The sequence below is a fragment of the Streptomyces sp. TRM49041 genome (assembly GCF_008271805.1).
Taxonomy (GTDB): Bacteria; Actinomycetota; Actinomycetes; order Streptomycetales; family Streptomycetaceae; genus Streptomyces.
In genome coordinates this window covers 1-57,671 of sequence record NZ_VSRY01000087.1, presented here as the reverse complement: position 1 = coordinate 57,671, position 57,671 = coordinate 1, and the positions used below count along the sequence as shown (strand labels likewise).

Below are 57,671 nucleotides of genomic sequence, written 5' to 3'. Positions count from 1 at the left end.
CGTCGAACGTGACGTCCACATCCAGATCCTCCGTCCTCTCCTGCCGGCCCCGCCACAGCGACTGCCCCAGCAGTTCCGCCGCGTCCCCGCCGGGCAGCTCCCGCGGCACGAACCGGGCCCCCGTCGCGAACGGCTCCTCCACCCGGTCGACGCGGAACGTCCGCCAGTCCTCCCGCCCCAGGTCGTACGCCACCAGGTACCAGCGGTGCCCGGTGGACACCAGCCGGTACGGCTCCACCTGCCGCCGCGACTCGGCCCCGTCCCTCGCCCGGTACCCGAACCGCAGCCGTTCCCGCCCGGTCACCGCCGAGGCCAGCGTGGTCAGCGTGCGCGGGTCGACCGTCGCGCCGTCGCCGCGGGTCAGCGGGATCGTCGCGCTCTGGAGCGTGGACACCCGGTGCCGCAGCCGCGACGGCAGCACCTGCTCCAGCTTCGCCAGCGCCCGTACGGCGGCCTCCTCAATGCCCTCGATGGCGTGCCCGGCCCCCGCGCGCAGGCCCACCGCGATGGCGACGGCCTCCTCGTCGTCCAGCAGCAGCGGAGGCATCGCGGTACCGGCGACCAGCCGGTATCCGCCCACCGCGCCCCTCGTCGACTCGACCGGGTAGCCGAGGTCCCGCAGCCGGTCGACGTCCCGTCGGATCGTGCGCGGACTGACCTCAAGCCGTTCGGCGAGCTCGCTGCCGGGCCACTCGCGTGGTGTCTGGAGAAGGGACAGCAGTTTCAGGAGACGTGCCGGTGTGTCCGTCATGCCGTCCAGCATCCCTCGCCATTAGGACGTGTTCTGTCCTACATGCCGCCTAGCTTCTCCGGCATGACCTCGCAGAACCCGACCACCCTCACGACCTCCGGGGCGACGGCCGCCGTGCCCCCGACGGCCGCCGTGCCCCCGACGCCCGCCGTGCCCCCGACGCCCGCCGTGCCCGTGGCGGACCGCCGTCGCTGGTTCGCCCTCGCCATCGTCATGACCGCTGCCTTCATGGACCTGGTCGACGTCACGATCGTCAACATCGCCATCCCCGCGATCCAGCGGGACCTCGGCGCGACCTTCGGGGCCATCCAGTGGATCACCGCCGGTTACGCGCTCGCCTTCGCCGCCGGTCTGATCACGGGTGGCCGCCTCGGCGACATCCACGGCCGCAAGCGGCTGTTCCTCGTCGGCGTCGGCGGCTTCACCGTCGCCTCCGCGCTCTGCGGGTTCGCCACCGGCCCGGACATGCTGGTCGCCTCCCGCGTCCTGCAGGGCGCCACGGCGGCACTGATGGTCCCGCAGGTGCTGTCGATCGTGCACGCCACCTTCCCCGCGCACGAGCGTGGCAAGGTCTTCGGGCTGTTCGGCGCGATCATCGGGCTCGGCGCCGTGTCCGGGCCGCTGCTGGGCGCGCTGCTCACCCAGTGGGACCTGTTCGGCCTCGGCTGGCGGCCGATCTTCCTGATCAACCTGCCCGTCGGCGTCGCCGCGCTGGTCCTCGGCCGCGCCTTCATCACCGAGTCGAAGGCCCCGAAGGCCCTCCGCCTCGACCTGCCGGGTGTCGTCGTCGCGATCAGCGCCATGCTGCTGCTGATGTACCCGCTGACGCGCGGCGCCGAGCTGGACTGGCCGGCCTGGTGCTTCGTCATGATGGCGGCCTCCGTCCCGGTGTTCGCGGCGTTCGTGGCGTACGAGAAGCACAAGGCGCGGCGCGACGGCTCACCGCTCGTCGAACTGTCCCTGTTCCGTGTGAAGAGCTTCGCCGCGGGTGTCGCCGTCCAGCTGACCTTCGGGATCGTGCTCGGCATCTACTTCCTGGTCTGGACGATGTACATGCAGATCGGGCTCGGCTGGAGCGCGCTGCGCGCGGGTCTCACCGGTGTGCCGTTCTCGATAGCGGTGTCGGTGGCGGCGGGGGTCTCCGTGCAGAAGCTGGTGCCGCGCTTCGGCCGGAAGGTGCTCCAGGCGGGCGCGCTGACGATGATCGCCGGTGTCGGTCTGTACATGTGGGAGGCGGACCGGTACGGCATGGGCATCGAGTCCTGGCAGATGGCGCTGCCGCTGCTGGTGATGGGCGCGGGCATGGGCCTGGTCGTGGCTCCGCTGACGGACGCGGTGCTGTCGGACGTGCCGCGCGAGCACTCGGGTTCGGCGTCCGGGATCGTCAACTCCGTGATGCAGCTGGGCAATGCGCTCGGGCTCGGCCTGGTGTCGGTGGTCTTCGTGCCGACGGGCGCGGGGCGTGCGGTGGCCGAGGCGTTCACGGGAGCGATGGGCTGGGTGATTGCGGTGCTGGGTGTGGTGTTCCTGGTGATGTTCGCGCTGCCGGCCAGGCCGAAGCAGCACGTGGAGGGCGGTGACGCGGAGGGCGCGGAGGCGAAGGGCGCGGACGTCGTGGTGCCGCGGCGGACGGAGTCCGAGTCGCTCGCGGCGGCCGAGGCGGGCCCGGCGGGTTCGGCGGCGGGCTCGACGGGTTCGGCGGGCGAGGCCGGCTCCGCGGGCGAGGCGGAGAAGTCCGCGCTGGCGGTGCGCTGACCCGCGCCGCACGTCGAACCACGGAGGCCGGAGCCCGGCCGGGAGAGCGAAGACCCCGGCCGGGCTCCGGCGCACGCCCTACCAACCCAAGATCACTCACGCCCGACTGTGTCCGTTTAATGCCCGACTCTGTTTACTTCATGCGCGTCGCGGCGTAGCCTGCTGGAAGAACCACAGGTTCGGTCACGAACGGATGTAAACGGACATGTACGCACCGGAGCGCCAGCAGCAGATCCTGCGCCTCGCCCGCGACAGCGGCCGGGTCGACGTGCTCTCCCTCGCCGAGGAGTTCCGGGTCACCGCCGAAACCATCCGGCGCGACCTGAAGGCCCTCGACCGGGCCGGACTGGTACGCCGCGTGCACGGCGGGGCCATCCCGGCGGGCCGGCTCGACTTCGAGCCCGATCTCGCGGAGCGCGAGTCCACGGCAGCCGACGAGAAGGACCGCATCGCGCGGGCCGCCCTCGCCGAGCTGCCTGCGGAGGGCAGCGTCATCCTCGACGCCGGCTCCTCGGTCGGGCGGATGGCCGCCGGCCTCCCGCTGGACTGCTCGCTCACCGTCGTCACCCACGCCCTGACGACCGCCGCCCGGCTCGCCGACCACCCGGGCATCTCACTGCACCTGGTCGGCGGCCGCGTCCGGCACCGCACCCGCGCCGCCGTCGACGCGTGGGCGCTGCGCTCGTACGCGCAGATCCGCGCCGACGTCGTCTTCGTCGGCGCCAACGGGTTCTCCCTCGCCCACGGACTCACCACCCCCGACCTGGCCGAGGCCGCCGTCAAACGGGCCATCGTCACCGCCGCGCGGCGCGTCGTCCTGCTCGCCGACTCCGCCAAGCACGGCCAGGACCACTTCGCCCGCTTCGGCGACCTGACCGACGTCGACCTGCTCATCACCGACAAGGGGCTCAGCCCCCAGGACACGGCGGCCATCGAGGCCGCAGGAACGGAAGTCGTACGCGCATGATCCTCACCGTCACCCCCAACCCCTCCCTGGACCGGACCTACGAGGTCCCGGCTCTGGAGCGCGGCGAGGTGCTGCGCGCGACGGGCGAACGGATGGACCCCGGCGGCAAGGGCGTCAACGTCTCCCGCGCCGCGGCCGCGGCCGGACACCGCACCCTCGCGGTCGTCCCCCTCGGCGGCGCGCCCGGCGCCCTGGTCGCGGATCTGCTCGCCCGGCAGAACATCGAGGTCGCCCCCGTACGTATCAGCGGCCACACCCGTTCCAACATCGCCATCGCCGAGCCCGACGGCACCCTCACCAAGGTCAACGCGCCGGGCCCGGACCTCACCCCCGGCGAGTCCGAGGCCATCCTCGCGGCGGTCGGCGTCCACGCGCCCGTCGCCGACTGGGTCACCTGCTGCGGCAGCCTCCCCGGGGGCCTCGCCGACACCTGGTACGCCGACCTGGCCACCCGCGCCCACGGCCACGGCTCCCGGGTCGCGCTCGATACGTCCGGGCCGTCGCTGCTGGTCGCCCTGCGCGGCCGGCCCGACGTGGTCAAGCCCAACGCCGAGGAGCTCGCCGAAGCGGTCGGCCGGCCCCTCTCCACCGTCGGCGACGCGGTCAAGGCCGCCGAGGAACTGCGCGAGCACGGCGCAGGCGCCGTGCTCGCCAGCCTCGGCGCGGACGGCCAGCTCCTCGTCTCCGCCGCGGGCGCCTGGTACGGCAACGCCACCGTGACCGCCGTACGCAGCAACGTCGGCGCCGGCGACGCGTCCCTGGCGGGCTTCCTCGCGGCGGGCGGGGAAGGCCCGGAGGCGCTGGCCGCCGCCGTCGCCCACGGCGCCGCCGCCGTCCAGCTGCCGGGCAGCGAGATGCCGACGCCCGCCCACCTGAAACCGGCGGCGGTCACCGTGACCGCCGACGTCCCCCTCGACCGAGCACTCACCGAGTGACGAGCGGATGGAACCCGCGATGAGCGAAATGATCACCGCGGACCTGGTCGATCTCGACCTGGCCCCGCAGTCCAAGGAAGAAGCGGTTCGTTCGCTCGCCGAGCGCATGGTGAGCCTGGGCCGCGTCACGGATCTCGAAGGCTTCCTCGCCGACGTGGCGGCGCGCGAGGCGCAGATGCCGACCGGCCTCGACGGCGGCATCGGCATCCCGCACTGCCGCAGCACCCACGTCACCGAACCGACCCTCGCCTTCGGTCGCGCGGCCCAGGGCGTCGACTTCGGCGCTCCCGACGGTCCGGCGGATCTGATCTTCCTGATCGCGGCCCCGGCGGGCGCGGATGACGCGCACCTGACGATCCTGTCGTCGCTGGCGCGGCGCCTGATGGACGCGGAGTTCACGGCGGCGCTGCGGGCGACGGCGGAGGCGGGCAGGGCGGTGGCGCTGATCCGCGGCGATGAGGAGCCCGAGGAGCCCCAGGCTCAGGAGGCTCAGGAGCCCCAGGCCCAGGAGGCCCAGGAGCCCCAGGCTCAGGAGCCGGAGGCTCAGGAGGCCCGGGTTCACGCATCCGAGGTTCAGGAGCCGGAGGCCCAGGGGCCGGTGCCGGGCCCGGAACCGGAGCCTGCCCGCCCCTTCCGGATCGTCGCGGTCGCCTCCTGCCCCACGGGCATCGCGCACACCTACATGGCGGCGGAGTCGCTGGAGCAGGCGGGGCGGGACGCCGGGGTCGAGGTGAGCGTCGAGACGCAGGGCTCAGCCGGCTTCGACCGCCTGGACCCGGCGCTGATCGCCGCCGCGGACGGCGTGATCTTCGCCCATGACATCGCCGTACGCGAGAAGGAACGATTCGCGGGGAAGCCCACCGTCGACGTCGGTGTGAAGGCCGGTGTCAACAGGGCCGCCGAGCTGATCGACGAGGTCCGGACCAAGGCGGAGCGCGGCGAGACGACCGCCCCCGCGGCCGCGGCCTCCTCCGGCACCCCGGTGGACAGGGCGGGCGAACCGGGCGAGGGCTACGGCACGAAGCTGCGCAAGTGGCTGATGTCCGGTGTCAGTTACATGGTGCCGTTCGTCGCGGCGGGCGGTCTGCTCATCGCGTTGGGCTTCGCCATCGGCGGCTGGGAGATCAACGAGGCCCCGTCCGTCGCCGAGCACTTCGCGTGGGGCCAGGTCGACAGCTGGGCCGCGCTGATGTTCCAGATCGGCGAGCTGGCGTTCGGGTTCCTGGTCCCGGTGCTTGCGGGCTACATCGCGTACGGCATGGCGGACCGGCCCGGCCTGGTGCCCGGCTTCGTCGGCGGCGCGGTGGCGCTCACCATCAACGCTGGCTTCCTGGGCGGCCTGGCGGCAGGTCTGCTTGCGGGTGGGACCGTACTCGCCATCCGGCGGCTCAAGATCCCCTCCGTACTGCGCGGCATGATGCCGGTGGTGGTCATCCCCCTTGTGGCGTCGGCGGTCGTCGGCTTCCTGATGTTCCTGGTGGTCGGCAAGCCGATCGCCGAGTTGCAGAAGGCGCTGACGGACTGGCTGTCCGGCCTGTCCGGCGCGAACGCGATCCTGCTGGGCATGATCCTGGGGCTGATGATGTGCTTCGACCTGGGCGGCCCGGTCAACAAGGTCGCGTACACCTTCGCGGTGGGCGGCCTGGCCAGCCCCAACGAGGGTTCGCTGAAGGTCATGGCCGCCGTGATGGCCGCCGGTATGGTGCCGCCGCTGGCGATGGCGCTGGCCACCGCCGTACGCGGTCGACTCTTCACGAAGGCGGAGCGCGAGAACGGCAAGGCGGCCTGGGTGCTCGGCGCGTCGTTCATCTCCGAGGGCGCGATCCCGTTCGCGGCGGCCGACCCGCTGCGGGTCCTCCCGTCGGTCATGGTGGGCGGCGCGGTCACCGGAGCGCTGTCGATGACCTTCGAGGCCACCCTGCGCGCCCCGCACGGCGGCATGTTCGTCGTCCCGCTGATCGGCCACCCGTTCCTCTACCTGCTGGCCATCCTCATCGGCACAGTGATCAGCGCCGCGCTGGTCATCCTCCTGAAGAGCGCCCGCAAGGCCCCCGTCCTGGAGCCGAACGGCGAGCCGGCCGCGGAGACCGGCCACAAGGTCGCGGTGGCGGCCTGAACCCGAGGCCACGAGGGGCCTGCCAGACGTCCTGCGGAGGTCCGGCGGAGGGACGGTCACGACGACCGTCCCTCCGCCGGACTCTGTTGTGGCACGCGCTTCGCCGTTACGGCACGAGTTCCCCCCGGCCCGGCGCCGGGACCAGCCCGTCGGCGACCAGTCCGGCGAGCACCGCCTCCCCGAGGGCGTGGACGGCTGACTGCGGGCGGACCATCACCGTGAACTCCTTGATCCTCCCGGCGTCGTCGAAGTGCAGCAGGTCGACGCCGTGGATCCGCCGTCCGTTCACGGTCGCTCGGAAGAGCAGGGTCGTCGAGGGAGCGGACGACCCGTCGGCGCTGGTCTCCGCCGTGCCGGCGTAGTGCCCGATGTAACGGAAGTCCTCGAAGGTGCGCAGCAGCACCCGGAAGAGTCCCAGGACCAGCGGCCTGCCCTGGAAGGGCGTGAACTTGACCGGGCTGTAGAAGCGGATGTCCTCGGTGAACAGATCGTCCAGGGCGGTGAGGTCACGGCTCTCGACGGCGGCACGGAAGCGGTCTGCTGTGGGCACGGCTCCTCCTTCGACCGGTACTCATGAATGTGAGTAGTCAGAATGATGAGTAGCATGGATGACGCACCCGGGAACAGGGGCGGGGACAGGGACGCGGCACGGGCGGGCAAGGGCTGAGGAGGCGATCCGATGGCGCTACGGCATGCCGTGCTGGCGGCGCTGCTCGACGAGGAGTTGAGCGGGTACCAGCTGGCGAAGGCGTTCGATCTCGGCGTGGCGAACTTCTGGCACGCCCGGCCGCAGCAGCTGTACGCCGAGCTGGCCAGGCTGGAGAACGACGGGCTGGTGGCCGGCCGGGAGGTGGTGCAGGACAACCGGCCCAACAAGCGGCTGTTCAGGGTCACGGACGCCGGTCTTGCCGAGCTGGAGGAGTTCGCGGCCGGTTCCGCCAAGCCTTCCTTCGTACGTGACGACCTCGTCGTCAAGGTCCAGGCCGCCGACCACGTCGACACCGGCCGTCTCATCGCGCAGCTCGCCGAGCGCGCCGCCTTCGCGCAGGCCAAGGCGGACCTGTTCGGCAAGCTGCTCCGTGCGATGCGGGGGGCCGACCGCAGTGAGGAGGAGTTCCTGCGGCACGGCGAGCGCATCGGCCCGTATCTGACGTGTCTGCGCGGCCTCGCCTTCGAGGAGGGCAACCGTGACTGGTGCGAACGCGTGATCGCGGTGCTGCGGGAGCGGGGGGAAGGCGCATGACCGGCGCCGACCGCCCGTATCTGCGTTACGTCGCCCTGGGCGACAGCCAGACCGAGGGCCTCGGCGACGGCGACGACACGACCGGGCTGCGGGGGTGGGCCGACCGGCTCGCCGAACACCTCGCACGGCACAGCCCCGGCCTGCGGTACGCGAACCTGGCCGTACGCGGCCGCCTCGCCGCGCAGGTCCACGCCGAGCAGCTGGCACCCGCCCTGGAACTCCGCCCCGACCTGGCCACGGTCGTCGTCGGCGTCAACGACCTCCTACGGCCCCGGTTCGACGCCGACGCGGTCGCCGGCCACCTGGAGGCGATGTTCGCCGCGCTCACCGCCCGGGGTGCCCGCGTCGCCACGCTCACCTTCCCCGACCTGGCGCGGATCACGCCACTGGCCCGCCCGCTGGCCCCGCGCGTCACCGCCCTCAACGACCGCGTCCGGCGGGCCGCGCACCGCCACGGCGTCACCGTCGCGGAGACCGCCCACCACCCGGTGGTCACGGACGCGCGCCTGTGGACCCCGGACCGGCTGCACGCCTCGCCGCTCGGCCACCGGCGGATCGCCGCCGCCATGGCCCACGCCCTCGGCCTGCCCGGCAGCGACGACTCCTGGACCCGTCCGCCGGCAGCCCCCGAAGCACCCGCCCCCGCCGACGTCCTCGGCGAACTGCGCTGGGCCGCCGCCTACCTCGGCCCCTGGCTTGGCCGACGCCTACGCGGCCGCTCATCCGGCGACGGCCGCACCGCCAAGCGCCCGCACCTCCTGCCCGTACAGGCCGATGCGCAGGGCGAGTCGTAGGCCCGGCAGCGTAGGTGGAGGCAGTGTGGGACCGGGCGCGGTCACGGCCCGGGCGCCGCGCGGCCAAGTCCGGACGCGGCCAAGACCCGGCGGCCGGGCGGTCACCGACGGCCGTCCCGCCGCCGGACCGCTATCGACGCACCCGCGCGCGCAGCTCCATCGCCGCCCGCGCGGTGCGCTCGTCCTCGTACACCTCGCACATGTGGCGGCCGTCCGGCGTCGCCGTGTGCTCGACCTCCCACACGCTCATCTCGCTGCCGTCCAGCAGCAGGAACGCGTGCTCGTACAGCGAGAACCCGGCGTCCCTGCCGCCCGCCACGCTGCACTGCCGCCCGAACACCTGCTGGATGTGGTGGGCGAACGCGCAACGCAGGCGCGCCGCGACCGCGTCACCCGGCCGGTTCGCGTTCTCCGCGCGGCGCAGCACCCGCCGTGCGTGGTCCGCCGAGTGGTCCGGCACGTACGTACGCGGTGCGGGGGCCGGCGGGCGGACCAGCAGGGCGCTCAGCAGCTCCAGGTCCGCGTCCAGGTCGTCGTCCAGCGGGTCGGCGAGACCGACGGCGTCGGGGAAGCCGAACGAGTCGGACAGGCGCGCCGCGGCCAGCCGCACCTCCGCCTCGTCGGCGTACAGCTCATGGTGGTCCCGGCCGTCGTCGCCGGTGTGGTGGACCAGCTCCCACAGCGTCAGCGACGCGCCGTCCGCCAGCAGATACGTGTGCCGGTACGTCGCGCGGTGCAGCGCCGCGCTGTGGTGCGAAGCGTGCAGCGCACTCGCGTGCGCCAGCGCCGAGCGGAGCCGCTCGACGAGGGCATCGGGCAGGTCGAAGGAGTTGAGCGCCCGACCCAGAAGCCGCTCGACATGCGTCTCCGTGGTCTCGTACGGATCGTTCCGCTCGATCGGATCGTTCAAGATGGGTCTCCAGGCCGTCGCCGCGTGTTACTCGATGCTTGCTCAAGGTAGTGCCTCGGTACGACAACGCGTCCGGCTTCCGTGAAACGAAGGGCGCACAGAGCGAGTTCCCGCGCGCCCCCGTTCACCCGGTCAACGACCCGGTCTCGCTCCTCCGTTCAGATCGCCCTCGCCCGCCACGCCGGGCAGCCCGGGCAGGGGGCCGTACAGGCCGCGGTACGAGGGGAAGTCGCCACCCGGACCCGACACATCCCGCGCGGCCAGCACCGCCCGTACGATGGCTCGCGCCACCACCTCGGCCGCCGCCGCCAGCACCGCGTTCAGGGCCAGCGGGTCGCGCCCCTCGGAGAGCGGGCGTGCGCCGGTCGCGAGCGTGAAAACCGTGTCGCCGTCGTTCAGCAGATGCACCGGCCGCACGGCGCGCGCGATGCCGTCGTGCGCCGTACCCGCCGCCTTCTGAGCCTGCGCCCGCGTCAGTTCCGCGTCCGTGCCCACGACGACGAGGGTCGTGTTCATCGGCGGCATACCGCTGCGCTCCCGCGCCTCCGCCAGCCGTAGCGCCGCCGCCGCGCGCACCTCCGGGTCCGGGTACGCGACCCGCCCCGAGCCGTCGTCCGCCGCGAAGCGGGTGTCGCCGTACGCCCCGTACAGCACCCCCGTCGCCGGGTCGACGGGCGAACCCACGCCGTTGGCGACGGCCAACGCGCCCACCGTCACCCCCGAACTCTCCAGCACCGTACTCGCCGTACCCACGCCTCCCCTGAGCCCGCCGACCACCGCGCCCGTGCCCGCACCCACGCACCCGCACTCCACCGGCGCCCCCGGCTCCGCCGCCGCGGCGGCCTCCACTGCGGCCCGCCCGGTCGCCGCGCCCGGCCGCGCCCGCCAGTCACCGCCCCTTCCCAGGTCGAACAGGCATGCCGCCGGCACCACGGGCACCACCTGCGTGGGCTCCGGCCCGACCCGGACCCCGCGCCCCCGCTCCTCCAGCCACGCCATCACCCCCGACGCCGCGTCCAGCCCGTACGCGCTGCCGCCTGTCAGTACGACGGCCTCGACCCGCTGGACGAGATTGCGCGGGTCCAGCGCGTCCGTCTCGCGCGTCCCCGGGCCCCCGCCGCGTACGTCCACCGCCGCGACCGCACCGCCCTCCGGTGTCAGCACGACCGTCGTGCCGCTCAGCGCCCCTTCGCCCGGCACACGCGCGTGGCCCACGCGAAGGCCGGCCACATCTGTGAGCCCGTCCGTGATCCCGTCTTTGCGCCCGTCCGCCGATGCCTTGGAATCCATGCCCACTGCCTAGCACGCGCAGCCCCATGAGCGGCACCACGCCTGGCCGGATCACTCCGCGCCGGCACCCTCCTGGTCTGTCCGTGACCTGGGCGTTCCGTCCGTGCCCCGGGCAGCCGTCCGCGCTGTCAGTGTGACGCCCGTCGCCACCGCGGCCGCTGCGACGAGCCCCGCCACGAGGACGGCCCAGTCCCCAGTGAAGGTGCAAAGCACGATCGCCAGCGCCGCGACCGGCAGCACCAGCTGCTGGGCCAGGCCCGCCTTGAAGTACCGCGCGTGCAGCGCCCACACCAGCAGCAGGAACAGCGCCGAGGGCAGTGTCACGGCGGCCGCCGCCGAGGTCGCCGCGATGTGCACCTCGCCCACCGCATGCTCCACCGCGACCTCGATGCCCGCACCGATCGCCGCCGCTGAAGCGAAGATCAAATAGTGCCCGTACCCCCAGAGGAAGCCCTCCCTGTTGGACCGGAGCCGGCCATGGACCGGGACGGCGAAGTAGATCCACCACGCGGCGAACACCAGCAGCAGCCCGCCCGCGGCGATCGGCAGCAACTCGTCTAGGGCGTTGTTCTCCTCGGCGCCCGACTTCACGGCCACGGTCGCCGCCGCGATGGTCTCGCCCAGCACGATGATTGTGAACAGCCCGTACCGCTCCGCGATATGGGCGGCGTGCCAGCTGGTGCTGAACTCCCGCTCGGCGAGCGGCGGCACAGACATCTCCAGGAGTGCCATCACCAGGAACACCCACGGCCTGGCCGGCTCCGGCGCGAACAGCAGAGCGCTCCAGCCGAGCTGGCAGGCGAGCACGCCGGTCGCGTACCGGAGGGCCATCGTCCGCTCGGCGCCGGACGCGTCCCGGGCGGCGCGCAGCCACTGGGAGGCGAGCGCGAGCCGCATCACCACGTAGCCGAGCCACACCAGCAGGAAGTCGTGCTCGGTGAACGCCTGTGGGACACCGGCCGCGAGGACCAGCACACCGGCGATCTGGATGAGCGTCATCACCCGGTACAGGGCGTCGTCGTTGTCGTACGCCGACGCGAACCAGGTGAAGTTCATCCACGCCCACCAGATGGCGAAGAACACCATCGCGTAGTCGCCGATGCCCTCCCCGGCGTGGCCCTCGGCGATGGCGTGCACCAGCTGGATGCCCGCCTGGGCGACCGCCACGACGAAGCACAGGTCGAAGAAGAGCTCGAGAGGCGTCGCGCCGCGGTGCTCCTGGCCGCGGTCGCGCGACACCAACGGCCGGAGGGGCCGCGCGCTGGATGTCGGCTGTGTCATGGGTCACAGGAGAGCAGAGCGGCTGCCCGGGAGCGGACAGACGCGCCAGGCCACCCCTGCGGCGGGCGGCCCAGCAGGCCGCGCTGGGTGGCCTCGGGCCCGGACCGGCGGGCGGCCGTCGGCTCGCCGAGGCAGGGGATGCCGGGGAGGCCGTGGGGCCCGGGGAGACAGGGGAGACCGGCGACGCCACGAAGTGAATTCCGCGTACGCTGAACGTATGAGTACCGCCCCCGCCCCCGGACCGCGTGATCCGGAGACCCGGCCCGCGCCGAAGAAGAAGACGCCGGCGCTGAGCTTCGACGATCCGCTGGACCAGCAGTCCGCGGACGATACGGACCGTGGGTGGGGCGAGCGGGCTCCGGGTGGTGACGGCGGAGCCGACGACTTGGCGCGCTTCCTCGACGAGAAGCCGCCGCACCACATCTGAGCGCCGCACCACCCCCGACCACAGCACCGCCGCCCTGGCGCGGAACCGGCCGATCGCGGTTACGGGGTGCGGACCGCCGCGGTGATCGGGAAGCTGAGCGTCGCGCTGAGCACCGAACCCCACAGGGCACGCGCGAGTCAGCACAGGGTCACCACCAGTCGCGACACGGCACCCGCGGCCGCCAGTCCGGTGGCGGTCGCCCGCGGCACGGCCAGGACGACGAGCGCCCCGCCGGCGCCGCCTTCCACCGGTACCGGCTCCATGCGCGGCACGTCCGTCACGCGGACACCCGCCGCCACCACCCGCGCCTCCGGCCCGCCGTCGTCCCCCGACGTGTCGGCCGCGGTGACCGGCGCGGCGATGACGTCCACCCGGTCGCCAGGCCGCAGCAGCCGTACCGTCGCGCCGTCAGCGATCCGTACCGGAGCCGACACCAGCGCCGGCGTGCCACCCTGTGCCGGTCCGTGCGGCCCCGGCTGAGCCGTCACCGAGACCGTGCGTGCCGTGTCCGCGGGGCCCGGCCGCTCGACCGCCGCGGGCTCCCGGAACCCCGAAGCCGCCAGCGCGGCCGCCGTCATCGCCAGTCCGGCCGCCATGGCCCGCCGCCCGCGCCGCACCGTCCGCCGCAACCCGTACCGCCCACCCCGCACCCGCAGCGGCGCGAACTGCGGCACGGCACACGTCTCCGGCACGAAGGAGACCGGGGGAGGGGCGGGCGAAGGAGAGGGAGCGGTGGCAGCAGAAGGGGAGGGGGGCGAGAGAAGGGAAAGGGAGGGAAGGGAAAGGGAGGGCGAGGAGGGGAAGGAGGAGCCGCGGGGAGTCATGGCGGTACCGCCTGTTCGTGAGAGGACCGGCGTCGGCGGATCGCCGACGCCCCTCACCATCCCGCGTTTCCGGCGAGCCCGCTCCGGCCTGTGGACGGCCTCCCCACCTGTGGAAAAGTCCGTCACCCCGACGCGCAGGCCGCCCCGACGTACAGGCCCACCCCGACGTACAGGCCCACCCCGACGTGCGGGCCGCCCCGACGCGCGTGCCCACCCGCCCAGAACGCCCCGCCTCGGCTACGGCAGCTCGATCCCCAGGTCCCAGCCGTCGTGCGCATGCGTGCACAGACATGAGCGGCTGTCCTCCGCCGGCAGCGCAGCCACCGCGTCGAAGAGCACGGCCCGGAGCCGCTCGACGTTGTCCGCGAACACCCGCAGCACCTCGGTGTGCGACACGCCCTCGCCGGTCTCGGCGCCGGCGTCCAGGTCCGTCACCAGGGCCATCGACGTGTAGCAGAGTCCGAGCTCCCGGGCGAGTACGGCCTCGGGGTGGCCGGTCATGCCGACGACGGACCAGCCCATGGCCGCGTGCCACCGGGACTCGGCGCGGGTCGAGAAGCGCGGGCCCTCCACGACCACCATCGTGCCGCCGTCCACGGCGGCCCAGCCCCGGCCCTGCGCGGCCATGAGCGCCACCTTGCGCCCGTCCGGGCAGTACGGGTCGGCGAACGTCGTATGGACGACGTTCGGCACGGTGCCGTCCGGCAGCGGCTCACCGTCGAAGTAGGTCTGGACGCGCGACTTCGTACGGTCGACCAGCTGGTCCGGCACCAGCAGCGTGCCCGGTCCGTACTCGGCCCGCAGACCGCCGACCGCGCACGGCCCCAGGATCTGGCGCACGCCGACGGAGCGCAGCGCCCACAGGTTGGCCCGGTAGTTGATGCGGTGCGGCGGCAGCCGGTGGTCCCGGCCGTGCCGCGGCAGGAAGGCGACCCGGCGCCCGGCGATCTCGCCGAGGAACAGGGAGTCGCTGGGGCTGCCGTACGGGGTGGTGACCTTGTGTTCCGTCACGTTCTCCAGGAAGGAGTAGAAGCCGGAACCGCCGATCACGCCGATCTCTGCGTTCGTCGCCATGCGGCTCACCCTAGACGCGGCCGGGCCCACCCCGGGAGCGGGGCCTCGCGCGCGTAGTCGGGCGTACGCGTACCGTACGTGTACGCCGAAGGCCCCGCCGTACGGGACGGCAGGGCCCAAGCGGACAGATCAGTGGGCGGTCAGGCGGCCGAGCTGGTGCTGCCGCTGCCACCGGTGCTCGACGCCGCAGGCTTCGTGCCGGAGGAGGACGAAGAGGACGAAGAGGACGAGGAGGACTCGGAGGACGTGGACGACCCCGAAGAGGACTTCGACGACGCGGGCGTGCTGCTCGACGACGCGCCACGGCTGTCGTTGCGGTAGAAGCCGGAGCCCTTGAAGACGATACCGACCGCCGAGAACACCTTCTTGAGGCGTCCCTCGCAGCTCGGGCACTCGGTCAAGGCGTCATCGGTGAACTTCTGCACCGCCTCGAGGCCCTCGCCGCACTCGGTGCACTGGTACTGGTAGGTCGGCACTTGTCTTCCTCCTGGCACTCTCACTCGATGAGTGCTAACGACGAACAATAGTGACGCATTCCGTCGCGTCAGTCCACCGTCACCGGCACTCGGTGACCGATGCCACGCGCCACGGTCCGGGTCGAGGGACGCGCCACCAGCCGGGACCGGAGCGCGACCAGGGTGGCCAGGGCCAGTGCCGTACCGCCCAGCGGCACCAGGAACCCGGCGGCCGAGCCGTACCCGTCCGCGAGCCGTCCGGCGACCGTCACTGCGGCGGCCTGGCCCAGCGCGACCGCGCCGGTGAGCCAGGTGAACGCCTCGGTGCGGGCGGAGGCCGGGACCAGGGACTCGACCAGCGTGTAGCCGGTGATCAGCGCGGGGGCGATGCACAGGCCCACGACCAGGCCGAGCACCCCGAGCAGTGCCACGGACTGCGCGGACCACAGCAGCGAGGCGGCCGCGGTCAGCGCCGCGTACCCGAGGATCAGGCGGCGCCGCGGCCCGGTCTTCCAGGCGATCGCGCCGACGGCGATGCCCGCCAGCATGTTGCCGGCCGCGAACAGCCCGTACAGGAGGCCGTTGACGCCCGGGTTGCCGATCTCCTCGGTGAACGCGGTCAGGGAGACCTGCATACCGCCGAAGACGGAGCCGATCCCGAGGAACGCCACGGCCAGCACGCGCACGCCCGGCGCGGGGAGCGCCGACGCGCGCTGCTGCCGCCCCGAGGCGGGGGCCGACTGCCCGTGGGCGGGCTGGGTGCGCTTCTGGGCGGCGAAGAACAGACCGCCGGCCAGGGTCAGGAACGCCTCCGCGGCCAGACCGGCCGCCGGATGTACGCCGGTGCAGAGCGCGGTCGCGAGGACCGGGCCCACGACGAACGTGAACTCGTCGGTGACGGACTCGAACGCCGCCGCCGTCGACATGAGCGGCGAGCCCTCGAGCTTGGCCGCCCAGCGGGCCCGCACCATGGGGCCGACCTGCGGCACGGAGGCGCCGCTGGGTACCGCCGCGGCGAACAGCGCCCACAGGGGCGCGTCGGCCAGCGCGAGCACTGTCAGCAGGGAGACCGACGCGGCGTGCACCAGGACGCCGGGCACGAGGACGGCGCGCTGTCCGAAGCGGTCCGCGAGCTTGCCGCTCTGCGGGGCGAACAGGGCCATGGAGACCCCGGTGACCGCGGCGACGGCGCCGGCGGTGCCGTACGAGCCGGTGGTGTGCTGGACGAGGAGGACGATGCCGATGGTGAGCATCGCGAACGGCTGACGCGCCGCGAATCCGGGCAGCAGGAACGTCCATGCGCCAGGGGTGCGCAGCAGCTGCCCGTATCCGGGACGCTTCACCGCGTCAGAGGTGACCGTGGATGCCACGGCCCGTGCCTTTCTGCCGCCTGGTAGCGCTCCCCTGGATGCCGGGAGCCGCCGAGAGCTGTCCTCTTGCGCGGAAGCGCGGTAGATACCGGGGTCCCGCGGGTGGGGGGGGGGACACGGCCGCCATACGGTCGCGCCAGCCCTGCGTCAGGCAGAGTTGGTCGATCAGTGTGCCTTCATGGTACAGGGTGGTGGGGGTGAGGCGCCTGTGAAAGATGCGACTCCATGCTCAGGGCCCTGCGATTCTGTGATCAAGCTCCGCAAGAGGACCCGCCTCCGCATCCCCCGCGTCCCCCGCATCCCCCCGCGTCCCCCGCATCCCCCCGCGTCCCGCCCCACTCCGCGTCCCACGCCAGTCACGTCGTCCCGCCCGTCCCCAGCCAACCGGCGAGCTTGCCGCCCCGGCCGACGGCCATCAGCCGCCGTTCCGCCGCGTCCCGCACCGGGTCCGTCGCCACGACCAGCAGCTCGTCGCCGCGCCGCAGCACCGTCGACGGGGACGGAACGAAGCTCTTCCCGTCCCGTACGACGAGGGTGACCGCCGCACCGGGCGGCAGCCGCAGCTCCGCGACCTCCACGCCGTGCATCTTCGACTTCTCCGGGATGGAGAGCGACAGCAGATGCCCGCGCAGCCGCTCCAGGGGCGCCGATTCGACCCCCAGGTCGGTCGCCTCCGTCCCGTCGCCGAGCCGCAGCGCCCTCGCCAGCCAGGGCAGCGTCGGCCCCTGCACGAGCGTGTACACGACGACGAGGATGAAGACGATGTTGAAGACCTTCCGGCTGCCCGCGATCCCGGACACCATGGGGATGGTCGCCAGGATGATGGGTACGGCGCCGCGCAGGCCGGCCCAGGACATCAGGGCCTGTTCCTGCCAGGGGATACGGAAGGGCACCAGGCTCAGCAGGATGGACACGGGCCGGGCCACGGCCGTCAGGGCGAGACCGATCACCACCGCCGGCCAGAAGTCCTCGACCAGCTCGTGCGGGGTCACCAGGAGCCCCAGGAGTACGAACATCCCGATCTGGGCGATCCAGCCCAGGCCCTCGGCGAAGCCGCGGTTGGCGGGCTGGTGCGGCAGCTTGGCGTTGCCGAGGACCACGGACGCGAGGTACACGGCGAGGAAGCCGCTGCCGTGGGCGAGGGCGCCGGCCGCGTAGGCGAGGACGGCGATCGCCATCACGGCGATCGGGTACAGGCCGGAGGCGGGCAGGGCGACGCGCTTCAGGCCGTACGCGCCGAGGAAACCGGTCGCGAGGCCGACGCCCGCGCCGATGGCGAGCTCCAGCGCGATCTTCCCGACCAGGAAGTACCAGCTGTCCACGGGCCCGGTCGTCGAGAAGGCGACAACCAGGATGACGACGGGCGCGTCGTTGAACCCGGACTCGGCCTCCAGGGTGCCGGTCACCCGGGCGGGCAGGGGCACCTTGCGCAGCACCGAGAACACGGCCGCGGCGTCCGTCGACGAGACGACCGCGCCGATGATCAGCGACGGGCGCCAGTCGAGGCCCACCAGGTAGTGCGCGGCGGCCGCCGTGATGCCCACGCTCACCGCGATGCCGAAGGTCGCGAGCACGGCAGCTGCGGGCAGCGCGGGCCTGATCTCCTTCCACTTCGTGCCCAGGCCGCCCTCGGCGAGGATCACGACGAGGGCTCCGTAGCCGATGACCTGGGTCAGCTCGGCGTTGTCGAAGGCGACGCCGCCGATGCCGTCCTGGCCGATGGCGATCCCGATGCCGAGGTACAGGAGCAGGCTGGGCAGGCCGCTGCGTGAGGACACGCGCACCGCGACGACGGCGACGAGCAGCACGAGCGCCCCGAGGAGCAGGAGTTCGTTGAGCCGGTGGACAGTCAGTGGCCGAGCCTTCCAGGTCGTGCGGGTGCGGACGTGTTCAGTTGTGTACCGGCGTGCGGCCCGCGGTGTACGGGCACGGCCTGCCGCGGCCTACGCGCGCGTGGCCCTGCGCCCCGGGCCGGACGGGTCGACGAACCTGCCGACGGACCGCACGGCGGTCGGTGCCCGGCCACACATCGCGGCCACACATCGCGGCCGCACGCGGAGATCGTCCGCGCGGGCCGTCCACGCAGGCCGTACGCACAGGGACGTAGGCACAGGCCCTAGGCACCGGGCCGTACGCGCAGGCAGTACGTCACGGCAGCACGTCCGGCCGACAGCCGGTACTTCGTTACCTTACCTAACCTTTAACGATTACTTGACGCTTCCGCCGCCGCCCTTGAAGAGTCTCCTTACTGACACCGCGTCCGGGCGTGGTGAGCGCTGCGCCTATGGTTGCTCCCAGCACTCCAGGACCAAGCCTGCGCCTCGAAGGACAGCGATGCCCGCCAACACCACCGTCTCTTCCACCAAGAAGAAGGGGCGACGTGCCCGCTTGCTCGTGATCGCCCTGGTGCTGGCGCTCGTCGCGGGCGTCGGGTACGGCGCCTACTGGAGCGTCAGCACCATACGCGCGCCCTTCCCGCAGACCACCGGCACGCTCCAGCTGGCCGGGCTCTCCGGGCCCGTCGACGTCAAGCGCGACGGCTACGGCGTTCCGCAGATCTACGCGTCCACCGACGAGGACCTGTTCCGCGCCCAGGGCTATGTACAGGCGCAGGACCGCTTCTGGGAGATGGACGTCCGCCGCCACCTGACGGCCGGCCGCCTCTCCGAGATGCTCGGCAAGGACCTGGTCGACTCGGACGCCTTCCTCCGCACCCTGGGCTGGCACCGGGTGGCGCAGAAGGAGTACGACACCCTGCTGTCGGACGAGACCAAGAAGAACCTCCGGGCGTACGCGGAGGGCGTCAACGCGTACCTGAAGGACAAGGAGCCCGGCGACGTCTCCGTCGAGTACTCCGCCCTCGCCTTCTCCCACGACTACGAGATCGAGCCGTGGACCCCGGTCGACTCCGTCGCCTGGCTGAAGGCCATGGCCTGGGACCTGCGCGGCAACATGCAGGACGAGATCGACCGATCGCTGATGAAGAGCCGGCTCAGCGAGAAGCAGATAGAGGAGCTCTACCCGGACTACCCGTACGGCCTCCACCGCCCGATCGCCGACGGCTTCAAGGTGCCCGGCGACGGCGACGGCAAGGGCGACGGCGGGGACGGCGACGGAAGCACGGGCTCCGGCAGCGGCACCGGCAGCGACCTCCAGAACGGTGCCCAGGGCGCCGGGAGCGGCCAGAGCGGCCTGACCGGCCAGGGAAACCCGAACGGCGCCCAGAGCGGCGTCCAGGCCCAGTTCGCGGCCCTCTCCGAGGCTCTGGACGCCGTCCCGGCCCTGCTCGGTCCGAACGGCCACGGCATCGGCTCCAACTCCTGGGTCGTCTCCGGCAAGTACACGACCACCGGCAAGCCGCTCCTCGCCAACGACCCGCACCTCGCGCCGCAGCTGCCGTCCGTCTGGTACCAGATGGGCCTGCACTGCCGCGCCGTCTCCGACAAGTGCCGCTACGACGTGGCCGGCTACACCTTCGCCGGGCTGCCGGGCGTGATCATCGGCCACAACCAGGACATCGCCTGGGGCTTCACCAACCTCGGCGCCGACGTCACCGACCTCTACCTCCAGAAGGTCACCGACCGCGGCTACCTGCGCGGCACCGAGGAGGTGCCGTTCGAGACCCGCGACGAGGTCATCAAGATCGCCGGGGGCGGCAGCCGTACGATCACCGTGCGCACCACCAACAACGGGCCGCTCATCTCCGACCGCAGCAGCGAGCTGGAGAAGGTGGGCCGGAAGGCGCCCGTCACCAACTCCGCGCCCGACCGCGGCGACGGCTACGCGGTGTCCCTGCGCTGGACCGCCCTCGACCCGGGCAGGTCGATGGACGCCGTCTTCAAGCTGAACCGCTCCTCCGACTTCAAGGAGTTCCGGGATGCCGCCCGCGACTTCGAGGTGCCGTCCCAGAACCTGATCTACGCCGATGCCAAGGGTCCCGAGGGCCACATCGGCTACCAGGCGCCCGGCAAGGTCCCGGTCCGCGGCAAGGGCCACGACGGCACCTTCCCGGCGCCCGGCTGGGACCCCGCGTACGACTGGAAGAAGAAGCCCGTCCCGTTCGACGAGCTGCCGTACGAGGAGGACCCCGAGCGCGGCTACATCGTCACGGCGAACCAGGCCGTCGTGAACGCCGAATACCCCCACCTCCTCACCGAGGACTGGGGCTACGGCTCCCGCAGCCAGCGCATAAACGACCTCATCGAGTCGAAGATCAAGGACGGCGGCAAGATCTCGACCGATGACATGCGCACCATGCAGATGGACAACAGCAGCGAGATCGCCAAGCTGCTCACGCCCCTCCTGCTGAAGATCGACATCTCGGACCCGCAGGTTCGCGAGGCGCAGAGGCTGCTGGAGGGCTGGGACTACACCCAGGAGTCCGATTCCTCGGCCGCCGCGTACTTCAACGCGGTCTGGCGCAACGTCCTCAAGCTGGCATTCGGCGACAAGCTCCCCAAGGAGCTGCGTGTCGAGGGCGAGTGCCTCAACGTCCCGCCGGCCGACGCGACCGTCCCGGAGGACGAGCGGAACAAGCTCGTACGGGAGTGCGGCCTTCGCGCCCCCGACCTGGCGCAGCCGGACGGCGGCGACCGCTGGTACGAGGTGGTCCGCCCGCTCCTCAAGGACGAGGGGAACGCCTGGTGGCGCACCGCGGCCAACCGTACGGACGAGGCCACACAGACCCGTGACCAGCTGCTCGCCCGCGCCATGAAGGACGCCCGCTGGGAGCTGACGGCCCAGCTCGGCAAGGACGTCTCCACCTGGAGCTGGGGCCGTCTCCACCAGCTGAACCTGAAGAACCAGACGCTGGGCACCGGGGGCCCGAGCCTTGTGCGGTACCTGCTCAACCGCGGCCCGTGGAACCTGGCCGGCGGCGAGGCGGCGGTCAACGCCACCGGCTGGAACGCGGCGGGCGGCTACGAGGTCGTCTGGGTGCCGTCGATGCGGATGGTGGTCAACGTCGGCGACTGGGACAGGTCCCGCTGGATCAATCTCACCGGCGCCTCGGGCCACGCCTACAGTCCGCACTACACGGACCAGACGGACAAGTGGGCGCGGGGCGAGCTGCTCGACTGGCCGTTCAGCGAGAACGCGGTCGACGCGCGGAAGGCCGACCACCTGGTCCTCAAGCCGTGACCGGCTCCGCTAGGGCGCGGTGAAACGCCGTACGCCCTCGGGAGTCGCCACCGCGTGAACGGGGTGGTCGTGCGGTTCCTCCGGGACCCGGGCGACCACCTCGTGCGCGTAGAGCAGGACGACGAGCGCCGGGGCCGCCCCCGCGCGCGTGAGGCGGGCCAGGACCCGGTCGTACGAGCCGCCGCCCCGGCCCAGCCGCATGCCGCGCCCGTCCACGGCGAGGCCCGGAAGCAGCACCGCGTCGGCCGTCACCACCGCGTCCGGGCCGAGCCGGGGGCCCGACGGCTCCAGTAGCCCGAGCCGGGCCGGTGCGAGCCCCTCCGCACCCTCGTAGACGGCCCAGTCCAGATCGTTGTCGGCCATGAGCACCGGCAGGAGCACCCGTACGCCCCGCGTGCGCAGCGCGTCCAGCAGCGCGCGGGTGCCCGGTTCGCGCCCGACGGACACATACGCGGCGACCGTGCGCGCCCGCGCCAGCTCGGGCAGCTCCAGCGCGGTGTCCGCGAGAACCGCGGTGGCCCGGCGGACGTCCTCGGTGGTCAGGAGAGTCCGGGCGGCGAGCAGTTGCTTCCGCAGCCCGGCCTTGTCCGGAACCACGCCGGTCTCTTCCCCGTCCCGCTCGCCGCTCACGCCCCCACCCGCCGCCGTCTCCTCGGACACCGTCACCACACCAGTACCTCGCATTCCCCTATATCTCGTATATGAGGAGGAAGTTAACCGAAGGCTAATCTTCCTCCCATACCGAGCGGATATGGTGCTCCGCATGACTCAGTCGCACCCCAGGATCAGTAAGGCTGTCATCCCCGCCGCGGGACTCGGCACCCGGTTCCTGCCTGCCACGAAGGCCACTCCCAAGGAGATGCTGCCTGTCGTCGACAAACCCGCCATCCAGTACGTGGTCGAGGAGGCGGTGGGTGCCGGGCTGCACGACGTACTGATGATCACCGGGCGGAACAAGCGCCCCCTGGAGGACCACTTCGACCGGAACTACGAGCTCGAGGAGGCCCTCTACCGGAAGGGCGACCACGAGCGGCTGGACCGGATCAGGGCCTCGAACGACCTGGCCACCATGCACTACGTCCGCCAGGGCGACCCGCGCGGCCTCGGCCACGCCGTGCTGTGCGCCGCCCCGCACGTGGGCAGCCAGCCGTTCGCCGTGCTTCTCGGCGACGACCTGATCGACCCGCGCGACCCCCTGCTCGCCCGCATGGTGGAGGTCCAGGAGCGCGAGGGCGGCAGCGTCGTGGCCCTCATGGAGGTCGACCCCGCGCAGATCCACCTCTACGGCTGCGCCGCCGTCGAGCCCACCAACGAGGCCGACGTCGTCAAGGTGACCGACCTCGTGGAGAAGCCGGAGCCGGCGGAGGCGCCCAGCAACTACGCGATCATCGGCCGGTACGTCCTGGACCCGGCTGTCTTCGGGATACTGCGCGAGACGGAGCCGGGTCGCGGCGGTGAGATCCAGCTGACCGACGCCCTCCACAAGCTGGCCACGGACGAGCGGACCGGCGGCCCCGTCCACGGCGTCGTCTTCAAGGGCCGCCGCTACGACACCGGGGACCGCGGCGACTATCTTCGGGCGATTGTCAGACTCGCGTGCGAACGTGATGATCTGGGACCGGAGTTCCGGTCCTGGCTCCGCCGTTACGTCACCGAGGAGATGTAGGCCCTGTGAGCTCACTGAGCCCGGAGAGAACGACCTGGTCGGTGGACGAGCACCTGAAGGACATCCTGGGTGCCGTCCGCCCGCTCGACCCGATCGAGCTGCAGCTGCCCGACGCTCAGGGCTGCGTGCTGGTCGAGGACGTCACGGTGCCAGTCGCCCTGCCGCCCTTCGACAACAGCTCCATGGACGGCTACGCGGTGCGCGTGGCCGACGTCGCCGGGGTGAGCGAGGAGTTCCCCGCGGTGCTCACCGTCATCGGCGACGTCGCGGCCGGCACCGAGGGCCTCCCGACCGTCGGCCCCGGCGAGGCCGCCCGCATCATGACGGGCGCCCCCCTCCCGCCGGGCGCCGAGGCGGTCGTCCCGGTCGAGTGGACCGACGGCGGCGACGGCGCAGGAGCGGCAACCGGGATGCGCGCGGCCAGCGCCGCCCCCGAGGGCGCGAGCGGCGAGGTCCGGGTCCACCGCCCGGTCGAGGCCCGCGCGCATGTACGCGCGCGTGGCAGCGACGTGGCGGCCGGCGACCTGGCCCTCGCGGCCGGCACGGTCCTGGGGCCGCCGCAGCTCGGCCTGCTCGCCGCCATCGGGCGCGGCACGGTCCGGGTCCGTCCCCGCCCGCGCGTGGTCGTGCTCTCCACCGGCAGCGAGCTCGTCCAGCCCGGCGCCGAGCTGGGCCCCGGCCAGATCTACGACTCCAACAGCTTCGCCCTGGCCGCCGCCGCCCGGGACGCGGGCGCCATCGCCTACCGGGTCGGCGCCGTCACGGACGACGCCGACACGCTCCGCGCCACCATCGAGGACCAGCTGGTCCGCGCCGACCTCCTGGTGACCACGGGCGGCGTGAGCGTCGGCGCGTACGACGTGGTCAAGGAGGCCCTGTCGGCGGCGTCCGACGCGGACGAGCCGGGCAGCGGCGTCGAGTTCCGCAAGCTCGCCATGCAGCCGGGCAAGCCCCAGGGCTTCGGCTCCATCGGCCCGGACCACACGCCCCTGCTGGCCCTGCCCGGCAACCCGGTCTCCTCGTACGTCTCGTTCGAAGTGTTCGTACGGCCCGCGATCCGTACGCTCATGGGCCTGAAGGACGTCCACCGCCCCCGCGCGCGTGCCGTGCTCGCCGCCGCCGAGCCGCTGTCGTCGCCCGCCGGGAAGCGCCAGTTCCTGCGCGGGACGTACGACGCCGAGGCGGGTACCGTCACTCCTGTGGGCGGTGCCGGCTCGCATCTGATCGCCGCTTTGGCGCACGCCGACGCGCTCCTCGTCGTACCGGAGGACACCACGCGCGTGGAGCCCGGCAGCGAGCTGGAGGTGGTTCTCATCGGCTGAGCCGGCCCCACGCGGAGGGTGGCCGTGGCGGTACGGTGTCTGCCGCCGTGCCGACAAGACAACCGGCGCCAGAATCGCGAGGCGGAGTGCAGTGAGTACGCAAGGCAGCCTGACCCACATCGACGAGGCGGGGGCCGCCCGCATGGTGGACGTCTCCGCGAAGGACGTCACCGCCCGCACCGCACGCGCCAGCGGCCGGGTCCTCGTCTCCCCGCGCGTGGTGGAGCTGCTCCGCGGCGACGGCGTCCCCAAGGGCGACGCGCTCGCCACGGCCAGGATCGCCGGGATCATGGGCGCCAAGCGCACCCCGGACCTCATCCCGCTGTGCCACCCGCTCGCCGTGTCCGGCGTGAAGCTGGACCTGGCGGTGGCCGACGACGCCGTCGAGATCACCGCGACCGTGAAGACCACCGACCGCACGGGCGTGGAGATGGAGGCCCTGACGGCGGTCTCCGTGGCGGCGCTGACGGTCGTCGACATGGTCAAGGCGGTCGACAAGGGAGCCGTCATCACCGACGTACGGGTGGAGGAGAAGACGGGCGGCAAGTCCGGGGACTGGAGCCGGAAGTGACGTACCGCGCGCTGGTGATCACCGCCTCCAACCGTGCCGCGGCCGGGGTGTACGAGGACAAGGGCGGCCCCATACTCGCCCACGGGCTGACCGCGCTCGGCTTCACCGTCGAAGGCCCGCAGGTCGTCCCCGACGGCGACCCGGTCGAGGCCGCGCTGCGCGCGGGCGTGGCCGCCGCGTACGACGTGATCGTCACCACCGGCGGCACCGGCGTCTCGCCCACCGACGCCACCCCCGAGGCCACCCGCCGCGTGCTCGACCACGAGGTGCCCGGCATCCCGGAGGCGATCCGCGCGTACGGCCGCGACAAGGTCCCGACGGCCGCGCTGTCCCGCGGCCTGGCCGGGGTCGCCGGCCGCACCCTGATCGTCAACCTGCCGGGCTCCACCGGCGGCGTACGCGACGGGCTCGCCGTCCTGGAGCCGCTCCTCGTCCACGCGGTCGACCAGCTGCGCGGCGGCGACCACCCGAGACCCGCGTCATGAACCCGGCCTGGCCCGCGACGCTGGCGGACGGCGACGTGGTCCTCCGCCCGATAAGGGCGCGCGACCAGAAGGCATGGCGCGAGGTCAACCAGCGCAACCGCGACTGGCTGCGCCCCTGGGAGGCCACCATCCCGCCCGCGGCGCCCGGCGCCCCGTTCGTCCAGCGGCCCACGTACCGCCAGATGGTCCGCCACCTGCGCGCGGAGGCCAACGCGGGCCGGATGCTGCCGTTCGTCATCGAGTACCGGGGGCGGCTGGTCGGCCAGCTGACGGTCGCCGGGATCACCTGGGGCTCCATGTGCTCCGGGCACGTCGGCTACTGGGTCGACCAGGAGGTGGCCGGCCGTGGCGTGATGCCGACGGCGGTGGCCCTGGCGGTCGACCACTGTTTCCGCTCGGTGGGACTGCACCGGATCGAGGTGTGCATTCGCCCGGAGAACGTGCCGAGCCGCCGGGTCGTGGAGAAATTGGGATTCCGCGAGGAGGGCCTGCGCCCCCGCTACCTCCATATCGACGGCGCGTGGCGGGACCACCTGGTCTTCGTGCTGACGGCGGAGGAGGTGCCGGAGGGCCTGGTGCGCCGCTGGCACAGGTCGCGCCGGGAACACCCCGCAAAATAATTCATGTGTTCGAATTCAGTCGCGCTCGACCACAATCGATCTGAACAATCAAAAAAAAGTCAGTGATATCAGCCAGATCGTGCGACACACCGGCCCAATTGGCCGATGGGCTCACGCGAACACCTCTACCGTGTGAGACGTGAGCAGCAGCGGCCTCATCTACGCAGTCATCGTCGGAGCCTGGGCCGCCTACCTGGTGCCGATGTGGCTCCGCAGGCAGGACGAGCTGAACGAGGCTCGACCGACGGAACGCTTCAGCACCGCCATCCGGCTCCTGTCCGGACGGGCGGGGATGGAGCGCCGGTACGCCAAGGAGCTGCGCGCGCGCGACGCCGACGACGAGGACAGGCGGGCGCCCGACGTGGACCCGGACGCGAAGACCGAGCTGATCGACTCGGTCGACGTCCGGGCCTTCGCCGCGCCCCCGGACCACACGGAAGCCCGGCTGGAGCTCCCTGGCGAGGCGCACTCGAGGTCCCCGGGCGGCGGCCCCTCGGAGGCGGCCCGGGGCGCCGGTCCCTCGGAGGCGCAGGGCGGCGCGACTTCCCCCGGCCCCCGCCGACGACCGGCGACGCGCCTCGCCGCCTCCCGCACGGCCGCGGAGCGGGCCCGCCGCTCCCGGGTGCTGGCCAGGCGCCGCCGTACGACCGTGATCCTGTTCTTCGCTTTCACGCTGGGCGCGATCGCCGCGGCCGTCGGCGGACTCACCTTCCTGTGGGCGCCCGGCATCCCGGCGGTGCTGCTCAGCGCGTACATCGTCTACCTGCGCCGACAGGAGCGCCGCCGCTTCGTGTACGTCATGGACCGGCGCCGCGCCGAGGCCGCCGCCCAGCGCCTCCGCGAGAACCGGAGCCGCCCGCCGCGCCGCGGCCGCCCCCCGGCCCCGCACCAGGACGACGAGGCGCCCGCCCACCCCGAACCCACACCGGCGGTCTCCCCCGCGGAGGCGGGCCGCCGCGCGGTCGTCGAGCAGACGGACCACGCGGAGTGGGTCGACCAGCAGCGCGACCGGGGCCCGGCCCGCGGCGACAGCTGGGACCCCGTCCCGGTCCCGCTGCCCACCTATGTCACCGCCCCCGTCGCCCCGCGCGCCACGGGCGGCGTCGACGTCACCGACCCGGAGACCTGGAGCGCCGCCCGCTCCTCCCCGGCGGAGCCCACCCCGCCCCCACCCACCCGCAAGAACCCGAACCCGTCCGCCACGGCCCCCCGCCGCCCCCGCGACCACGGCCGGACACCGCTCTTCGACCAGTACGCCGACGAAGACCGCCCCCGCGCGGCCAACGAGTGACCCGTGATCCACATCTCCGGGCCCGCCCGGCAACGGATTTCCGAGCACCCCGATCGGGATGCTAATGTTTCACACGTCGCAAGGGCCTGTGGCGCAGACTGGTAGCGCACCTCGTTCGCATCGAGGGGGTCAGGGGTTCAAATCCCCTCAGGTCCACGCACGACTGTTCTTGAGTTGGTTCAGGAAGAGTTCACAAGATCCCGTCCGATCTGATTGATCGGGCGGGATCTTGGCGTTTCCGGGGTCTGTTCGAGGCGGTGTCCGAATGCGGGCGGGTCCTGGGGTGGTTGCCCGATGGAGACCGGGTGGCGATCCGGGGTGATTCGGGTGTGTGGGAGGCGGCGGGGCCTCTCCTGGGCGTGCGGCATCCCGCTGGCTCGTTCTGGGGCGTCAGGTGGTCGTGTGGCGGGCCGACCTTCTGGGCGGTGGCAGGCCGGCCGTGTCGGGGGGCGGGGTCACGGATCCGGTGGGCGGGGTGATCGCGGGCGGGGACCCGACCTTCCTGGCCAGAGCGCTTCAGGCCGCCACGATCCAAGAGTGAATCCGTATGGCCGGAAGGCGGTCAGCAGGGTGTCAACCGGCCCCTGAGCCACCACCGGAGCCCGGCCACGAGGAGCGCTGTCGGACCCCTCCCCTACTGTCGTCGCATGGTGACGGAGACGAACAACCTGCCCGGGCTCGCGGCCGACCCGAGCCGGCGGGCGCTCGGGCTCGACCTCCCCTCGGGGAGGCTGTTGAACGAGACATACCAGGGACCCTGGCCGTATCCGCTGATGTGGCTGGCCGATGCGCGTGCCGTGCCCGGGCAGTGGTCAGCGCAGGAGGCCGCGCGCCGGGCGGCGGACCTCGTGCCGGTGCTGGTGGACGTCGGCGGCCCGTCGGGCGACCCGGAGGGCTGGGACCTGATGTGCGGAAACCTGTCCGATCCGGAGGACTTGGGCGCCGAGGAGATGTTGTCCTACCACTGGGCGGAGCTGCGGGAGAAGCGGGCCGGGGGAGTGGTGGCCCCCTTCGATGCGCCGTGGCCGGGACTCGCCGGGGCGGTGTCGTCCGACGTCGACCCCGATGTACAGGCCGCCCAGATGGCCGATGCCCTGTCAGGTGACGACTCCTGGTTGAAAGACCCCCGCCTCGCCCTGGTGTCCGCCGAATGCAACGCTGACATACCCGCGGCCATCGGCTGGTCCGGCGCGCTGCATCACGAGGACGACTCCGGTGTCCTCAGCGCCGTCCTGCGCAGTTGGGACGAGCGCTTCGGCACCCGGGTCGTGGCGCTCACCGCGAACCGGCTCGTTCTCTCGGTCGCCGCGCCGCCCACCACGCTGGACCAGGCGGTGGCCGTGGCCGCCGAGCACGCCGCCTTCTGTCCTGACGACCTCGACCGGAGTCCTCACGCCACGCTGGAGGAGTACGCCGCCCACGCAGTCCTCGGGCGGCGTACCTGGGTCCACCACTGGGACTGATGGTCTCGTGGGGTCGGAGACATCGATGCCATGGCTTTCGGCCCTGCCGTTGAGGCCTTCGACGTTCGCTTGTTCGGGCCGGTAGGCGTCCTGCCAGGTGAGGTGGAGGTAGTGCCTCGCGGGTTTCCGGCAGACAACCGGGAACCGCTGCGTGGGTGGGTGTCGCCTGCCGCACGCACCTCGGTCGCGCACCGCGAGGTTCTCCGCGGTCATCCGTGACCGGGACCGCCGAATCGATTCATCCGGCCGAGGCGGAGGTGCTGACGCGGGGCGTAGACGTCGTCGACGAGTCGGTCGCAGCGGCACGAATCGCGGGGCGGGCGGTGCCAGGCGGGAATCGGAGTGGCGTCGGCGGCGATGCCGCCCCGCCAGCCCTTGAACAGGCCCCGGCCGTGCGCGAGGCGGACGCTGATCAGCGTCAGACGGCCACCGGCCTGCTGCACAGCTCCCGTCGGCGTGTGCGCTCGGTGTCCGTGTCCTCCCAGGCGGCCGCCACCGCCCTGGCCTCTTCGGCGGGAAGTCGGCGTCGGCGGTCGCAGCCCAACGGTAGACACGGCGGGAGAACGCGCCCCTGGCGTGGTCATCCGGCGCGGCTGCCGTCGGGAACGCCGAGCCGCGATCGTGCGGGGGCTCGCAGCTCATCGAGCAGCACGCGGCAGAAATCCGCGAGGCCGGCGCTGTGGTGGTGGTGCATCCCAGCTCGGCCGCGGTGGGTGCCATAGGTGCCGCCCGAATCAGCGTGGATCTGTTCCATCAGCGCCATGAGCTGCTTGTCGCGGAGCCGGCGGGCCGACTTCGGCCGCCTCTCGCGGACGAAGTACGTCGACGGCGACAGCTGAATAACCCGGCAGGCGGCATCGACCCCGAGATCGCGCCCGCTTCGACTCGGCGTTCTCATTGGGAGTTGCCTGAGCGCCTCGCGCTCGGCGGTTGTGAGCCGGTCGTCACGCTCGCCGGGCTCGGCCGGCCTGGCGGACCCAGCCGCGCAGAGCCTCCTTGTGGATGCCGAGGTCCTTGGCGACGTGGTCGATCGGCCGGCCGGCCGATGGTGCGGACCTGATCGCGTCCCGCTGAGTGGTGTAGCAGCGATCTTCGCGGGAGTGACCTCCACAGCCTCCCTCGGTTGAAGTCGGCGGTCATCTGTGCCGATGACGCAGGCTGACGAGCCGTCAGGGGCCCAGGGGCGCAGGGGCCCAGGGGCGGCTGACGCCTCTCATTCCTGGCATGACCTGCGGCTTTGCGCTTGATCGCTGTGCTGCCATGGTGCTGGTGGTTCTTCTTCGGCAGGGCCGTAACCGTGGTGTCGGGGAATCCATGAATCTCAGTACAGCCCACGTCGTCACGACCCGCGATGGGGGAGAGCGGCTGCGGCTCCTGAAGGCTTTGCCGTCTCTTTACAACCCGTTCTGCTGCCGCCTCGTCTCTCCACTCGATCCGCATCACTCTCAACTGGAGGACCCTGTGACGAAACGTCCGATCAGCCACATCCTGCGCCTGGCCGGTGTGACCACCGCAGCACTGCTGACCACTGTCACGACCGCCCTTCCCGCACACGCCGTCAACAGGACGGAGTGCGGCAACAGGACGGACTTCTTCAAGATCGAATCTGTGAACGGCACGCTCTGCTTCGCGAACGCCGGCGAAATGAACGTGGCCGTCTACGGGGTGAACTGGATCTCCACGGGCAACAACAAGGTGAAGTTCCGCTTCCAGGCCATCGAGGGCGATCCTCGCAGATACGAGATCAGCGCCAACAAGTGGGTTGCCTACAACCCTGTCGTGGACAGCTACGGGGTGGCCGAGCCGGGCAACCGGGTACACAAGATCGAGTGGATCAAGATCTACTGAGGGTGGAGGCGTCGCCTGCCCGCCCACGCGTTCCTCGCGGTGGCCGCTCCGGGGCGGCCACCGGACTCGTAGGCGGAGACGCTGAGGCCGGCCGTCTCGTGCCCGGTGTCCTCCACGCGCACACCCGCGCGACCATCCGGGCGGGTGTCGTCGTTCTCGGTGGCGGCACAGCCCGGTGCCTCGTCCGAGTCACGGCGCCGTCGGTCCGTCCTCTGCTCATGGTGCGCGTGCGTTCCGTGAAAGTGATCCCTTCCGCGACCGAATGGTCGATCAGGTCGCGCGTTCTCCTCTTCCGCCGGGATCGACACGCGCCTGGACCGGTCGCCGTCCGTGGGAGGACGGCACCGATGCCGTCATCGAGGTGCTGCAGGGCCCCGGCGCTCACGAGCTGCATACGCGAGATCTCACCGGCATCAGGGCCGAGTATCCGCGTATCGGAGATGCGATGAGAGCGGCGCTGTCCAAGGGACGGGTGCTGCAAGCGCCATTCGCGAACCGGGTTGCATTACATGGGAGGGAGTGAGGAGTGCTCAAGAGCACGCTCAGATTAGGAACGACGGGGAGAACACGCTCCGGGGGCGCAGCGCTTGTCGCGCTCGTCCTCTCGGTGGTGCTGACGGTCGTCGGGTCCGCCGAACCCGTCGCCGCTTCGGCAGCGGAGGCCACGGGGTGTTCCGCGGCAGGCTCGTCCTTCGCCACCGAGCCGATCGAGAACGGGGGCGCGGCACTGCGCATGGGCTGCGCGCGCGATGCCGGGAACCTTCGCTCACTGGCGCAGAGCGACAACGACCTGGTGGCCGCCATCGACTTCGACCCCGCCCAAAGACCTGAGCAGTTGCAGCAGCTGATGCGGCAAATGGTCGACGACGCCCGGGCCGACCAGGCCAACGGGCTTTCGCTGAACGAGTTCTTCACGCGTCAAGCCCAGAAGAACAGCGTTGGATACTACGAGCAGTCGACCGACGACGTCAGGTACGACGGGAGTGTCCAAGCCGTCGGCGACAGCCTCGTCATCGTGGTGCCGGTGGCGGAGGTCGGCACTGCGGGATTCTGGGACGGTTTTTGGAAGAAGTTCGTCACCGGCCTGGCCGCCACCGCTGCGGGAATCGTGTCCGGGGCGCTCTGCCTGGCCGCTTTCAACGTAGGTGCTCCGGCGGCAGCACCGGTGTGCGCGGCTGTGGCCGGGGGCATGGCGGGGGGCGTCAGCGAGCTGGTGAGCGCTGCCCTGGACGGGAAGCCGATCGACGCAGAGGTCTGGGGCGCCGCGTTGGGCACGGCGATCTGGGGTGCGCTTGCCGGAGCGTTCACCGGAGCGCTTGTGGAGTACGCAGTTGCCGGTTCCAGCGCGTTGGTGTCCGAAGCGCAAACCACTCTGAGGCGTTACGCGGCGAAGCTCGGAAACTGGGGGAACCCCCTCGGCGCCGTGGCCGACGTACTCAACGGCAATGCTGCTCGACGCTTCCTCGAGACGCTCCAGCGGCTGCAGCGCGGCGTCGGTTCCTGGGCACCGCTCGGCGAGGTCGTGGACGGTGCGGGCGACGGCTCGCAGACTCGGTTCCTTGACATCGACGGCGACGGAGACGCCGATCGCATCGTCGCCGGATCCGGCGGCCGGATCCAGGCATGGCGGAACGACGGTGCGCGGGACTGGTCCCCGCTGGGCGACATCACACCGGGCGCCGCCGCGCAGGACGACGTGGACCCGCACCAGGTGTTCTTCGGCGATGTCGACGGCGACGACCGCGACGACTACATCAGGATCCTCAACGCGGGCGAGTCCCCGACCGGCTTCGCGAGCATGCGTGTGTGGCGGAACGAGTCCACTGCCGAGGCGGTCGGATGGGCGGAGCCGCGCACGGTCGCGAACGACCTGGGCTACACCGGAGACCTGCTGTTCGTCGACATCGACGGTGACGGCGACGACGACCTCCTCGTGAAGGGAAGGCTCAACTACGTCACCGCGTGGGAGAACACGGGGCACGGCCTCCCCTCCGAGGGCGACTGGAAGAAGATCGGCTTCGGGTATCCCAAAGAAGGCCCGAGCGGGGAGCTCTCCTTCGCGGACATCACCGGCGACGGCCGCGCCGACGTGGTACTCGTCGAGTACATGTCGGGTGACGTCCTCGCCTGGGAGAACACCGGTGGACCGTGGAGCCTGACGACCGGCTGGAGATCACTCGGCACCATCCGCTCCGGCGACGCGTTCGCCGGCACCACAGGTACTTTCGCCGATCTCGACGCCGACCTCGTCGCGGACTTCCTGCTGTTCAACGGCGACTCAGGGGGTGTCGACGGCTGGCTTCTGCCCCGGTACGGCCCCGGTGGGCAAGGGCCCGGTCAGCCCGGCCACCCGCAGGACCACGCCGAGCTTCCGGCCGGCACGCTTCCGGCGTACAGCGGCGGGCAGCCACGGCCCCAGCTCGACGGCAGGCTGCTGCAGAACAGCAACTTCACCGGGACGTTCAAGCCGTGGTGGGTCAACGCGGGGATGACTCCGAAGCTCCAGGGCGGTGTCCTGTGCGTCGATGCCCCGGCATCGGAGAAGCCGTGGGACGTCCTCGTCGGGCACAACAGCATCTATCTGCCCGGCGGTAGTTCGTACACACTGAGGTTCCGCGCGAGGACGAGCGCTGCGGCGAAACCGATCGTGCGCATCGGGCCGTTCGACAATCCCGACAAGATCGAGTACTTCGCCAGGGGATTCACGACGGGAGAGTCCTGGAAGCACTACGAGTACACGTTCAAGACGAGCTACAGCGACGCTTATGTGCTGTCACAGTTGCAGTTCCGCCTCGGGGCGGCCGACAAGCCGTACGAGTTCTGCATGGACGACGTGTCGCTCGACGGCAAGGAGTTCGCCCATGCGGCGGACACCGGCCCGGCGGTGAAGGTGAACCAGCACGGCTACCTCCCGAACGGTCCGAAGCGCGCAACGCTGATGACCGACGCGGCGGGCCCGCTGCCATGGACGCTGCGGAGCGTCGGCGGTGGCGCGGTCGCCACGGGCACGACGGAGCCCGCGGGCTTCGACGGTTCGGCCGGCGCCTCGGTGCACACGATCGACTTCAGTGGCGTCTCGGCCACAGGCGAGTTCAGGCTCGCAGTCGGCGGTGAGGAGAGCCACTCCTTCGACATCAGACCGGATCTGTACGATTCGCTCCGCACCGACTCGATGCGGTTCTTCTACACCAACCGCAGCGGCATCACGATCGACGGAGGCATTGCCGGAGCGGCGTACGCTCGGCCTGCCGGACACGTCGGTTCCTCACCCAACACGGGGGACAGTCAGGTGCCGTGCCAGACGCCCAAGTCCTACGTCGACAACTGGACCTGCGACTACACGCTCGACGTGACCGGCGGCTGGTACGACGCGGGCGACCACGGAAAGTACGTGGTCAACGGCGGCATCGCCACCTACCAGCTGCTGTCCGCGTGGGAACGGGCCGTCGCCGAGGGCTCGCAGGCACAGCTCGGCGACTCCGCGCTCGCCGTTCCCGAGCGCGGTAACGGCGTCCCGGACATCCTCGACGAGGCCCGCTGGAACCTGGAGTTCATGCTCAAGATGCAGGTGCCGGACGGCAGGCCGCTGGCCGGCATGGTGCACCACAAGGTGCACGACGAATCCTGGACCGGCCCGCCGACGCTCCCCCATCAGGACAAGAAGAAGCGCGAGCTGCACCGCCCCTCGACAGCGGCGACGCTCAACCTCGCAGCCGTCGCCGCACAAGGAGCGAGGATCTACGAGCGGTTCGATCCCGGCTTCGCCACAAAGCTGCGCAGCGCGGCCGAACGCGCCTACACCGCAGCGCGGGCCGAGCCCGCACTGTATGCGCCCCGCGCGGACCGCGTCGGCGGCGGCCCGTACAACGACAGTGACGCGTCGGACGAGTTCTACTGGGCGGCGGCCGAGCTCTATCTGACGACGAAGAGGGGGAGCTACCTCGACGACGTCCGGTCGAGCCGGTTCCACACCGCCGGGGCCGCCTTCAGCCAGAACGGCTTCTACTGGGGCTCGGTCGCCGCTCTCGCCCAGCTCGATCTCGCACGCTTCGGTGACGGGCTCACCGAGCACGCGAAGATCCGGACGTGGGTAACGGCTGCCGCGGACCGTCTCATCTCTTTCCAGAGAGCTGAGCGGTTCGGCCAGACTTACACCCCGACGACCGGGAAGTACGACTGGGGCTCGAACGCATCCATGCTGAACAATCAGGTGGTCCTGGCCACCGCGTACGACCTCACGGGTACCGATGCGTACGCCGACGCCGTTTTCGAGGGGTTCGACTACCTGTTCGGTCGCAACGCCCTCGGGCAGTCGTACATCACCGGATACGGTGCGAACGACGCGAAGAACCAGCACAGCCGCTGGTACGCGAAGTCCTTCGACGCGTCACTGCCCAACCCGCCGGCCGGGACGGTCGCAGGCGGGCCGAACTCCAGCCTCCAGGACCCCCTCGCTTCGTCGTGGCTGCACGGCTGCGCACCGCAGCTGTGTTACGTGGACAACCTGGAGGCCTGGTCGCTCAACGAGATCACCATCAACTGGAACTCGGCCTTGGCCTGGACGAGCGCATTCGCGGCCGACGTAGCGGGTCGCCCGTGACAGGGAAGCCGGCCCCCTCGGTGGCCGAAGCGTTCCGAACCCGGGACGTGACCGAGAGGAGGCCTCGCGCTCTGGTACGCCCGCTTCTCGCCTCAACGGCTCGCCCCACCGCACCGCACCGCCCCGCCATCGGCACCCAGACCTCCCGACAAGCCCAGAAACGACTTGGAGTTCGTTTCCCGTGCGAGGGGAGATCGTTCAATGCCGACGGCCACGACCAAGACCAAGACCAAGACCACGACCACGACCACGACACGCAGACTGGATTGGTGACGCGTGCTGCGCGTGCTTGCCTGTCTCCGGGTATGGGGAAGCACGTCGATCGCGGCGATCGGCGTGCTTCGGCGATGTGGCGATCAGAGGGGCGGGGATGAGCGGTCACATGGCGAGCCGTCGACGAGCGGGGCTCCCTGCCTGGGCATGGCGGGTCGCTGACCTGTGGTGCCCGGACATGGCTGAGACGCTGAGAGCTGAGGCGTCTCTCTCAAGCACGGCATCCGTTTCTCGGGGTCGTCCCAGTGCGTCTGCTGACGGCCAGGGGGCGGCCGTAGACTCGCGCGCCATGGAAAAAATCTTCAGGCTCGGAGAGATCAGCTGCCCGTCGGGGACGCTGGTCGTCGTTGACGGCGGCCATCTGGGGTTGTGGAGCGGAGAGCGGTCGCCGGCGGAGATCGACCCCGCGCTGCTTGGTGCTGACGATCCGGCGATGGCTGCCGACGTGCTCAATTCGGTCGACTTCGCCGTGGTCGGCCCAGACGCCTCGGCAGCGGCCCGCAGCTTCGACCGGCAGCCAGGTGCCATGCTCCACGACATCCCGGCCTCCCGGGTGGTGGAGCTTGAGACGATGTTCGAAGAGCACTGCCGGACCGCAGGGTTGGACGCTCGCTTGGAGGCGTTGTCGAGCCGCGAACCACATGCCCAACGCGCGCGCCGCACTGCCGCTGAAGGCGGCGGCGGTTTTCTGATGTTCGGGGTGCCCGTGGTCGCAGTGGGAGGGGTGCCCCGCGATCGTCATCTGCCGGTGCTGGCTTCCCGGGTCGACTCGGGCGCCGGCATTGGGCCGCGCTGGTCTGAGATATCGGTTCGGATGAGCGAAGCCCAAGCGGAGACATCCGTGCCGCTGGGTGACATCGGTGTCGACTGGGCCCGGGTGCTCTTCGGCGACGCCGATGCCCTGAACGCCTGGCAGCACGACGAGCCTGTGGACGGCCAGGCCGACGTCGCGTTCTGGGGCGCCGCCGCGGAGGAAGCCGCCGCGAGGTTCGCAGCACCGGAACTGGGCGAACCCGGCGAAGACGGTGTCCGCGGGTGGACTGGGCTGGCCGTGTCGGAGGCGATGGAGAAGGCTCGCGACGTGCAGAGCTGGAAGGAGGAGACCGGGCGGCGCATGATGGTGGACTTCCGGCCCCATTCCCACCACTGGCAGGTCATGCGACAGGTTCGTGCCTCTGAAGTCGAGGCCGGAACGGTGGATATCGGCGACGCCCGACTGCTCTGCGCGATGACGAGCTGGGGCGACGGATACTTCCCCGTGTCGGCCGACCTGGATGCCTCGGGTGCCGTGGTTGCGGTGCGGGTGAGCTTCTCCGACGAGATCGAGTAGGGGTTGTGCCTTTGGCTACCGTCTGGCGCGGTAGCCCCTCGTGACAACGCCACGCCCCCGGCAGCTGCATTGCCGGGGGCGTGGCGTTGCGCATCGTACGCGCCGCGGCTTGTCCCCCACGGCTGGGCAGTGATCTTGCAGCGTGCCCGGCGGGACGGGGGCCGTGCCCTGTGCCACGAACAGGCGCAGGTGCGAGCCGCCGTCCATGAACACGCCGTTCACGTCGTGTCGCCCGTCGGAGAGGTACGCGTGCCCCAGCCGGGCCGACTCCCCGGTGACACGAAGTCCTCGCTGCGGCGCAGCAGCAGACGGAAGACGTTGCCCTGTAAGTTCACCCACCGGTTCCCGAGCCGGCAGGCCTCGTTCTGGACGAAGTTCGGGTCGACGACGTCCTCGATGTACCAGCCGGAGTCGATGACCCGGTCGGGGACAGAACTCGATCACGCAATGACCCTGCCTGGACGCACGGCCAGGAAGAATTCAGAAGTACGGCCGGAGTGTTAGGCCGTTCGGACCGAGTTTCCCGCCACCTGGTGCGGTGAAGTCCGCAACGCGTCTCAGTGACTGTCATTACTGATTCAATCCAAATGCATGGTTTCCGTGGACCCTTCGATTCATGGGTAGGCAATGAAGGCAGGGAAGGACCCAACGTGCAGCCGGAAGGGTGCTGTGGAGAGTGCGCGGGCATTCGCGGCTCTGATGTTGCGGCGCCGCCACCGAGCCTTTCTCTGGGTTGTCGGAGCTGTCGGTCTGTTGTCAGCCGCGTCTGCCGGTTTCCTGGTGTGGGAGGTCCGCGCGGTCCAGAGCAATCTCGCTGCGGCTCAGGTGGCCACTGACCGACTGCAAACGGAGATGGCCAGTCATCGCCGGCCCTCAGCCGAGGTGCTGGGCGACATCCGGAAACACACAGCGGCCGCCCGGAGCGCGGCTGCCACGCCGGTGTGGAGCGTAGCCGAGAAGCTCCCGCTGATGGGCCCGCCGCTCCATTCCGCCCGGGGGCTGAGTGTCGCCGCCGACGAGATGGCCACCGGGGTGCTGCCGGAGGCTGTGCGACTGCATCAGATGCTCACGTCCGGCCGGATCGTGCACCACGGTCGCGTCGACCTCGGTCGGCTTTCGGCTGCCACGGACCTGCTGGGGAATGTGCACCGTCAACTGACCGGAATCGAGACGAGTTTGAATGGCCTGCCCGGCTCGACGGTGGTCGGTCGCCTCGACATGGCGCGGCAGCGGCTGTCCGACCGAGTGGCGCGCCTTTCCGACTCGGTCTCCGAGGCGGAGGCGACGACGCGGCTGCTGGTGCCTCTGCTGGGTGCCTCGGAGCCGCGCTCCTACTTTCTTGCCTTCCAGAACAATGCCGAGGCCCGGGGCACCGGTGGCCTCGTAGGCACCTTCGGTATCTTGACCGCCGACCGTGGCCGAATCACTTTGCACGACTTCGCGTCGGATGACACGCTGCCGCGTACCGCCACCCCCGTGGCGAACTTCGGGCCGGCGTTCGACCGCCGGTACGGAGCTGTTGAGAGCACCCAGGGACTGGCCAATTCCAATCTGTCCGCTCATTTTCCCTATGCGGCGCAGATCTGGGTGGGCTTGTGGCAACGCCATACGGGGCAGCGTCTCGATGGGGCCATCGCGACCGATCCTGTGGGACTCGCCCGTGTCCTCGAAGCCACGGGGCCGGTCCGGCTTCCGGACGGAAAGCAGCTGACGGCGGACAACGCCGTAGAGTTCACCGAGAGCACCCTTTACGCGTCGTACAGCAACACCGAACGAAAGCGTTTCCTGGTGCAGGTCGCACAATCGGTCGCTGTTGCCTTGCTGCGCCAGGACCACGATTCGGTGGCCCTCCTCCACGCACTGCGGCAGAACGTCGACGACGGCCGACTGCGTGTGTGGAGCAGGGATGCCTCCACCGCGTCGGCGCTCGAAGAAAGCGGGATGGCGGGCGAAATCCCCGAGAGAAAAGGCCCGTTCGCCTATCTCGTGGTCAACAATTCCGCAGGCAACAAGATGGACTACTATCTGCGGCGGTCGCTGACCTACGAGCTCGGTCCTTGCGAGGGCGGTACCCGTTCCAGCGTGGTGCGAATCAGGCTGACAAACGCCGCTCCCACCTCGGGCCTGCCTGCCCTCGTCGCTCTCCGTTCCGACGATCCCCGGCACTCACACCCCCCGGGGTCCACAAGCATCTGGTTCTCGTTGTACGCCAGTTCCGGTGCGCAGTTCACCGGGGGGACCCTGGACGGGCGGCCACTTCTGTTGTCGTCGACCGAGGAGCGCGGTCACCCGGTATTCGGGACGCGGGTGGAACTCCTGCCCGGTCAGACGCGAGAAGTGGAGATTCGTCTGCTGGAACCGGCTTCGGACCGCACCCCCGTGGTGCCCTCGCAGCCGTTGGTGCAACCGCAGACCACCAAGGTGCGCGTCCAGCCGTGCGTGAAGTAATCGGGCCGCTTGAGTGAAACTCAAGGGGCCCGCGCCCGCTCAAGAAGGTGCGGCGGGACTCATCCGCCCGAGCAGCGGAATCGTACCCACAGAGAATCACGTCCGCGAGAACGCGGGAAATGTGCTGATCCACCCAGAAGGATGCGGCGGCGTCTGTGGACATACCGTCGGAAAGATGCCGAAATAGGTCTTCGGCAAATGACAACCTGTTGATCGGGGTTCACCTTGCGTGGGGAATGCGCGGGCAACGACAAGCTGACAGCGGTTCATCCTGCGGCGTTCCACACCGCACAGGAAAGCCGCGCTTTGCCGGGTGGTTGGTCCGGCGTTGCCGCCCGCTGTCGCCGGCCGGCGGTGCAGGCCGCCATAGACGCGATCGCCTGGACTTGCGGCCTGTTGATTGCCGCCCTGGCCACCAACAGCGCTTCTGATCTGGTCGTCGGACCTGGCAATCTGGTGATCGTCTGTGCTGTCACATGGACAGCAGTAGTGCTGACCGGGGCCGTGTGCGGGCTCTATTCCGGGCGCTATCAGGCGGAGACCGGCGCGGAGCTGAGAGCGGTGCTGGTCTCCGCCGGGCTGACCGGGCTCCTTCTGGAGGGCATCTGCCAGGCGGGGCTTCCCCTGGTGGGCGACAAGCCGGGCGTGGCCGGACTCGCCGCCCTGGTCGGAGTGCTTGCCATGATCGCCGTGAGGGCCGCAGTCGCGGCCGTCCTGCGCAGGCCGAGACGGCCCGCGCCGACCGCCGTCAAGGTGATCGTGTTCGGTGCGGGCAGCGCCGGAACGCAACTGGTGCAGCGGCTGGTCGGTCAGCCTGGCGCGCGGTACCGACCGGTTGCCCTGCTGGATGACGACCCGGGCAAGCGCCGACTGCGGATCTGCGGTATCCGAGTGCGCGGCGGGCGGGAACGGCTCGCGGAGGTCGCTGCGGAGACCGGGGCGACGGTCATGGTGATCGCGATCGCCGGCGGGTGCCGGGACGACCGAGTGATCCGCGAGCTGATCACACTGGCCGAGTCGATCGACCTGATCACCACAGTGATTCCGCGCGTTGAGGAACTGGTCGCCGGACCGGCGCGGATCGACGACGTCCGCGACCCGCGGATCACTCAGCTGCTGGGCCGCGATCCGATCCGGCTGGACCTTGAATCGGCTGCCGGTCAGTTCGCCGGACGCCGCATCCTTGTCACCGGCGCCGGCGGCTCGATCGGTTCGGAGCTGTGCCGCCAGTTGCACCGGCTGGGTCCCGCGTCGCTGGTGTTGCTCGACCGGGACGAATCGGCTCTGCACGCGATCCAGCTCGCGCTGCACGGCCGTGCGCTGCTCGATTCCGACGAGGTGGTGCTCGCCGACATCACCGATGCCTCCCGCATCCACGAGATCTTCGCGCAGACCCGCCCCGAGATCGTGTTCCACACGGCGGCGGTGAAACATCTCCCGCTGCTCGAGCGGTATCCGGCCGAGGCGCTGAAGACGAACGTGATCGGCACGATGAACGTGCTGCAAGCGGCTGCGGCCTGTGGCGTGCGGTCGTTCGTGAACGTCTCCACCGACAAGGCGGCCGACCCGGTGAGCGTCCTCGGCACGTCCAAGCGGATCACCGAGCGGCTCACCGCACACATGGCCGGTGAATACCCTGGGACCTGGGCGTCCGTCAGGTTCGGCAATGTCCTGGGCAGCCGGGGTTCGCTGCTCGGCTCGCTGTCCGCGCAGATCGCTGCGGGCGGCCCGGTCACCGTGACACACCCGCAGGTCGCTCGCTACTTCATGACAGCCACCGAAGCCGTCCAACTGGTACTGCAGGCCGTGGCCGTCGGGGAGAGCGGAGAGGCCCTCGTCCTTGACATGGGAGACCAGGTCCCCATCGTCGACCTCGTCCGTCGTATGGCCGCCGCGGCGTCGCGGCACGTCGAGATCGTCTTCACCGGGCTGCGACCCGGCGAAAAGCTGAGCGAGGATCTGCTGGGCAAGGGGGAGCCGGACCACCGGCCGAGGCATCCGCTGGTCAGACAGGTTCCGGTGCCCGTACTCGATGCCGGTGAGGTCACCGGCATCGGTCACCTCACCGATCCGGATGAGGTGCGCGCCGCCTTGGCGCGCCTCGCCACGGCGCCCGGCCCCGAGCAGTCGGCCGACCAGCCGCCCGTGCTGCCCGGCCAGCCCGAGAAAGCGGAGGCCAGCAGATGACCGCCCCGCCTCTGCCGGGCCGGTCCCCGGCGGACTCGGCGGTCCCGGAGGCGCCCACCGCGATGCCCGGCGGTGCCCGGGTCGGTAACCAGGTGCCTCGCCGCAGGCCGTACCGCGGCAAGCGACTGCTGGACCTGGTCGTGGTCAGCCTGATCATCGTGCCGGTCGCGCTGCTCTGCGCGATCGCCGCGCTGGCGCACCTGCTCGCGCATGGCAGACCCGTTCTGTTCCGGCAGCAGCGGGTCGGCCGCGACGGCCGCCTGTTCGTCCTGCTGAAACTGCGCACGATGCGGAATGTTCCGGCAGGCCCGGAGAGTCCGGGTGACGACGACACCGCCCGGGTGACCGCGGTCGGCCGGGTACTGCGCCGTACGTCCCTTGACGAGTTGCCGCAGCTGGTCAACGTGCTGCGCGGACAGATGAGCCTGGTCGGGCCTCGGCCGACCTTGCCCTACCAGGTACGCCGGTACACCGATCGTCAGCAGCTGCGACTGCTGGCCACCCCAGGCCTGACCGGCCTGGCGCAGGTGCACGGGCGACAGCGGCTGAGCTGGCCGGAGCGCATCGAGTGGGATCTGCGTTACGTCCTCCGCCAGAGCTTCCGGCTCGACCTGGCCATCTTGTTCCTCACCATCTGGACGGTCCTGGCCGGGGGCGGAGCCACCGCCAGCCACGACAACGATCCGATCGCCCGCAAATCAGGAAGGATGCTCACAGGTGCCTGACAGCAACGTCCGGATCCGGCTTGCCAGTCCCGATCTCGGTGAGGAGGAGGGCGAGGCGGTACGCAGGGTCCTGCGCAGCGGTGTTCTCACCAACGGCGCGGAGAACGAGTCCTTCGCGCAGGAGTTCGCCGACCGGCATCAGGCGCGGTTCGGTGTGACGTTCTGCACCGGCACGGCCGCGCTGCACGCGATGTTGCTCGCCGAGGGAATCGGCCCCGGCGACGAGGTGATCGTCCCGTCGATGACCTTCGTCGCCACCGCGACATCGGTGTGCCACGTCGGGGCCACCCCGGTGTTCGCCGACATCGACCCACGGACGTTCAACCTCGACCCGGTATCGGTCGGCGCCCGGATCACCAAGGCCACGCGGGCGGTCATGACCGTCCACTACGCCGGGCAGCCCGGCGACCTCGACGGGCTGGCGCGGGTGTGCGGCGCGGCCGGCGTGCCGTTGCTGGAGGACGCCGCGCAGGCGGCCGGCGCCGAGTACCGCGGCAGACCGGTCGGCACCTTCGGCCGGTCGGCCATGTTCAGCTTCACCCCCGCCAAGAACATCACCACCGGTGAGGGCGGCATTGTGCTGACCAACGACCCGGGCGTCGCGGAGCGGCTGAAACTACTCCGCAACCATGGTCAGACCGGGCTGTACCAGCACGAGAGCCTCGGCTACAACTGGCGGCTGACCGAGATGCAGGCCGCGATCGGCCGGGTGCAGCTGCGCAAGCTGGACGGCATCCTGCGGCGCAAACAGCTGATCGCGGAATCACTGACCCGGCGGCTGGCCGACCTGCCCGACCTGATGACGCCGCATCAGGTACCCGATGTCCGGGGAACCTGGAGTCTCTACACCTGCCTGCTTCCCGGCATCCGCGACCAGGTGCTCGCCGACCTGTTGGCGCAGGGCATCGAAGCACGGATCTACTTCCCGCCGGTACACCGGCAGCCGATCTTCGCCCGTCGGGACGGCGGCACGGTGGACGCCGCAGCACTGCCGGTGACCGAGGCCGTCGCCCAGGCGATGCTGTCGCTGCCGGTGCACCACCGGCTGACCGAGGCCGAGGTGGCCGAGATCGCCGACGCGGTGACCACCGCCGTCGTCCGGGCAACCGCGTCGCCGAATGCCACGGATCAGCCGATGCCGGTCGGTGCCCGGTGACCGCGTGCCGGCGTGCGTGACCTGGCGCGATGGACCGGAACCACGCCCAGGTCCTGGCCGCGCCGCCCGGTGTACGCCCGGTCGCGGCCGTGATCGGGACCTGACGGGCGGCACGGCGGTGCCCAGCGTGCCCTCGCTGCCGTACCCGCACCGATTGCCCGCGCTGGGCATGTCCTTCTGCATGGGAGCTTTGCCGACGCCGGGCTCCCGGGATCCCGTGATCGAACCGGACGGTCAGGGCTCCCGGGTCCTGGCGGGGACGCCGACGACCAGCTGACCGACGGCGACATCGCGGGTCACCAGAGCCGAGGCGCCGACCATGACGGACGACCCGACCCGCCGGCCCTGTAGCACGGCGGCGTTACTGCCCACCGTGGACCCGGCGCCGATGGTCACGTTGCCGGCGATGTTGGCCCCCGGCAGGATCGTCACGAAATCCTCCAGCACCGTGTCGTGACCGATGCTGGCCTGGTAGTTCACCTGGACGTGTGAGCCGATGACGGTGCCGGTGGAGATGAACGCCTGCCCCAGCACAACGCAGCCACGCCCGATCCTGGCGCCGGGGGAGACGACCGCACGCGGGTCGATCACTGTCGCCGCTCGCAGGCCGCGATCTTCGAACTCTCGGGCCAACCTGCGGCGCACTCCGGCGTCGGCGATCGCGACCACGAACTCGTCCCGCTGCCCGCCGGACGCAGCCAACCGCCCGGGCGGCAGCACCGGACAGCCGTCCACCTTGGTGGCCGACGGGTGCTCGTCCACGAAAACCACCTCGGGTGCCGCGGCTGTCGCCCGCACCGCGTCCAGCGTCTCCCTGCCGAAGCCGCCCGCGCCCACGATGTGCAGCGTCACAGCTGCGCCTCCGTCACCGGACCCCCGCGCCGCGCCGGTTCCGAGACCGCGGTGAGGAATGCGCCCGCCAGAGCGGTCATGCCGTGATGCCGGTAGATCCAGCGGCGGCCGCGCTCGCCCATCCGCTCCCTTTCGGTCTCGCTCATCGCGGCCAGCCCGGCCAGCGCGCCCGCCATATCCGCCGGTGACTCGGCGGGTACGCACACGCCGCCGCCGGACTCGCGGACCGGGCCGCCGGGCGCGTTGCTCGCGAACAGCACCGGCTTGCCGGACGCCAGGTAGTCGAACAGCTTGTTGCTGCTCAGGCCGTACTTGAAGACCGCGACATCGCGCAGGCAGAACAGCGTCACATCCAGCTCGGCCAGCACGGCCTGCACGGCCTGCTTCGGTACTGGCGACCAGAACAGCACGTTGTCCAGGCCATGCCGGTCAGCGAGTCGTTGGCACGCGGCCTTCTCCTGGCCGTCGCCGACCATCACCACAGCGATCCGTGGATGGCCGGCGGCTCGCAACTCCGCCGCGGCCGCGACGATGGTCGCCACCCCGTTGGCCGGTCCGTGCGAGCCGATGTAACCGGCGGTGAGACAACCGTCCTTGCGGAAGCGCCTGATCCGGTCGATCAGGTCGGCGGCCCGGTGCCCGGGGTCCGCAACGTCCGGGTCGGCCTGCCGGTCCGGATCCATCGGCCGGGGGAAGTCGGCGATCCCGTTCGGCACATAATGGATCTTGCCGGCCGGGAGACCGCGGGCCTCCAGGTAGTCGCCGGCGCCGGGCAGCAGGCAGATCACGGCGGACGCACGCCGGCAGCAGAACGACTCGACCAGCCGGAGCAGCCGGGCAGGCAGCCCGTTCGCGCGCAGCGCGCCCATGTCGATCAGTGTCTGCGGCCACAGATCGCGCAGCTCGACGACGAAGCGGGCGCGGCGGCAGCGGGCCGCCACCCAGGCGGCGAGCACCGCGGCCAGGTGCACTGATGACCCGACGATCACATCCGGCCGGTTCAGGCCGCGCTGCGCCGAGAGCACCCGGGCCGCATAGTGGGCCATGTTCAGCACGCGGCGGTATCCGTTGTCGGCGTAGGGCGGCGTGCGGACCCAGACGAAGCGGACGCCGTCGATCGTCCGGGTGGCCACCTTCTCGCCGGGCGTGAGCCGTTCCTCGCGCCTGCTGAAATGGCTGAAGCTGCTGGCGAAGATCGTGACGTCGTGCCCCTTCGCCGCCAGCACCCGGCCCAGCTCGTAGTGCCGGGTGCCGGCGGCGCAGTCCGGTGGCGCCGCGTAGTGGTTGAAGATCCAGATCCTCATGTCCTCACCTCCGTCGACGCCGCCCTGCCGTCAGATCGATGCGAACTGCCCGGCTGTGGCGGCGAGTCGGCGAGCGAGCGGTCAGGCCCTCGGTGACCAGGGTTGCCATCGCCACTGCGGTCGGAGCGAGCAGCAGGCCGGCCAGATGATCGGCCATGGTCCGGTTGCGTTCCTCGGGCATCGTCCGGTCGAAGGACCGCGGGCCCGCCTCCAGGCGCGTAGTGCCGGCCGGGGTGCGCGATCAGGTGCTCTTCGCCGCGGCGGGCGAGCTGCCACGCGAGCGGCGCCGACTTGACGAGTTGTGGACGTGCGCCGACCACGCTGAGCACTTTCACAGCTGCGTTCCCCTGTCCTGCCCGGTCATCCGCGCCGGAGAAGCCTTCTCCCGGCGTCTGGTGAAGGCGGCGGCAGTCGGCCCGGCAGCCGGAAATCTACTACTTACCGTGCGCAAATCGCTACTTTACGCTCCTTATGCCGCTACATTGTGCCTTCATGCCGAGGCGGCGAGAACACCCGCCGCTCCCAGCAGCACCGATCCGACCCGCGACTCCGGAGGCCGTTCCCTGGTGCTGTCGATCACGAAAAGTCTTCGAGTCCGGCTGCCGGGGGTAAGTCCGGCGGCGATCGGGGGAACACTGGCCACGCGATTGCTGGCCACGGCGATGAGCTTCGCGGCGGGCGTCATCGCCGCGAGGGCTCTCGGGGTGGAAGGCAGGGCCACGTTCGCGGTCATGGTCTCGGTCCCCTCCGTGCTGAGCATCGTCACGGTCCTGGGTGTGGACAACGCCAACGCCCGGTTCGCCGGGATCTCGCACACCGCGTTCCGGCAGATCGTGCGGTGGAGCCTGGTGTTCTCCGTGATCTCGGGTTGCGCACTGGCGGGCCTGTGGCTGCTGCTCGGTCATCTCTGGCCGGCTGTGCTGCTCGGCATGCCGTACCGGCTCGCGCTGCTCGTGGCCGCCATGTGCCCGGTGAGCCTGCTGACCCTGTTGCTCGGTATGGCTGAGCTCGGTCGTGGCCGGGTCGCGACGTACAACCTGCTCAGCACCGTCCCCACGGCCGGCTACCTCGTCGGTGTCTGCGGCCTGCTCGCCGCGGGATCGCTGACCCCCACCAGCTGCTTCCTGTCGGTGCTGGCCGGCCAGCTGGTCTCGGCCGCGATGCTGCTGATCGCGTCCACCACCCGCGTCCACGCCGATGGTGAACCGGTCTCAAGCCGTACCTTCGGGAGCTTCGCCCTCAGGTCCTATCTCCCGAACCTCATCCATTACGGACTGCTCCGCCTGGACGTGCCGGTGATCCAGATGCTCGCCGGGACGACGGCCGTGGCCGTGTACGCGGTGGCGCTGCCCCTGGCCGAGGGGATGTTCCTGCTGTCGACGACGGTCGCGCTGGTGCTGTTTCCCGCCGTCACTTCAGGTGCCGTCGATGGGCGGGCAGCGGCCCGGATCGCCCGGACCGTGTTCGTCGCCGCCGCCACGGCCGCCGCCGTGGCGGCGGTAGCCGCGCCCATCCTGATCCCAGCGGTCTACGGGCGTCAGTACTCCGGTGCCGTGCCGGTGATCTGGGCGATGCTCCCCGGCCTGGTGCTCTTCAGCGCGGCCCGCTCCGTACAGCCCTACCTGGCGGCCGCCGGCCTGCTCCGGCCGGTGATCATCGCCACTGTGATCGGCGCGGTGGTCAACATCGCGCTGCTCGTGGCCTTGACCCCCCACCATGCCGCGGTCGGTGCGGGCGCCGCCGACTCGGCCGGATACGTGGTGTTCGCGCTGCTGCTCGCCTACGGCGTGCGCTTGGCTGTCCGCGCCCGCCGGCGCCGTCCGGCCGAGCGCGCAGGCGACGAGGCCGCGGCCGCACCGGCGCGCCGGCCCGTCAGGTGCCCGTCGGTCAAGACGGTCGGCGACCGTCGGCGGGGCGCGTACCCGAGGCAGGTGAGGTCCGCCGTGACCGGCAGAGGGCTCATGGTCGCGGCGGGACTCCTGACCGTGGCGGGTGCCGGCTGTCTCGCGATGGCGTACAGCCCCGCCCTCAGTGCCGTCGGCGCCGTCGCCACGCTCGTGGTCATTGTGCTGGCCCTGATCCCGGAGGTGGGTCTGTGTGTACTCGCGGCGGCCATCCCGCTCTCACAGTCCGACGTCGGCGGCTCGCTGATCACCCCGAGCGTGCTGATCGCTCTTATGCTCGTCTGCCTGCTGGGCCGCGTCATCGCCGGTCGGGGGATCGCGCGGCCGAAGCCTCTCGGCGTCCTGATCACCGTTGGCACGGTGGGTTATCTGGTGGCCACCAGCGTCCTGATCGGCGACACCGATCTGCATGCCGCCGACAAATGGCAGTACCTGCTGCTGATGTGCGCGCCGCTGCTGCTGTTGCCGCTGGTCGCCGAACCCGGACGGGCTCTCGACCGGGCGCTCCTGGTGTTCAGTTGCGGCAGCGTGGTCGTGGCCTTGATCAGCATCGTTCAGATCGGCTCCGTCTTCGCGGCGAAGTCGGGTCTCGCCCCTGCTGACACCGCCGTTCTGGCCGTCACCCAAGAGGGCGCGGCCAACCACAACACCGTGGGTGCCCTGTTCGTCATGGCGGCCGCAGTCCTGCTCAGGCGCTATCCGGCGGTCCGGGCGCCCCTGCTGCGGCTGGCAATCTGCGCGGGGGTCGTCGTGCTCGTCGTGGGTGTCGCGTACTCGCTGAGCCGCGCGGCCTATCTGGCGGGAATCGCGGTGATCGCGATCTACGCCGCCCGTAGATCGCTACGCGGCGTCCTGGCCCTGAGCGTCGGCGCGGCCTGCCTGCTACCGCTGCTGCCCGCCGCGATCGCGGCCCGGTTCGACTCGATCGTCGGTGGCGCGCCGGACGTCAGCTCCGCGGTACGGCTCGATCTCTGGAGCAGCGCACTACGGATGTTCGAGGCGCACCCGGCTTTCGGTGTCGGATATCTGAACTTCGCCAACCAGTTGCCCGCCTACTACCAAGCCACAGGTGATTACGAGGTCATGCTCCTCCAGTTCCCGCTTCTGCATTTCGCTCACAACACCTACCTGACAGTGCTCTCGCAGACCGGCCTGGTGGGCGCGGTCGGGATCGGCTCGCTTGTCGTGCTCGGCGTCCGCCGGGCGTGGTGCGCGGCTCGGTCCGGTGATCCTGCGGGCGAGGTGGCGCTGCTGGCCCTGGTCGGTGCCGGGGTCTGCTCGCTGTTCGGCGAGGTCCTGCTGGTCCCACCCCTGCTGGCCGGTCTGATGCTGATTGTTCTGGCCGCGAAGCCGGCTCCGGCCGACGGACCGGTACCGGTGGCGCGATGAGCACGTCTGTGATCGGGGAGCCGCGGCCGCTGCGCGTCCTGCAGATCACCTCGGCCGCTGTCGGCGGAAGCTGGTTCCACGACCAGGTGCGCGGCCTTGCCGAGCTGGGTAACGAGGTGTGCGCGGTGCTGCCCCGAGAGGGCCCGCTCGCCGACCGGCTGCGCGGGCTCCGCGGCGTCCGAGTGGAAATCATCCCGTTCGGAGTGCCTCATCGGATCAGACAGCTGCCAGTGCTGCTGGCCGGACACTGGCGGCTGATGAGGTTCGTCAGGGCATACAAGCCGGATGTCATCCATTCGCATCTGATCATCGCGAAGCTCGTGGCCCGACTGGTGTCGGCCGCCTACCCGCCGGCACTGGTCGTATCGCAGGTCCCCGGAACGGTGCATCTACGGATCGTGCTCTTCCGGATCCTGGAGCGGCTTTCGCTGCGCCGGGACGATCTGGTGCTCGGATCGTGCCGGGCGATCATGCGCCGCTACCAGGCCATGGGAGCGCGGTCGGTCGCGGTCAGCTACTACGGCTGCGACGTGCACCGCTTCGATCCGGCAACCTCGCCGGACGCGTTCCGTCGCGAGTTCGGCCTCACCGACGACACGCCGACTGTCGGCATGGTCGGCTACATGTACGCGAGCAAGTTGCGGGAGTTCCGCCAGGTCGGTGTCAAGGGGCATGAAGTCTTCATCGACGCCATCCCGCTGATTCTGCGTCAGAACCCCGAGGTCAGGTTCTTCGTGGTCGGTGACGAGCTGGTCGGTGACGGGGAGTACCGGCGCGAGCTGGAACGCCGCGCCGCCCGGCTCGGCATCGCCGACCGGGTCCGGTTCACCGGCTTTCGGTCCGACATCAGTTCGGTCATGGCCGGGCTGGACGTCCTGGTGAACCCGTCCATGGACGAGTCCGCCTGCTACGCCGTGGTGGAGGCATTGCTCATGCGAAAGGGCGTGGTGGCGACCGACGTCGGTGGTCTGCCGGACACGGTCCAGAACGGCCGCACCGGCCTGTTGATCCCGCCTGCCGATCCCCCGGCACTGGCACAGGCCGTGAACACGCTGCTCGCCGACCCCGCGGCGCGTCTCCGCATGGCCGACCGGGGCCGTGAACTCGCGCTCCGGCAGTTCGACATCGCCGGGACAGTCGGTCAGGTGAACGAGCTGTACCACCAGGGACTGGCCGCGCGGGGGCGACGCAGGCTGCTCCGCAGGGAGAGTCCGGCGTGAAGGACAACAGGACGTGGGCCGGAACGACGCTGGTCGGCATGGCGGGGAAAGCGGTACGCGATCTGCGGCGGCCGAGCTTCCCGGTCGACGCGACGACACCGCCGGGTGACATGACGACCGGCCGGCCAGGCAGGTACCCGCTCGACCTGCGGCCGATGACGGCCGGGAGCACGCTCGACCACGAGCGCGTGGTGGTGACTCGTGCCGCGACCGGCGAGACCTACCGGAACCCGGTCTCGGTCAGCCTGTATGCGCTCGCACAGCACACCGGCGCGCTCGCCGCCGGCCGGCACCCGGCCACTCCGGACGAACGGCCTCCGGGCGTGAGGGCTCTGCTGACCCAGGCCGTTTGGCTGCGCGCCAGCCAGGACGGCAACGGCGGCTGGCGCTATCCGGTACCGGTGCCCCGGTACGGGGTGCGCCCGGGCTGGTACTCGGCCATGGCCCAGGGCCTGGCGGTGTCCGTGATGCTGCGCGGATACGCCACGACTGGCGAGCGGTCCTTTCTCGATGCGTGTGAGGGTGCGCGGGAACTGATGCTCCGGCCGCTGGACGCGGGCGGTTGCTCGCACTACGACCGACTGGGGCGCCCTTTTCCCGAGGAGTGCCCGTCGGACCCGGTCAGTCACATTCTCAACGGTGCGGTCTTCGCCCTCTTCGGCCTCTGCGAGCTGAGTCGGCATCAGGGCGGGACCGCCCACGAGCGCGTGGCGGACCGGCTCCGCGACTCGCTGGCCGCGTTCGACCTGGGGTACTGGACCAGGTACGACCTCCGGCACACCGCGCCCGCCAGTTTCGCGTACCACTGCCTGCATGTCGCGTTGCTGACCGCGGCCGGAAGAGTGCTCGCCGACCCGCGATGGCCGGCGGTGGCCATCGCGTGGGACCGCTACACACGCAGTCCGGCAGGGCGGCTGCGGGCCGCGGCGGGCAAGGGCCGGTTCGTACTCAAGGAGCGCCGTGTCCGATCATGACCAGGCCCCGCCACGGCTGGGCATGAGCGATGCGCCACCCGCGCCGCTGCGCGTCGTCCTGCTCGCGTCGGCCACGTCGGCGCACACCCGGCGCTGGGCGCGCGATCTGGCCATGCGGGGTCATGAGGTGACTGTCTGCAGCTGGCATGAGCCGGGCCTGGGCCCCGAGGGCTGGCGATCCACGTCCGCCCCCGCGGGGGCGTGCCTGCCGTTGCGCGTGGTGCGCGCGGGGCACTGGCTGCGCCGCGAGATGCGCCGGGCGCGGCCGGATGTCATTCACGTCCATTCGCTCGGTGCACACGGGGCGCTCTCCTTTCTGCTGTCGGCCCGCCCGGCGGTGCCGCTCGTGATCACTCCGTGGGGCTCTGAACTGCGGGCTGCGGACCGGCATCCCGGCCGGGCGTTGGTCGCTCGGCTGGCGCTCCAGCGGGCCGCGCGCGTGGTGCCGACGTCCCGGGAGGTGGCTGAGCTGGTCGCGAGCCGGTACCGGGTCCTCCGCTCACGGATCACGGTCCTTTCCTGGGGGGTACCAGACGTGCTGCTGGATGGCGGGAACGACGCCGACCCCCGGTCGACTCGCGCGAAGTACGGCATTCCGGCCGACGCCACGGTCGTGCTGTCGGTCCGCAGCACGTCGGAGGTCTACCGGACGCGCGAGATTCTCGCGGCATTCACCCGTGCCGCACGGGTTGGGCCCGACCTGTTCCTCGTGTTGCCGGCGGGTCACCGGCCGGCGCATGCCGCCGCCAGACGCGCGCAGCAGGAATATCTCGCGCTTCTGCGCGCCCGAGCGCAAGATCTGGCCGGCCGGGTCGTCGTCATCGATCAGCCACTCGGCCAGGCCGAGATGTTCAGCCTGATGCGCGCAAGCGATGCGGCGATCTCGGTTCCCCAGGCCGACCAGCGAAGCTCATCGGTGCTCGAAGCCGCGGCTGCCGGGTGCCGGCTGCTGCTCTCCGACATCGCGCCCTATCGAGAACTGGTGGCGGAGGGCCTGCTGGCGGACCTGCTTCCCGATCCGCTGGTCGGCTCGCTGGCTGACGCTCTCTCAAACACGGGGCCGCTGGATGCCGGTGATCGTCTGTCCAATCGGCAGCTGATCAGTCAGACCGAGCGCGGCTCCCTCAAGGTCGCGGAACTCGAACGGCTGTACAGGGATGTGGCTCGCGCGGGGGCGGTGTAGCGCCCGCCCTTCGCGGCGCGATGCTGTGATCTTCTTCAGTCTCCTCGGCATGGGCCCGGTCCTGGTCGTGCGGCGGCCGTGATTCGGTGTGGACACCAAGGCCTGGGCGTGTGGCGCGAACAGAACATGACGACATCCATTGGTTCGATGGCACAAGAAGTCACCGGATCGGGGTAGCCCCGGCTCACGCGGTGTGCGTCGCAAGGGTCGTTCGAGGGGTCGACACAGGGGGTGGCTCCCTCGCTCGAAGAGTCCGAGTCCCTATGGTCGACTGCGTCCATAGGGAACAGAAAGCCCCAATTCGGGTGGTTCCCTCAGTCCCGTGAGGGGTGCAGCTTGGATCTCCAAGGATTCCTGAAGGCTCTGGCCAGACGCTGGCTGACGGTCATGGTCTGTCTGGTTCTCGCGGTCGGGGCGGCGCTCGCCGTGACAAGCATGAGCACCCCCGAATACGAGGCGAGGGCGCAGCTCTTCGTCGCCACCCGCACCAGTGAGAACACCGTCGATCTGCACCAGGGGCAGACGTTCTCGCAGGCGCGTGTGCACTCGTACGCCCAGATTGTGAAGACCCGTCAGGTCGTGGCTCCCGTGGTGAAACAGCTGCGGCTGCGCACCACCCCGGAGGAGCTGGCGTCCCGGATCGCCGCCGTCGTTCCGCCCAAGACCGTGCTCATCGACATCACCGTCCGGGACACCTCGCCCCGGAGCGCGGCACGCATCGCCAACGCCGTGGCAGAACGGTTCAGTTCGGTGGTCGAGCAGTTGGAGACCCCGAAGCGGCCGGTCTCCCCGACGGGGTCCGAGAACGGCGAAGGGGGCGAGGACGCCGCGTCTGTCTCCCCGGCCTCCCCGGTCTCCCTCGGCCTCACCCAGGAGGCCGTCACCCCCACCTCTCCGGCGTCGCCACGCCCGTTGCTGAACCTGGCCGTGGGCGTGGTCGGCGGCCTGCTGCTCGCTGCCGGGCTGGTCGCCCTCCGCGAGACGCTCGACACCACGTTCAAGACGAGCGAGGCACTGGGCGCGTTCATCGCTCTGCCCAGCCTCGGTACCATCCCGTACGACAAGAGCGCCCCAAGCCGGCCGCTGGTCAGTGCCGACGGGCACTCCAAGCGCGCCGAGGCGTTCCGCAAGCTGCGTACCAACCTGCAGTTCTCGCAGGTCGACGATCCGCCGCGGATCATCGTGGTGGCGAGCTCGGTGCCCGGTGAGGGCAAGACGAACACCGCGATCAACCTCGCCCTCTCGCTCGCCGAGGCCGGCGTCTCCACCTGCCTTGTGGACGGCGACCTGCGCCGCCCGTGCGTGGCGCCGACTTTCGGCCTCGTCCAGGATGCGGGCCTGACCACGGTGCTCATCGGGCAGGCCCGTGTCGAGGATGTCATGCAGCAGGTCGCCGGCGGGCTTTCGGTGCTCGCGAGCGGTGCTGTGCCGCCGAACCCCGCGGAACTGCTCGCCTCGGCGCGCATGGGCGAGGTGCTGCACGAGTTGGCGGACCTGTACGAGGTCGTGATCGTCGACACTGCGCCGCTGCTGCCGGTCGCCGACACCATGGGGCTCGCCTCTCTCTCCCAGGGGGCGCTGCTCGTCGTACGGGCCGCGAAGACGAACCGGGACCAGGTGCGCACCGCCACGGAATCGCTCGAGCGCGTGGGCGTCCGCGTGCTCGGTACCGTGTTCAGCATGGCTCCGCTTCCCAAGGGCGGCCGTTGTGGCCGTTACGGCGCCTACGGGCAGTACGGCGAGCTGCCGGCTCCCCGTACGTCTGCCACGCGGGAGGAGGAGGCCGCCTCCGCGGCGACGCCTCCCACGGACGGGGGATGACCCGAATCCTGTTCGTCCGCACGGGCAACGTGCACCGCTCGGTGTCGCCGAGCGTCTGCCGGCGGCGAGGCTCTCGTGCCCCGTGGAGTGGGCAACCACGTGTGGCGACAGTACGGGTCCACGACCACGAAGCCCCCTGCCGGGGAGTCCGGCAGGGGGCTTCGTCGTGCGGTGGCGGGACGTTGGTCCCGCCGTTGTCAGTGGAGGCTGCGGTAGGTGTTCCAGCCGCCGCCGAGGCTCGCGCGGGGGGTGAAGACGTTCGCCGTGCCCGTGTACGTGGCCAGGTAGCGGTACAGGGTGCCGTCGGCGGAGACGGCCAGCAGGTCGGCGCGGCCGTCGCCGCTGATGTCGCCGGGGGAGACCAGCTTGTTGTACGTGTTCCAGCCGCCCCCGATGCGCACGCGCGCCTTGAAGGGCGCGGAGGCGTTGCCGGTGCCGGTGTACAGGTACAGCGAGCCGTCCGTGTGGCGGGCCAGGAGGTCCGCGCGGCCGTCGCCGGTGATGTCACCCGCGCCGACGAGCGCGTTGTACTGGCCCCAGCCCGAGCCGACGCTGATGCGGGGCGCGAAGCCGGTGCCGCTGCCGTTGCCGCGGTACAGGTACAGCACGCCGCTCTTTGTGCGGGCCAGCAGGTCGCCCTTGCCGTCGTCGTTCAGGTCGCCGGGGCCGACGAGGCTGTTGAAGGCGTTCCAGCCGCTGCCCAGGACGGTGCCGGAGGCGGAGTTGTAGAGGTAGCCGTCGTAGACCTCCATGAGGTCCGCGTAGTCGTTGGCGTCCAGCGAGTTGGCGTACGTGATGCGGGCGCCCTGCCAGCCGCCGATGTCGCTGATCTGCTCGCGGGCGGTCAGCGTGCCGTTGTTGCGGGAGCCGTAGAGGAACAGCGTGCCCTTGGTGTCCAGACCGAGGACCGTGCCCTTGCCGAGCAGGGTGTTGCCGCCCTGGCTCGCGAGCAGGTCGACGACGTTCCAGCCGACGCCGAACTCGACGCGGCTGGTGGGGCGGCCGGCGCCGTCGGAGAGATAGAAGTACGTCGTGCCCGTGGTCGTACGGCCCCACAGCTCGGCGATGCCGTCGCCCGTGACGTCGTCGACGCTGAACAGCTGGTTGTAGGTGTTCCAGCTGTTGCCGACCTTGACGCGGGCCTTGAGCGGCGCCGCGGCGTCGCCCGAACCGGCGTAGAAGTACAGGTCGCCGCTCGGGGTGCGGGCGTACAGGTCGCCGATGCCGTCGCCGTTCGCGTCGCTCACGCCGACGAGCTGGTCGTAGATCTGCCAGCCCCGGCCGACCTTGACACGCGACTTCAGCGGGCCGGCCGCGTTGCCCGTGCCGGCGTACAGGTACAGCTCGCCGTCCGGCGTGCGGGCCAGTACATCGGCCTTGCCGTCACCGGTGACGTCGCCGGTGGAGAGCACCTTGTTGTAGATCTGCCAGCCGTTGCCGGACCAGGAAGCGTCCCCGGCGCCGTGGCCGCCGTAGTAGCCCTGGTGGAGCGAGAGCTTGCCGTACTGCGTCAGGCTCAGCAGGTCCGCGACGCCGTCGCCGCTGATGTCGCCGAGCGGGATGACGTCCTTGAACTTCTCCTCGGAGTACGTGTAGAGCCCGTAGTCCGTGTCGTTGGCGGTGTCGCCTGAGTGCTTCAGGTAGTACGAGCCGTCCAGCGTGCGGTAGAGGATGTCGCTCTCGCCGTCGCCGTCGAGGTCGTTGCGGCTCGGCGCCGCGGCCTCCGTCCCGGCGGGCGTCTCCGTCGACATACGGGCGCGCTTCTTCGGCAGCGTGCCCTCCGGCAGCCGCACCTCGGGCGTGACCTGCTGGACAGGCGCGCGGCCGGCCGGGTTCGGGTCGTCCGCTGCCGCCGCCGACGTCGTCGTACCGGAGAGCAGCAGGCCGGTGGAGAGGACGAGAGCGGTGCAGGACGCGAGTCTTCGGGCCCGCCTGCGCGAACGGTCAGTGTGGTGAACAGCCACGTGAGACCCCCCCTGGGGTAAGTGATGGAAACCGCGCCGAGCCCGGCACAACGCGCGTGGAGCGGACCGGACGGCTCGGCGGCTGATGGAGCATACAACCATGTTCAACGACTCTGTAGGGATTTGTTGATACGTAGTCACCGCACCGAGCCCCCGGACCCGGCCCTGTCCCCGGACCCGGCCTCCGGCCCCGGTCGGGCGGTGCCGTCCGCGCCGCGCGACCGACCACGCGCGGTCGTGGAACGGGTGGCCGGCGGCCGCGCGGTAGGTGGAGCGACCCTGGGGGCCAGCTCCGGCTCGGCGCCCGCTTCGGGCACCGCTTTCCCGGCTCCGTCCTGGTCGCCTTCGCCTCGCTCGTGCCCTTCGCCGGGGGAGCGCTGCTGAACGCCTTGCCGGCGTGGGGAGTCATCGCATTCCCGCGGCACTTCGTGCGCGAGGCGCGCCGCGGCGGCCGCCGAGGCGGTGCCGCGCCTCGTGATCCCAAGGGGCGTGAACACCCGTACGGAAAAAGGTAACGTGCCAGCCGTACCGCAGGACGCGACACGGCCCTCCAACCCCACGCGCACCACCTGTGGTTGAGGAGCCGCGTCCGCGTCACACCGTCGTATCCCAACGGGGAAGGATGCACGTGTCGTCAACGCTGTTCTGGAGCAGACGCCGGATACTCACCACCCTGGCCGGGGCTGCCGCAGCGCCCGCCCTGCCCTCAATCGTCACCCTGACCGCCACCCCAGCCCACGCCGCCGAGACCGACCCCGGCGCCACGGCCACCGGTCTCCCAGACACCGACCGGGGCAAGGCCGTATGGGCGTACAAGACCGGAGGCCGCTCGGTCCGCGAGGCCGCCGTCACCGCTCTCGTCGGCTCCCAGGCCGCCGTCTCCGCCTTCCTCACCGGCGAACTGCCCCTCGCCCAGGCGCAGGACAACCGCTTCGCCGTCCTCAGCAGCCTGCCCTACGCGGGCAAGTCCGTCCGCGACACGGCCGGCGCGGCGCTGTCCGCCGGAGACGACGCGATCGCCTCCTACCTGGTCGACGGCTACGCGCAGTCCGTGGAGGCCGATCTGCGGGTGGCGGTGCTCACCGTCATGAACAACAGCGGCACCGCTGTGCGGCGGGCGGGCACCGCGGCGCTGGACGAGGGCACCCCGGACGCCCTGTGCACCTTCCTGGAGAAGACCCGGCACACCGCGCGGCACGAGGACGAGCGGATGGAGGTCTTCAGCATCCTCTCCACCGCCTCCCCGCAGGTGCGGCTGTACGCGGAGCGTGCCCTGAACGACGGATCGCCCGAGGCGATCAGCCAGTTCCTCGTCTCCGGCCAGTACATCGCCCGGGCCCGCGACGAAGAGGCCGCGACGATCGACCAGCTGGTCGCCATCGTGGAACGCGAGGGCCGACGGGCGAAGCTGAAGACGGAGCAGGCCGTCGCCGCCTCCGACCGCGCGAAGGAGGCCGCCGCGAAGGCCAAGGCCGCCGCCCTACTGGCGGCGGACGAGGCGAGGGCTGCCCAGCAGGACGTGCGCAAGGCGGCCACGGCGGCGAACAAGGCCGCGAACGCCGCGCGCGGAGCCGCCGACGCCGCGTCCACCGCGATCGCCGCATCCCGCGCCGCGCAGGCAGCCTCCAGCCGCGCCGCCCAGGCCGCGCAGGCAGCCGCTGCCGCCGCCGCGTCGGCCGGGAACGCGGCCTCGCGCGCGTACAACGCGGCCATCGCCGCCTCCAAGGACGCCACCAAGGCCAGC

The 57,671-nt window shown here is 71.1% G+C and carries 46 protein-coding genes and 1 tRNA gene (1 of these 47 running past the window's edge); 29 read left to right on the top strand and 18 right to left on the bottom strand.

All coding sequences use genetic code 11. From position 1 onward, the window contains the following. Positions 1–751 carry the 5' portion of a transcriptional regulator gene (locus FVS66_RS07215; protein ID WP_262386849.1) on the bottom strand. It extends 221 nt beyond the left edge of the window, so the window shows 751 of its 972 coding nt (coding positions 1–751); it begins with the start codon at positions 749–751; its stop codon lies off the left edge, out of view. Positions 752–814: 63 nt separating this feature from the next. On the opposite strand from FVS66_RS07215, the gene FVS66_RS07210 reads away from it, so the two are divergent. From FVS66_RS07210 to FVS66_RS07195, 4 genes are all read left to right on the top strand, one after another. After that, a complete protein-coding gene (locus tag FVS66_RS07210; RefSeq protein ID WP_149180157.1) occupies positions 815–2,506 on the top strand; it encodes an MFS transporter in 1,692 nt (563 codons plus the stop codon). A gap of 205 nt (positions 2,507–2,711) precedes the next feature. Continuing rightward, the gene (locus tag FVS66_RS07205) at positions 2,712–3,473 is read left to right on the top strand and encodes a DeoR/GlpR family DNA-binding transcription regulator (RefSeq protein WP_149180156.1); all 762 of its coding nucleotides are present in this window, start codon (positions 2,712–2,714) and stop codon (positions 3,471–3,473) included. Beyond that, on the top strand, positions 3,470–4,408 hold the full coding sequence (gene pfkB / locus FVS66_RS07200; protein WP_149180155.1) for a 1-phosphofructokinase: 939 nt from the start codon (positions 3,470–3,472) through the stop codon (positions 4,406–4,408). The genes FVS66_RS07205 and pfkB overlap by 4 nt, the downstream gene beginning before the upstream one ends. Positions 4,409–4,427: 19 nt before the next feature. Continuing rightward, a complete protein-coding gene (locus FVS66_RS07195) occupies positions 4,428–6,524 on the top strand; it encodes a fructose-specific PTS transporter subunit EIIC (RefSeq protein ID WP_149180154.1) in 2,097 nt (698 codons plus the stop codon). Positions 6,525–6,630: 106 nt separating this feature from the next. On the opposite strand, the gene FVS66_RS07190 is transcribed toward FVS66_RS07195, so the two are convergent. Beyond that, entirely contained in the window at positions 6,631–7,074 is a 444-nt protein-coding gene (locus FVS66_RS07190; protein ID WP_149180153.1) for a nuclear transport factor 2 family protein, read from the bottom strand. 129 nt (positions 7,075–7,203) lie between these two features. On the opposite strand from FVS66_RS07190, the gene FVS66_RS07185 reads away from it, so the two are divergent. Both FVS66_RS07185 and FVS66_RS07180 read left to right on the top strand, forming a co-directional pair. Next, positions 7,204–7,767: a PadR family transcriptional regulator gene (locus FVS66_RS07185; RefSeq protein ID WP_149180152.1), complete on the top strand. Its 564-nt coding sequence runs from the start codon at positions 7,204–7,206 to the stop codon at positions 7,765–7,767. After that, a complete protein-coding gene (locus FVS66_RS07180; RefSeq protein WP_149180151.1) occupies positions 7,764–8,561 on the top strand; it encodes an SGNH/GDSL hydrolase family protein in 798 nt (265 codons plus the stop codon). The genes FVS66_RS07185 and FVS66_RS07180 overlap by 4 nt, the downstream gene beginning before the upstream one ends. Positions 8,562–8,691: 130 nt before the next feature. Here FVS66_RS07180 and FVS66_RS07175 read toward each other — a convergent pair whose 3' ends face one another. From FVS66_RS07175 to FVS66_RS07165, 3 genes are all read right to left on the bottom strand, one after another. Continuing rightward, positions 8,692–9,471 carry a DUF6227 family protein gene (locus FVS66_RS07175; RefSeq protein ID WP_149180150.1) on the bottom strand — a complete coding sequence of 260 codons (780 nt, stop codon included), beginning with the start codon at positions 9,469–9,471 and terminating at the stop codon, positions 8,692–8,694. Positions 9,472–9,603: 132 nt separating this feature from the next. Continuing rightward, positions 9,604–10,761 carry a P1 family peptidase gene (locus FVS66_RS07170; protein WP_149180149.1) on the bottom strand — a complete coding sequence of 386 codons (1,158 nt, stop codon included), beginning with the start codon at positions 10,759–10,761 and terminating at the stop codon, positions 9,604–9,606. A gap of 51 nt (positions 10,762–10,812) precedes the next feature. Next, entirely contained in the window at positions 10,813–12,042 is a 1,230-nt protein-coding gene (locus tag FVS66_RS07165) for a low temperature requirement protein A (RefSeq protein WP_149180148.1), read from the bottom strand. A gap of 217 nt (positions 12,043–12,259) precedes the next feature. Here FVS66_RS07165 and FVS66_RS07160 point away from each other — a divergent pair, with 217 nt between their 5' ends. Beyond that, positions 12,260–12,469, top strand: coding sequence for a hypothetical protein (locus FVS66_RS07160; RefSeq protein WP_149180147.1), 210 nt, complete (start codon positions 12,260–12,262; stop codon positions 12,467–12,469). A gap of 137 nt (positions 12,470–12,606) precedes the next feature. On the opposite strand, the gene FVS66_RS07155 is transcribed toward FVS66_RS07160, so the two are convergent. The 5 genes from FVS66_RS07155 to FVS66_RS07130 form a co-directional block, all read right to left on the bottom strand. Next, positions 12,607–13,161, bottom strand: a complete 555-nt coding sequence (locus tag FVS66_RS07155; protein ID WP_222946906.1) for an RcpC/CpaB family pilus assembly protein — start codon at positions 13,159–13,161, stop codon at positions 12,607–12,609. Between the two features lie 369 nt (positions 13,162–13,530). Continuing rightward, positions 13,531–14,367: an S-methyl-5'-thioadenosine phosphorylase gene (locus tag FVS66_RS07150; protein ID WP_149180145.1), complete on the bottom strand. Its 837-nt coding sequence runs from the start codon at positions 14,365–14,367 to the stop codon at positions 13,531–13,533. A 140-nt stretch (positions 14,368–14,507) separates the two neighbouring features. After that, positions 14,508–14,843, bottom strand: coding sequence for an FmdB family zinc ribbon protein (locus FVS66_RS07145; protein WP_149180144.1), 336 nt, complete (start codon positions 14,841–14,843; stop codon positions 14,508–14,510). A gap of 68 nt (positions 14,844–14,911) precedes the next feature. Further along, positions 14,912–16,192, bottom strand: coding sequence for an MFS transporter (locus tag FVS66_RS07140; protein ID WP_149180143.1), 1,281 nt, complete (start codon positions 16,190–16,192; stop codon positions 14,912–14,914). Between the two features lie 356 nt (positions 16,193–16,548). After that, positions 16,549–18,000 (bottom strand): potassium/proton antiporter, encoded by a 1,452-nt coding sequence (locus FVS66_RS07130; RefSeq protein WP_399225038.1) that lies wholly within the window; start codon positions 17,998–18,000, stop codon positions 16,549–16,551. Positions 18,001–18,526: 526 nt separating this feature from the next. Between FVS66_RS07130 and FVS66_RS07125 the strand changes: the two genes are divergently transcribed. Further along, the gene (locus FVS66_RS07125) at positions 18,527–21,331 is read left to right on the top strand and encodes a penicillin acylase family protein (RefSeq protein WP_149180141.1); all 2,805 of its coding nucleotides are present in this window, start codon (positions 18,527–18,529) and stop codon (positions 21,329–21,331) included. Between the two features lie 9 nt (positions 21,332–21,340). On the opposite strand, the gene FVS66_RS07120 is transcribed toward FVS66_RS07125, so the two are convergent. Then, entirely contained in the window at positions 21,341–22,015 is a 675-nt protein-coding gene (locus FVS66_RS07120) for a 5-formyltetrahydrofolate cyclo-ligase (RefSeq protein WP_149180140.1), read from the bottom strand. A 79-nt stretch (positions 22,016–22,094) separates the two neighbouring features. Here FVS66_RS07120 and galU point away from each other — a divergent pair, with 79 nt between their 5' ends. The 8 genes from galU (at position 22,095) to FVS66_RS07080 (ending at position 28,749) form a co-directional block, all read left to right on the top strand. Continuing rightward, entirely contained in the window at positions 22,095–22,997 is a 903-nt protein-coding gene (galU, locus tag FVS66_RS07115) for a UTP--glucose-1-phosphate uridylyltransferase GalU (protein WP_149180139.1), read from the top strand. A 14-nt stretch (positions 22,998–23,011) separates the two neighbouring features. Next, a complete protein-coding gene (gene glp / locus FVS66_RS07110) occupies positions 23,012–24,319 on the top strand; it encodes a gephyrin-like molybdotransferase Glp (RefSeq protein WP_149180179.1) in 1,308 nt (435 codons plus the stop codon). A gap of 91 nt (positions 24,320–24,410) precedes the next feature. After that, complete coding sequence (gene moaC, locus FVS66_RS07105; protein ID WP_149180138.1) at positions 24,411–24,890, top strand: cyclic pyranopterin monophosphate synthase MoaC; 480 nt, start codon at positions 24,411–24,413, stop codon at positions 24,888–24,890. Beyond that, the gene (locus FVS66_RS07100) at positions 24,887–25,375 is read left to right on the top strand and encodes a MogA/MoaB family molybdenum cofactor biosynthesis protein (protein WP_149180137.1); all 489 of its coding nucleotides are present in this window, start codon (positions 24,887–24,889) and stop codon (positions 25,373–25,375) included. Before moaC ends, FVS66_RS07100 begins: the two co-directional genes overlap by 4 nt. After that, positions 25,372–25,995: a GNAT family N-acetyltransferase gene (locus tag FVS66_RS07095; RefSeq protein ID WP_149180136.1), complete on the top strand. Its 624-nt coding sequence runs from the start codon at positions 25,372–25,374 to the stop codon at positions 25,993–25,995. Before FVS66_RS07100 ends, FVS66_RS07095 begins: the two co-directional genes overlap by 4 nt. Before the next feature lie 139 nt (positions 25,996–26,134). Then, positions 26,135–27,286 carry a gephyrin-like molybdotransferase receptor GlpR gene (gene glpR, locus FVS66_RS07090; protein ID WP_149180135.1) on the top strand — a complete coding sequence of 384 codons (1,152 nt, stop codon included), beginning with the start codon at positions 26,135–26,137 and terminating at the stop codon, positions 27,284–27,286. Between the two features lie 82 nt (positions 27,287–27,368). Then, a tRNA-Ala gene (locus FVS66_RS07085) sits at positions 27,369–27,442 on the top strand. A 491-nt stretch (positions 27,443–27,933) separates the two neighbouring features. Beyond that, positions 27,934–28,749 carry a DUF4253 domain-containing protein gene (locus FVS66_RS07080; protein ID WP_149180134.1) on the top strand — a complete coding sequence of 272 codons (816 nt, stop codon included), beginning with the start codon at positions 27,934–27,936 and terminating at the stop codon, positions 28,747–28,749. Between the two features lie 209 nt (positions 28,750–28,958). Here the strand turns inward: FVS66_RS07080 and FVS66_RS07075 are convergent, their stop codons facing one another. From FVS66_RS07075 to FVS66_RS36750, 3 genes are all read right to left on the bottom strand, one after another. After that, a complete protein-coding gene (locus FVS66_RS07075) occupies positions 28,959–29,192 on the bottom strand; it encodes a hypothetical protein (protein ID WP_149180133.1) in 234 nt (77 codons plus the stop codon). 137 nt (positions 29,193–29,329) lie between these two features. Then, the gene (locus tag FVS66_RS07070; RefSeq protein WP_149180132.1) at positions 29,330–29,647 is read right to left on the bottom strand and encodes a hypothetical protein; all 318 of its coding nucleotides are present in this window, start codon (positions 29,645–29,647) and stop codon (positions 29,330–29,332) included. A gap of 46 nt (positions 29,648–29,693) precedes the next feature. Next, on the bottom strand, positions 29,694–29,780 hold the full coding sequence (locus FVS66_RS36750) for a hypothetical protein (protein ID WP_399225050.1): 87 nt from the start codon (positions 29,778–29,780) through the stop codon (positions 29,694–29,696). Positions 29,781–29,973: 193 nt separating this feature from the next. Between FVS66_RS36750 and FVS66_RS07060 the strand changes: the two genes are divergently transcribed. From FVS66_RS07060 to FVS66_RS07020, 7 genes are all read left to right on the top strand, one after another. Next, positions 29,974–30,597, top strand: a complete 624-nt coding sequence (locus tag FVS66_RS07060) for a beta/gamma crystallin domain-containing protein (RefSeq protein ID WP_149180131.1) — start codon at positions 29,974–29,976, stop codon at positions 30,595–30,597. 526 nt (positions 30,598–31,123) lie between these two features. Next, positions 31,124–35,197, top strand: coding sequence for a glycoside hydrolase family 9 protein (locus FVS66_RS35410; protein ID WP_222946905.1), 4,074 nt, complete (start codon positions 31,124–31,126; stop codon positions 35,195–35,197). Positions 35,198–35,759: 562 nt separating this feature from the next. After that, entirely contained in the window at positions 35,760–36,800 is a 1,041-nt protein-coding gene (locus tag FVS66_RS07040) for a hypothetical protein (RefSeq protein ID WP_149180130.1), read from the top strand. 669 nt (positions 36,801–37,469) lie between these two features. After that, complete coding sequence (locus FVS66_RS07035; RefSeq protein WP_187645420.1) at positions 37,470–39,248, top strand: DUF4012 domain-containing protein; 1,779 nt, start codon at positions 37,470–37,472, stop codon at positions 39,246–39,248. A 225-nt stretch (positions 39,249–39,473) separates the two neighbouring features. Next, on the top strand, positions 39,474–41,435 hold the full coding sequence (locus FVS66_RS07030; RefSeq protein ID WP_222946904.1) for an SDR family NAD(P)-dependent oxidoreductase: 1,962 nt from the start codon (positions 39,474–39,476) through the stop codon (positions 41,433–41,435). Further along, positions 41,432–42,160: a sugar transferase gene (locus tag FVS66_RS07025; protein WP_262386847.1), complete on the top strand. Its 729-nt coding sequence runs from the start codon at positions 41,432–41,434 to the stop codon at positions 42,158–42,160. Before FVS66_RS07030 ends, FVS66_RS07025 begins: the two co-directional genes overlap by 4 nt. Then, positions 42,153–43,316: a DegT/DnrJ/EryC1/StrS family aminotransferase gene (locus tag FVS66_RS07020; protein ID WP_187645419.1), complete on the top strand. Its 1,164-nt coding sequence runs from the start codon at positions 42,153–42,155 to the stop codon at positions 43,314–43,316. The genes FVS66_RS07025 and FVS66_RS07020 overlap by 8 nt, the downstream gene beginning before the upstream one ends. 234 nt (positions 43,317–43,550) lie before the next feature. Here FVS66_RS07020 and FVS66_RS07015 read toward each other — a convergent pair whose 3' ends face one another. From FVS66_RS07015 to FVS66_RS36525, 3 genes are read right to left on the bottom strand one after another with little or no spacing between them, the layout of a single operon-like run. After that, a complete protein-coding gene (locus tag FVS66_RS07015; protein ID WP_149180127.1) occupies positions 43,551–44,168 on the bottom strand; it encodes an acetyltransferase in 618 nt (205 codons plus the stop codon). Further along, a complete protein-coding gene (locus tag FVS66_RS07010; protein ID WP_149180126.1) occupies positions 44,165–45,472 on the bottom strand; it encodes a glycosyltransferase family 4 protein in 1,308 nt (435 codons plus the stop codon). The genes FVS66_RS07015 and FVS66_RS07010 overlap by 4 nt, the downstream gene beginning before the upstream one ends. A gap of 4 nt (positions 45,473–45,476) precedes the next feature. Continuing rightward, positions 45,477–45,629, bottom strand: coding sequence for a hypothetical protein (locus FVS66_RS36525; RefSeq protein WP_316248169.1), 153 nt, complete (start codon positions 45,627–45,629; stop codon positions 45,477–45,479). Between the two features lie 76 nt (positions 45,630–45,705). Here FVS66_RS36525 and FVS66_RS07000 point away from each other — a divergent pair, with 76 nt between their 5' ends. From FVS66_RS07000 to FVS66_RS06980, 5 genes are all read left to right on the top strand, one after another. Next, on the top strand, positions 45,706–48,765 hold the full coding sequence (locus tag FVS66_RS07000; protein WP_262386846.1) for an O-antigen ligase family protein: 3,060 nt from the start codon (positions 45,706–45,708) through the stop codon (positions 48,763–48,765). After that, a complete protein-coding gene (locus FVS66_RS06995; RefSeq protein ID WP_149180124.1) occupies positions 48,762–49,985 on the top strand; it encodes a glycosyltransferase family 4 protein in 1,224 nt (407 codons plus the stop codon). Before FVS66_RS07000 ends, FVS66_RS06995 begins: the two co-directional genes overlap by 4 nt. Further along, positions 49,982–50,959 (top strand): D-glucuronyl C5-epimerase family protein, encoded by a 978-nt coding sequence (locus tag FVS66_RS06990; protein WP_149180123.1) that lies wholly within the window; start codon positions 49,982–49,984, stop codon positions 50,957–50,959. The genes FVS66_RS06995 and FVS66_RS06990 overlap by 4 nt, the downstream gene beginning before the upstream one ends. Then, positions 50,946–52,142: a glycosyltransferase family 4 protein gene (locus tag FVS66_RS06985; RefSeq protein ID WP_149180122.1), complete on the top strand. Its 1,197-nt coding sequence runs from the start codon at positions 50,946–50,948 to the stop codon at positions 52,140–52,142. Before FVS66_RS06990 ends, FVS66_RS06985 begins: the two co-directional genes overlap by 14 nt. A gap of 336 nt (positions 52,143–52,478) precedes the next feature. Continuing rightward, a complete protein-coding gene (locus FVS66_RS06980; RefSeq protein WP_187645418.1) occupies positions 52,479–53,963 on the top strand; it encodes a polysaccharide biosynthesis tyrosine autokinase in 1,485 nt (494 codons plus the stop codon). A 197-nt stretch (positions 53,964–54,160) separates the two neighbouring features. Here FVS66_RS06980 and FVS66_RS06975 read toward each other — a convergent pair whose 3' ends face one another. Further along, positions 54,161–55,927, bottom strand: coding sequence for a VCBS repeat-containing protein (locus FVS66_RS06975; RefSeq protein ID WP_262386845.1), 1,767 nt, complete (start codon positions 55,925–55,927; stop codon positions 54,161–54,163). A 628-nt stretch (positions 55,928–56,555) separates the two neighbouring features. On the opposite strand from FVS66_RS06975, the gene FVS66_RS06970 reads away from it, so the two are divergent. Then, a partial coding sequence (locus FVS66_RS06970; RefSeq protein ID WP_262386844.1) for an ALF repeat-containing protein occupies positions 56,556–57,671 on the top strand: 1,116 nt, incomplete at its 3' end.

What these genes read in the sequence shown, in the direction of transcription:
- FVS66_RS07125 (WP_149180141.1), top strand. Translation starts at nt 18,527, where the DNA reads ATGCCCGCCAACACCACCGTCTCTTCCACCAAGAAGAAGGGGCGACGT.
- FVS66_RS07010 (WP_149180126.1), bottom strand. Translation starts at nt 45,472, where the DNA reads ATGAGGATCTGGATCTTCAACCACTACGCGGCGCCACCGGACTGCGCC.
- FVS66_RS07040 (WP_149180130.1), top strand. Translation starts at nt 35,760, where the DNA reads ATGGAAAAAATCTTCAGGCTCGGAGAGATCAGCTGCCCGTCGGGGACG.
- pfkB (WP_149180155.1), top strand. Translation starts at nt 3,470, where the DNA reads ATGATCCTCACCGTCACCCCCAACCCCTCCCTGGACCGGACCTACGAG.
- FVS66_RS07150 (WP_149180145.1), bottom strand. Translation starts at nt 14,367, where the DNA reads ATGGCGACGAACGCAGAGATCGGCGTGATCGGCGGTTCCGGCTTCTAC.
- FVS66_RS06995 (WP_149180124.1), top strand. Translation starts at nt 48,762, where the DNA reads ATGAGCACGTCTGTGATCGGGGAGCCGCGGCCGCTGCGCGTCCTGCAG.
- FVS66_RS07185 (WP_149180152.1), top strand. Translation starts at nt 7,204, where the DNA reads ATGGCGCTACGGCATGCCGTGCTGGCGGCGCTGCTCGACGAGGAGTTG.
- FVS66_RS07060 (WP_149180131.1), top strand. Translation starts at nt 29,974, where the DNA reads ATGACCTGCGGCTTTGCGCTTGATCGCTGTGCTGCCATGGTGCTGGTG.
- FVS66_RS07160 (WP_149180147.1), top strand. Translation starts at nt 12,260, where the DNA reads ATGAGTACCGCCCCCGCCCCCGGACCGCGTGATCCGGAGACCCGGCCC.
- FVS66_RS07210 (WP_149180157.1), top strand. Translation starts at nt 815, where the DNA reads ATGACCTCGCAGAACCCGACCACCCTCACGACCTCCGGGGCGACGGCC.
- FVS66_RS07080 (WP_149180134.1), top strand. Translation starts at nt 27,934, where the DNA reads ATGGTGACGGAGACGAACAACCTGCCCGGGCTCGCGGCCGACCCGAGC.
- FVS66_RS36525 (WP_316248169.1), bottom strand. Translation starts at nt 45,629, where the DNA reads ATGGCCGATCATCTGGCCGGCCTGCTGCTCGCTCCGACCGCAGTGGCG.
- FVS66_RS07165 (WP_149180148.1), bottom strand. Translation starts at nt 12,042, where the DNA reads ATGACACAGCCGACATCCAGCGCGCGGCCCCTCCGGCCGTTGGTGTCG.
- FVS66_RS07180 (WP_149180151.1), top strand. Translation starts at nt 7,764, where the DNA reads ATGACCGGCGCCGACCGCCCGTATCTGCGTTACGTCGCCCTGGGCGAC.
- FVS66_RS07195 (WP_149180154.1), top strand. Translation starts at nt 4,428, where the DNA reads ATGAGCGAAATGATCACCGCGGACCTGGTCGATCTCGACCTGGCCCCG.
- FVS66_RS07120 (WP_149180140.1), bottom strand. Translation starts at nt 22,015, where the DNA reads ATGCGAGGTACTGGTGTGGTGACGGTGTCCGAGGAGACGGCGGCGGGT.
- FVS66_RS07095 (WP_149180136.1), top strand. Translation starts at nt 25,372, where the DNA reads ATGAACCCGGCCTGGCCCGCGACGCTGGCGGACGGCGACGTGGTCCTC.
- FVS66_RS07070 (WP_149180132.1), bottom strand. Translation starts at nt 29,647, where the DNA reads ATGAGAACGCCGAGTCGAAGCGGGCGCGATCTCGGGGTCGATGCCGCC.
- galU (WP_149180139.1), top strand. Translation starts at nt 22,095, where the DNA reads ATGACTCAGTCGCACCCCAGGATCAGTAAGGCTGTCATCCCCGCCGCG.
- FVS66_RS07025 (WP_262386847.1), top strand. Translation starts at nt 41,432, where the DNA reads ATGACCGCCCCGCCTCTGCCGGGCCGGTCCCCGGCGGACTCGGCGGTC.
- FVS66_RS07205 (WP_149180156.1), top strand. Translation starts at nt 2,712, where the DNA reads ATGTACGCACCGGAGCGCCAGCAGCAGATCCTGCGCCTCGCCCGCGAC.
- FVS66_RS07170 (WP_149180149.1), bottom strand. Translation starts at nt 10,761, where the DNA reads ATGGATTCCAAGGCATCGGCGGACGGGCGCAAAGACGGGATCACGGAC.